This is a genomic window from Janthinobacterium sp. GW458P (genome assembly GCF_002127585.1).
Classification (GTDB): domain Bacteria; phylum Pseudomonadota; class Gammaproteobacteria; order Burkholderiales; family Burkholderiaceae_D; genus Janthinobacterium.
This window is the reverse complement of the sequence record NZ_NEGZ01000053.1, coordinates 1-41,137: the sequence shown is the minus strand read 5'-3', so window position 1 is coordinate 41,137 and position 41,137 is coordinate 1. Positions and strand designations below refer to the sequence as shown.

Genomic DNA, 41,137 nt, shown 5'->3' with positions numbered 1-41,137 from the left:
CCAAGCCACGCAGAGCCGGCCCGTCGGGCGGCGGTGGCGGCGGCAACCGTTCCGGCAATGCGCCGCGTTCGGCGGCCAACCACCGCTCCGGCGGCCGCGGCCGCTAATACACGGCTGCAAACCTACTGCGCGGGGCGCTATCGATTCTCCGTTGCGCGCCGTACTTTAGTACGGCTGTGCTACTCGAACCGATATCACTCCCGCTCGCTACGGTTTTCAGCCATGTATTGAAAGTGTCACGACAAAACCGTTCCAGGACTTGCTTCTGGAACGGTTTTTTCATGCACGCCACTGATTGGCAATTTGGGCTAGGATAGTGTCCATCTTCCTCACCTGCGTGCCGCCATGCCGAACTTCGCTGCCAACCTCAGCATGATGTTTACCGAACTGCCCTTCCTGGACCGCTTTGCCGCCGCCAGGGAGGCCGGTTTCGATGCCGTCGAGTTCCTGTTTCCGTATGCCGTCGAGGCGCGGCAGATCGCCATGCGGCTGGAACGCCACCATCTGCAGCTGGCCGTGTTCAACCTGCCGCCCGGCGACTGGGAGCACGGCGAGCGGGGCATCGCCTGCGATCCGCGCCGGGGCGAGGAATTCCGCGCCAGCGTGCAGCTGGCGCTCAACTACGCGCTGGCGCTGGGCGCGAAGCAGCTGCACTGCATGTCGGGCATCGTGCCGGCCGGCATGAGCCTGGAGCGGGCGCGGCAAAGCCTGATCGGCAACCTGCAATATGCGGCCGACGCCTGCCGTCCGCACGGCATCAACGTGCTGATCGAGCCGATCAACCGCTACGACATGCCCGGTTACTTTCTGAACCATAGCCAGCAGGCGGCCGATATCATCGCCGATTGCCAGCGCGGCAATGTCTTCCTGCAATATGATATTTATCATATGCAGCGCATGGAAGGTGAACTGAGCAACACCATCCGCACCCTGCTGTCCCTGATCCGCCATATCCAGATCGCCGACACGCCGGGTCGCCATGAACCGGGCACGGGCGAGATCAACTACCGCCACCTGTTCAGGCTGCTGGACCAGGTCGGCTACGCGGGCTGGGTCGGCTGCGAATACCGGCCCGGCAGCGACACCGTCGCGGGACTGGGCTGGCGCGAGCAGTTGACGACGGGCTAGACGCCGCATTTTTACGGCCCTGATCGCCGCCCGCTTGCGCCCGCACAAGGCGGGCCGCGCCGGCCGGCAGCACAATACCTTTCCATACAGAATTTCCTGTCGAGAGGTGCCGTGTCCGCCCTGCCCGCCCGCCATCGCCGTGCCCTGTGCCTCTGCCTGGCCGTGCTGCTGTGCGCCTGCGCCAGCCCGCGCACGGACCTGGCGCAAGTGCGCGCCCTGGCCGCCGGCGGCACGGCCCTGAACGCCTTCAGCGAGCTGTCGCAGCGCCACGTGGACAGCTACCAGCGCACGCGTCCCTACCTGTCGCCCGCCGAAGATGCGCGCGAGCGCGCGCTCGATGCGCAGCGGCGCGCCGCCCAGGCCGACGTAGCCCGCGTGGCGCAGGCCGTGCGCCTGTACCTGCAGGCGCTGGGACGCCTGGCGCAGGCCGAGGCCTACGACGTGCAGCCCGAACTGGCCGGCGCCGGCGCGGCCATCCGCGCCTGGCCCGGCAGCGGCATCGACGACCGCCATGTCAGCGCCTACACCGTGCTGCTGCAGCAGCTGGCCCGGCTGGCCGGGGCGGCCAGCCAGCAGGCGCAGCTGGCGCAGGTGCTGCACGACGGCGACGCGCCCCTGCAAACCCTGCTGGCCGCGCTCGACAGCCTGCTGGCGCTGTACGACAAGAGCGGCGACAACGAACGCGACGTGGTGCTCGGCCTGCTCGAGGTGGAAATTGCATATGCGGACACGCCGCAGCAGCGCCTGCTGGCCGTGCTGGCGAAAAGCATGCAGCAAAGCAAGAGTGAAGAATACCGGCTGGCCGGCCTGCGCCATACCTTGACGCGCCAGCACCTGGCGGACCTGGCGCGCGAGCATGCGCGCCTGGCCGCCGCAGCCACGGAGGCAAGATGGACGGATCACCAGGCAGCGAACGCCGCGAAGCGGCCCTGAGCAGCGCCATGCGCGTGGAGCAACTGGCCGACAGCCTGTCGCAGGCGGCCGTCACCCTGCATGGCGCCGTCATGCGCGCCATCCGCAAGCGCGCCAGCCAGGGAGAAAACGGCATCAGCCTGAGCCAGGCGCACGCCGTCTTCGCGCTGGAAGTGGCCCTGCGCCAGCAAGCCAACCAGCTGTATGCCGATGCCGCCGGGCATACGGTAGTGGGCCTGGACACGGCGCAGCGCCAGCTCAGCGGCCTGCTCGACACGGTGCGCCTGAGCATCGCCCGCAACGACGACGTGCGCCAGTGGATCAGCCTGGCCACGAGTTTATTGCACCTGGGCAGCTCCGTGCTGGCAGGCAGCCCCGAGCGTATCCTCGCCAGCGTGGGCAAGGTGCGTGAGCGGCTGCAAGAGATGGCGCAGGACTGATTGAAATCGGCCGGCGAGCGCCTATACTGGGACGTCCCCGCATGGCAATCACGCCTGCGGGACGACCAGAGGAGGCCAATATGCGTATCGAACCGTATTTGCAATTCAATGGCAATTGCGCGCAAGCGATGGAATACTACCGCCAGCACCTGCATGGCACGGACCTGTGCCTGATGCCGTACCGGGGCTCGCCAGGCCAGGAGCAAGTCAAGGAAGACTGGTACGACAAGATCATGCACGGTTCCGTGCAACTGGGTCCCACCATGCTGATGGGCTCGGACGGCGGCTGCAGCGAGGATGGCGCCAGGGGCATGAGCGGCTGCTCGGTCTGCCTGACCGTGGATACGCCGGAAGAGGCGGAACGGGCGTTCGACGCGCTGGCGCGTGACGGCAACATCCAGATGCCGCTGGCCGAAACGTTCTGGGCCAAGCGCTTCGGCATGCTGAAAGACCAGTTCGGCGTTGCCTGGATGGTCAACTGCCTGAAAGAACCAGCATAGAACGGCCCTTGCCTGCCTGCGCCGCGTCAAACGCGGCGCAGGCAGTAGCGCAAGCAGAACCGCCCATACTGGACTACCATAGAGGAGAGACGCCTATCGGGGACAGCCATGAACGGATTGCCGCAAGACCAGCTGCAGCGCCTGCGCGGCGAGCTGGAGCAGCGCAAGCAGGCGCTGCAGGAACAGATCGACAGCGAAGCGGCCGAAGCGGATGCGCGCGCCTCGCTGCTCAATGAAATCGAAGCCTCGCCGGCCGACAACGCCAGCGTGCGCACCTTGAACGCCCTCGTCAGCGAAGCGGCCGAGCACAACCTGGCGCAGCTGGCCATCATCAAGCATGCGCTGGCCAAGTTTGCCGACGGCAGCTACGGCCTGTGCGACAACTGCGGCGAAGCCATCGGCCTGTCGCGCCTGAACGCCCGCCCCGAAGCGCGGCTGTGCATCGATTGCCAGACGCGGCTGGAAAAGGCGCAGCGCTAGGCCGGCAAGCGGCGCGGCCACGCAGCCGTCCGCGCCGTCACGCCATGACAAAGGGCAAGGCATCGCTGCCCTGCCCCCTGCTTTCCAGCCTTGCTGCCTGTTATCGTCCCCCGCCAGCATCGTGCGCGCCGGCTGGGTGGACGGGTCTCCTCTACTGCCATTGCTCTGCCGCAAGCTGCGCGCTTGCCTGACTCAGCTTGCTTAACTCATGTGCTGGCCGCCATTGATGGCAATGTTCGCACCCGTCACGAACGCCGCCTCGTCGGACGCCAGGTAAGCCACCAGCGCCGCCACCTCGTCCGGCTCGCCCAGGCGGCCCATGGGGATTTGCGGCAGGATCTTCGTTTCCAGGATATCGGCCGGCACGGCCGTCACCATCTGCGTGCGCAGGTAGCCGGGCGAGACCGTGTTGACGGTGATGCCGTGGCGCGCCACTTCCAGCGCCAGCGCCTTGCTGAAGCCATGCACGCCCGCCTTGGCGGCCGCGTAGTTGCACTGGCCAAACGCACCCTTCTGGCCGTTCACGGACGAGATATTGATGATGCGGCCCCAGCGCTGTTGCAGCATCGGTTCGAGCACCTGCTTGCTCATGTTGAACAGGCTGTCGAGATTGGTGCGCATGACCTCGGACCAGTGCGGCAGCTCCATCTTGCGCATGCTCTGGTCGCGCGTGATGCCGGCGTTGTTGACCAGCACGTCGACGTGACCGAACTGCGCCAGCACCTTGCCGACGGCCTCGCTGCACGCGGCGAAATCGGCCACGTCGACGGCCAGCGCCTGGAAATGGTAATGCTGCTCGCGCTGCCCGTCGAGCCACTGCTGCACGCGCGGATTGCCCGGCGTATGCGCGGCCACGACGATCAGCCCCGCATCGTGCAAACGCCGGCACAGGGCCGTGCCCAGCCCGCCCATGCCGCCCGTCACCAGCGCCACCTTCTGTTCCTTCATTGCCGTCTCCCCTCTTGTTGTGGTTGTTCTGCGTGGGATCAAGTGTAGGTGGCGCTTTTAGCGACGGCATTGCGCCAGATCAAAGGCTGAGCCTGCATATGCACGCGTTCGTCTGCGCTGTGTCCATACGATAAAAATTATCAAAATCATACTTTTCAAGGAGGTGATGGCAGCTCGGCGGGCAAGGCAGCTAATCCTTACCTGATGGCATGATTCAAAGGAGAACGCGATGGAAATCCAGGACGATACGGAAGCATTGAGGGACTTGTTCAACGAGATCAATCCCGGCATGAGCGACGTGGAATCGCTGCATCAGGCGGAACTCGATCCACAGCATGCGCTGGCCCTGATGGCCAACCCGAAAGCGGCGCTGAAAGCCATGGGCATCCCCGTCAGCGATGCCTCGCAAGTGCAGGTGACCATGAAGAACCGCGCCGACCGCGCCATGCTGGAGGTGGCGCAAAGGGCGGCGCAATTGCGGCGCATCATCGTCATCGTGATTCATTACCGCAACTGTGACGCCGACATCATCATCGCCATGAACTGACGCAGCAGGCGCCGGCCGCAGTCGTGCGCGGCCGGCGCCCCGGACTGTGCCAGAATGGGTCTTACTGCATAGCGAGAGGCCAGGCCATGACGTATAAAACCGTATTGCTCCACATCGACGACAGCGCGGGACGCGCCGCCCGCATCGAAGCGGCCGCCAGCATCGCCCAGGCTTGCGGCGGCCACCTGACGGGCGTGGCCCTGACGGGCGTGTCGCGGCTGCTGTACCAGAACCAGCCCGACCTCGATGCCGATCCGAACCTGGCGCTGCACCTCAATTTCCTGCGCGAACGGGCCACGCGCTCCCTCGCCGGTTTCGAGCAACAGGTGCGCGCGGCCGGCGTCGCCTCGTTCGAGCAGCGCGTCGTCGACGACGAGGCGGCGGGCGGCATCAGCGTGCTGGCCCGCTATGCGGACCTGGTGGTCATCAGCCAATACAATGCCAAGGATAAATCGCCGTCCGTGATGCGCGATTTTCCCGCCTATGTGCTGCTGCACTCGGGCCGCCCCGTGCTGATCGTGCCGTATGCGCCGCCGCTGCCCCTGCTGGCGCCGCCGGCGGCCGCGCGCAATGTGCTCATTTCATGGAATGCCAGCAAGGAAGCGAGCCGCGCCGTGAGCGCCGCCCTGCCGCTGCTGCAGCGCGCCGGGCAAGTCCACGTCGCCATCTTTGACGCCCAGGTGCATGCGGCCGAGCACGGTGAACAGCCGGGCGCGGAACTGCTGCACTACCTGGCGCGCCACGGCGTGGCGGCGCGCGTGCACCTGCTCGATGGCGGCGGCGTGCGGCGCGGCGACATCGGCGAAGCGCTGCTGTCGCAGGCGGCCGACCTGTCGGCCGATTTGCTGGTGATGGGGGCGTATGGCCATTCGCGCCTGCGCGAAACTATCCTGGGCGGCGTCACGCGCACGATTCTGCAGAGCATGACGATTCCCGTGCTGATGGCGCACTAGGCAGTGGGAAAGACGGCAAGGCTAGCCGCCCTGCCAGGGCTGGCTGCGGATCTTCGCCACCTGGCGCTGCGCCAGCCACTGCCACAGCTGCAGCGCGGCGTCCTGTGGCAGGGCGGACATGTGGCGCGGGCTGGCCAGGGCGATTTCGCAATCGCGGTCCGACCATTCCTCGAAAGTGACTTCGCCTCCGCTAGCGACCTCGACCTGATACATCAGGCCGTCATCGTAACCAAAACGCAACACGACGGCGGCCGGACCGCCGTCCGGCGTGACGACGGGGCTGCGGTACACCTCAGCCAGCGCATCAGCCAGCTGTGCCGGCGAGGGCGCGCAGATATCGCGCCCGTCGGCCCGTGTCAGAATGAACCATGCCTGTGTCATGACGCGCCCTCCTATCCATACTCGTTAGCATGCGAGGCAAGTACTGCGGGCAGTCACCTGGGTCCATCTCACTGCGGGCGCACGGAAACTATCCCTGTCGGCATTGTTTTAGCAATCACTACCAATACTAACAAGAATAATACCTAAATTTCGTGCTGCGCGGCATTTATGCCAAGGCTGACGACATCGCCGCCACATCAGGCCACCAGCACGGGGATGCTGAGCGGGTCGAAATCATGCCAGTCGCCATTGACGATCGTGCCTTCCGCTTCCTCGATATGCTCGGCGCCCAGCCGGTGCAGCGCCTCGAGCGCCCGTTCGCGCTCGTCGAGGCCGCCCAGCGCCACGGCGATCAGCATGCCCGGATGCCGGGGCTGGCGGCGGTTTTCGCCATTCCCGTCGCCATGGCCTTCCGGCTCGCCCGCTTCCTTCATCTTGTTGAAACTGTAGAGCGAGCCCACATGCGCGCCCACCAGCGCGCCGACGACGGGACCGAGCGGCCCCGTGGCCAGCGCGGTGGCCGCGCCGATGCCCGCGCCGACGGCGGCCCCGACCGCCACGCCCTCCACCACGCCCACGGGCGTCTCCCTGGCGCCGGGCGACACGTCGCGGTCGCCGCCGAGCGCATGCAGATCGTGCTGGCCCGGCTGGTTGACAAAGAAGGCGCTGATGCGGCTATCGGGAAAGCCCGCCTGGTTCAGGGCGGCGCGCGCGGCGTCGACCTGTTCCTGCAACTGAAAATGACCTGCAATGATGCGTGACATGATGCTGTCCTCCTGGTCGGCTGCTGGCGCACCGCGCGCCACTTGTCACGATAGCGTGCGCCGGACGCCGGCGAAATACCGTTCGCTTGCGCACACAGCCGCGCAATCGTCAGGCGGGAAGGCCCAGCGGGCTGCGGATATCGGCCAGGAATTGCCGCGCGCGCGCATGTTGCGGACGCGCAAAAAACTCGTCCGGCGTGGCCCGCTCCAGCACTTGCCCGTGGTCCATGAACCAGACGCGGTCCGCCACCTCGCGCGCAAAACCCATCTCGTGCGTCACGCACACCATGGTCATGCCGTCACGCGCCAGGTCGCGCATCACCTGCAGCACCTCGCCCACCATTTCCGGGTCCAGCGCGCTCGTCGGTTCATCGAACAGCATCAGCGGCGGCTGCATGGCCAGCGCGCGGGCAATCGCCACGCGCTGCTGCTGGCCGCCGGACAGGTCCGCCGGCCTGGCGCCGGCCTTGTGCGCCAGGCCCACCCTTTCCAGCAGAACCAGTGCGCGCGCCTCGGCTTCCTTGCGGCCCAGGCCGCGCAAGCGCTGCGGCGCCAGCGTGCAATTAGCCAGCACGGACAAATGGGGAAACAGGTTGAATTGCTGGAAGACAAAGCCGATATGCGAGCGCAAGGCATTCACGTCCAGACCCGGCGCGTGGATATCCTGGCCGGCCACCGCGATGCGGCCTGAAGCGATCGGCTCCAGGCGGTTGATGGTGCGGATCAGGGTCGACTTGCCGGAGCCGGACGGGCCGCACACGACCAGCACCTCGCCCCTGGCCACGTGTTCATTGATCTCGCGCAAGGCGTGATACTCGCCATAGTATTTGTTGACGTTGTCAAAGGTAATCATGCTGCCGCTTTCAGGAGACGCGCCTGGCGCCGCTCGAGCCAGAAGGCGGCGCGCGACAGGCTGAAACATAAAACAAAATACGTCATGCCCAGCAGGAAATACACTTGCACGGGCTTGGTCAGCACGAGGCCGTTCACTTGCGAAGCGATGAACGACACTTCGGCCAGGCCGATGATGGTGCCGAGCGAGGTTTCCTTGATGGTCGAGACGAACTGGTTCACCAGCGAGGGCAGCATGTGGCGCAGCGCCTGCGGCAGCACCACCGCGCGCAGGCTGTCCAGGTAAGTGAGGCCCAGCGAGCGGGCCGCCTCCACCTGTCCGCGGGGCACGGCTTGCACGCCGGCGCGCACGATTTCCGCCAGATACATGCCGTCGAAGAGGACGAGGGCGGCCAGCATGGTGCCGAACTGCCCGCTTTCATGCCCGGTGATGCTGGGCAGGAAGAAATACGCCCAGAAGATGACGAGCAACAAAGGAATGCCGCGCACCACATGGATCAGCACCGTCACGGGCCAGCGCAGGGCGCGCCACGGGCTGATGCGGGCCAGGCCCAGCAGCAGACCCACGGGCAGGCTCAGCACCAGCGCCAGGCTGGCCAGCACGAGCGTCAGCGCCAGGCCGCCCAGCGGCCCCTCGGGATAGCGTCCGACGAGGAAATACAGCCAGTAGTCGTGGATCAGTTCCAGCATCAGGCCACCTTCCTTTGCAGCAAGGCCGCCAGGCCGGACAGCATCAGCGAGACGGCCAGGTAGGCCGCGCTGGCGAAGACGAAGGCCTCCACGCTGCGGAACGAGGCCGCTTCCACGCGCTGCGTCTGGTACATCAGCTCGGCCACGCCGATGACGGTGGCGATGCTGGTGTTTTGCCACAGGGTCAGGGTTTGCGACAGCAGCGGCGGCGCCGCCAGCCGCAGCGCCTGCGGCACGATGCACAGGCGCATGGTGGCGAGAAAACTCAAGCCCAGCGCCCGGCCCGCCTCGAATTGCTGGGCGGGAATGGCGCGGATGCCGCTGCGGATGTCTTCGGCCATGTAGGCGGCCGTGTACAGGGTCAGGGCCGTGACGGCGCTGACGGCTTCGATATTGCCGGCGTACAAGCGCTCCTTCCACGCATCGGGCAGCAGTTCGGGCGCGCCGAAATACCAGAACAGGAAGTGCGCCAGCAACGGTACGTTGCGGATCTGCTCGACATACGCCATGCCCAGCCCATTGAGCAGGCGCGACGGGGCCAGCCGCAGCATGGCCACGCCGCAGGCCAGCGGCAGGGACAGGAGCAAGGTGATGCCCATCAGTTGCAAGGACAGCAGCAGGCCGGCGGCGAGCCAGTCGCGGTAATCGCCGGACAGCAAAAAGTGCAGATCAAACATGCGGAAGCGTCAGGCAAGGTTCAGGCGTCGATCTTGTCCGATTCAATCTTGAAGTTCCGTTTTTGAAATTTCACGTTGCTCGTCGGGCCATACCATTTGAAGAACAGTCTTTCCGCTTCGCCCGATTTTTCCAGCCCGCGCAGCACCTGGTCGACGGCCGTTTTCACGCCCTTCTCGCCCTTGCGGATGCCGAAGGCAAACACTTCCTGGCTGATGTTTTGCGGCAGCACAATATAGTCTTTTTGCGCGGCGCCCAGCTTGGCGTAGTTGTTGAGCAGGGACACTTCATCGTCGACATAGCCGACCCCCTTGCCCTGCTGCAAGCCCAAATACGCCTGGCCCGCCGTCTCGAACGTCACCACGTCCACGCCGGGTACGGCCTTGCGGAGATTCGGTTCCTGCGTGCCGCCCTTGACGGTCAACACTTTTTTCCCGGCCAGTCCCGCGATGCTGGTGATGTTGCTGCTTTTCTTGACCAGCACGCGCTGGCCCGTGTAAAACGTGGACAGCGAGAAGTCGACGAGCGCCTCGCGTTCCTTGTTGTGCGTCAAGGACGCCGTCAGGATGTCGACGCGGCCCTGCTGCAATTCGGGAATGCGGGCGGCCACGGCCAGCTGCCTGATCACCGGCTTGACGCCCAGGCCCTGGGCGATGGCGCGGCACAGGTCCACTTCATAGCCGACCAGCTGGCGCGACCGGGCGTCGATGAAACTGTTCGGCTCGTCCGTGCCCAGGGTGCCGCAGACCAGCTCGCCCTTCGCCTTGACGGCGGCCAGCTGGTCCGCTTGCGCTACCTGGGTGAAGGCGATGGAAGTGAAAAGAAGCGCGGCGAAATGAAGACGGGTCTGCATGGGATTCCTCTGGTGGATTACGAATGCCGCCATTAGACCGCAGCGTCCTTATTTCCAAAAAGGAATCTTTTCAGCCTTGCTTATGAGTAAATCATGTAAGTCCCCGCCTAGCAGTGCGGCGCGTAGCTGGGAAACGGCGAGACCATGTGCTCCGGCTCCACGGGCGGCGCCATCCAGTCGCGCGGGTCGACCTTGTAGTACTTGAGAAACTCCTCGTACAGTTCCGCGTGGTGCTCGGCCATCTGGTACGGCTTTTCAAAGAAGGTTTCCGTGGCCACGGCGAAGAATTCGGCGGGATTGGTGGCGCCGTAGTGGTCCATCACGCTTTGCTGCCGATACATGGCGTCGTGGCGCAGGTTGTCGAAGTCGCGCGACAGCACGGTAGCCCAGCTGCGGTAGCTCGACACCGTGGGCAGGTAGGGCGCGCCATTCGCGGCGCCCGATTCGCTGTCGAGCTGGTGGGCGAATTCATGCAGCACCACATTGTGGCCGTCGCTCCAGTCGGCCGCGCCGCGCTGCACGTGGTCCCAGGCCAGCACGACGCGGCCATCGCCCCAGGATTCGCCCAATAAACCGTTGGCCGATGGCGTGACGACGCCGCCCGGCCCCACTTCATCGCGCGTGACAATGAATTCCGTGGGATACACGAGGATGGTGTCGAGCTCGGGATACACCTGGGTCTGGCGATTGAGCAGCAGCAAACACGCCTGGCCGGCGATGGTGTAGCGCATCTCGTCCGTGATCTCCAGGCCGCCGCAGCCGACGAATTTCTTCTGGTACAGGAATTGCACGACGAGACGGCGCAATTGCTGCTGCAGGGGCGCCGGCATGTGGCGGTAGACGGGAATATTCTGTTCCAGCACGGCCAGCCCTGCGGGCGGCAAGGGCCTGGCCAGCGCCCGCTTCAAGCGCCAGCGGGGCAGCCACAGTGACAGGGCGATGGCGGCCGTGACGAGGGCGATCCACAGCAGCGGGTTCATGCGGCGGCCCGATGCAGGATAACGTAGCAGGAAAATAATACGGCGGCGTAGGCAGGCAAGGACAAGCTCCTTCAGGTGAAGCCGCGCGTCGCGCGGCGGCAGTCCAGCCCACATGGGGTTGATTAACATCTTTTCAATCCGCCAAGATCAAAGGGCTGGCTCGAACGCCAAAAGCCGGGTCGCAACCCGGCTTTCATTCTTTCATTACAACGTTACAACGCCTGTCAAAACCGTAGCGAGCGGCGATGAGTTGTGGCCAAGAAGCGCAACCGTACTCCAGTACGGTGAGCATCGCAGGCCGCACGCCGCGCGAGGTTTGGTCAGGCGTTATTCTGCAGATTTTTGCTGCGGCGCACCGAACAGGGCGGCCACCAGCGGATCGCGCGTCACGGGACCGCGGTTGACGCGGATGGCGTAATGCGTGTCGTCGGCCAGGATGTGGAAGTGGCGGCCGCTGCCTGCCATGCTTTGCTCGCGCAGGCCGGGACGGTCCTTGCGCGGCGGCGCGCCTTCGCGTTTCGGCTGGACGATGGCGGCCAGGAAGGCGCGCACGCGCTCAGGGTCCGGCGTCAGCTGGTACACTGCCTTGCCCAGATAGGTGGCCGTGCCTTCGATATAGCGTGCCAGTTCGATCACGCCCGCTTCGCGCAGGTCGCGGATGTATTTGCGGGCGCCCGACGGCGAAAACTTGAGGAACCAGGCGATTTCATCAGCCAGCATCTCGTGCAGCGACAGTTCGCCGATCAGCTTTTGCATGTTTTCGATGCGGCGCAGGGTGGCCGACGTCGAACGCACGCGCTCGATCGGGGCCATGGAAATGGGATTCATGCGTTCCGGGGGAATGGGTGCTACTCGTTCGACCATTTGCGAGCCTTTTTCGGGGCTACGAAGTTCCTGGTGCGCTGCCTTTAATTCGCTCTTCACGTGAGACTGAGTCATTGCATGCATTTGAATACTCCTTTTTAACGATTGCCGGTAGCCCGGATTGTTAAGTTCTTGGCAATTTTTATGCCAGAAAGCCACAAATCCTGGGCGTCTGACCACAGAATGCCATCGTGTGCCCCCTCAGTCTGTGCGTTAACGAACATTAGGAACAAGAAAGTGAAAAATATTTCCTTGGTGAATTATTTCTCTGGTACATGTAAATCTGTCCCCAAGGTGAAGTGGCGAACAGAAGCGCCAGCATTCTTGCAATAAATTTAAGCTTCGCGCATGGCGCAAGCGCATCCGCCGGCGCCGCCCGCATCGTGATAATCTTGATACTCTGCAAAGGAACCGTCATGAACCTGCCTTCCCTGCTGGCCGCCGCGGCCCTGCTCACCTTGTCCGCCTGTAAAAAACCCGCCGAACCGCCGCTGCCTGAAACGGCGCCCAATCCCGCGTCCGCCCCGCAAGTCATGCCCGCCCCGGCCATGCCGGAAGCCGGTCCTGGCCACGTGACGCCGCCCGCGCCGCTGACGGACCCGGCCACCGCGCCGGCGTTGCCGCCGGCCACGGCGCCGAAATAAGGCCGCCGGTCGGCCATTGATCAGGCGCCCGCGCGGCGCCGTCCCTACTCCACGGGGGAGTTACGCGTTGCCAGCCGGTTTGCAACGCGTTTTTTTACGATTGGAGTCGGCCGCGCCATTTAGGTTCATCCGCGCGCGCCAAAACTGCCTGCCCGCGCCGCCAGCACCGGCCCCTCCCGCCCCGGCGCCAGTGCGGTAATCCGCACGCCATTTACCGCCGGCGTGCGGAAAAGCGGAATGTCAGTATTTCCGCTTTTCAATAGATTCAAATTAAACCTTTATAAACAATCACTTGCCATAAACGATAAAATGCGCTCCACTGGCACGGAAGATGCTTTTATATTTTCATAGCCGCCGCCAGAGCGGCAGCCTGACCCACCATATAAAACCATCTACCTTTTTTGGAGACAACAGCATGGCAAGCACCTTCCGCATCGCGTCCTTCCTCAACACCAAGGCCCTGGCCGTCGCCGTCGCGCTGGCCGCGCAATTCCCGCTGGCCGTCCACGCGGCCGATACCGTTCGCCTGGGCAACCTGAAATTCGCCCATTACGGCGCCGTCGCCTACATGAAGGAAATCGCGCCGAAATACGACCTGAAGATCGAAGAGCGCATCTTCGCCAAGGGCCTCGACATCGTGCCGGCCATGATCGCCGGCGAAGTCGACGTGTCGGCCAGCGCGCTGGAAGCGGCCATCACGGGCCGCGCCACGGGCTTGCCCGTCTACCTGGTGGGCGGTTTCGCCAAGGGCGGCGTGCAGATCGTCGGCCGTCCCGACCTGAACATCAAGGGCATCGCCGACCTGAAAGGCAAGAAGGTCGGCGTCACGCGCGGCGGTCCGCAGGAAATCCTGCTGTTTGCCGAATTGTCGAAGGCCAAGCTGACCTGGTCGGACAAGCCGGGCAAGGACGTGCAGATCCTGTACATGGGCTACCCGGACCTGAACCAGGCGCTCTTGACCCGCGACATCGACGCCATGAGCCAGTCCGAGCCGTACTCGACCCAGGCGATCCACAAGAAATACGGTTCGGCCATCCTCAAGCCCTATGACACACCGCTGGGCGAGCCCGTGCGCGCCCTCGTGATGACGGAAAAGATGTACAAGGAAAAGCCGGCCGTGGCCCAGCGCTTCATGGATTGCTTCGTCGCCGCCACCCGCGCCTTCCTGGCCGACCCGAAACTGGCGGAAAAATACGTGCGCGAATCGATGTTCAAGAACCAGATCACGAGCGAGGATTACCGCGACGCCATCGACAACGCCATCTTCACGGAAGACATCACCCAGAACCACGTGCAGCTGACCACCGACTACATGGTGAAGTTCGGCGTGGGCCGCATGGCCAAACCGCCTGCCGCCAAGGACTGGGTCAAGCTGGACCTGCTGGAAAAAGCCAAGAAGTCCTACGCACCTCGCTAATCTGAAAGTATTACGATGAATATACAAATGATGAAACGCTTCGCGCACGGCGCCGCCGTGCCCGCAGCCGCATTGCTTCTTTGGCAAGCGCTGTCCACGTTTGGCTGGATCAATCCGCAAATCCTGCCTTCGCCCGTGGCCGTGCTGGTGAAATGGTATGAATACCTGATCCCCATGCAAGCCTACACGCCCGAAGCTGGCAACTATTTGGTGTGGATGTTCTCCGGCGAGCTGCCGCACGACGCCTGGGCCAGCCTGTCGCGCGTGCTGGGCGGCTTTGCCATCGGCGCCGGCCTGGCCTTGCCGCTGGGCTTGCTGATGGGCACCAACAAGACCGTCTATAAACTGTTCGACCCGCTGGTGCAGGTGCTGCGCCCGATTCCGCCCATCGCCTACATTCCGCTGGCCATCCTGTGGTTCGGCCTGGGCAACCCGCCCGCCTTCTTCCTGATCAGCATCGGTTCCTTCTTCCCCGTACTGATGAATACCATCGCCGGCGTGCGCCAGGTCGACGGCATTTATATCCGCGCCGCGCGCAACCTGGGCGCCAGCCAGATGACCATGTTCCGCCGCGTCATCCTGCCGGCCGCCACGCCCTACATCCTGGCCGGCGCGCGCATCGGCATGGGCACGGCCTTCATCGTCGTGATCGTGGCGGAGATGATTGCCGTCAACAGCGGCCTCGGTTTCCGCATCCTCGAAGCGCGCGAGTATTTTTGGTCTGACAAGATTATCGCCGGCATGTTTACCATCGGCCTGTTCGGCCTGGCCATCGATATCGCCATGAATGCCCTGAATAATCATCTGCTGCAGTGGCACCGCGGCCTGGAACACTGAGAGGAACGGCCATGACCACCATCAGCATCAAAGCAGTCAATAAAATCTTCACCACGGGCGGCGCCGACGTCATCGCCCTGAAGGACATCAACCTGGAAATCGCCAGCGGCGAGTTCATCTGCCTGCTGGGGCCGTCCGGCTGCGGCAAGTCGACCCTGCTCAACGCCATCGCCGGCTTTTCGCAGCCGACGTCGGGCCAGATCCTGGCCGGCGGCAAGCTGATCACCGACCCCGGTCCGGACCGCGGCATGGTGTTCCAGGAATACGCGCTATTCCCCTGGATGACCATCGAGAGCAATATCGCTTTCGGCCTGGAAATCGCCGGCAAGACGCCGGCCGAAATCAAGGAAAGGGTCGACATGCTGCTGAGCATGCTGGGCTTGACGGAATTCCGTACCCGCTACCCGAAAGACTTGTCCGGCGGCATGCGCCAGCGCGTGGCGATCGCCCGCGTGCTGGCCCTCGATTCACCGATTATGCTGATGGACGAGCCATTCGGCGCGCTGGACGCCTTGACGCGGCGCAACTTGCAGGATGAATTGCTGAAAATCTGGAAAGTCTTCGGCACCACCATCGTGTTCGTCACGCACTCGATCGAAGAATCGATCTACCTGGCCGACCGCACCATCGTCATGACCTACCGTCCCGGCACCATCAAGCGCGACGTGGCCATCGAACTGCCCCGCCCGCGCGACCCGAGCGACCCCGAGTTCAACCGCCTCAAGCGCATGCTGGGCGAGATGGTGATGGAAGAGCAGCAGCGTCATCACAATGCCGAGACCATGGCAAGTACGGCAGATTAGTCGTCGTGCGGCCAAACCAGAAAGCAAGTGCCGGGGTCGGGCCTTAAGGTCCGCCCCCAGTCCTCGACTTGCGGGTTTCAGCTTCGGTTTTGTCAGACACTGCAACTTTGCATGTCAGTCGTAAATCAGGATTCGCCCATTCGGGTGAATCCCACCGTACACTACAATTCCTTCTTTGCGGCACACGCAAGCTTAACCAAATAGACGGAGCACCATGGCATTCGGCAAATGGCCCCTGAGACAGCTGCTTGCCCCCCTGCTGGCTGTGGGCTCGCTGGTCGTGCTGACGTGGGCCTCGTATGCCTGGGTCAAGCAGCGCCAGCTCGATGAATTGCACCGCACCCTCGATTCGCGCGCGGAACTGTACGCGGCGTCCATCGGCGGCGCCCTGAACAAATACGAATTCCTGCCCCTGGCCGTGGCCCAGAGCGATGCCGTGGCGCAACTGCTGGAGCAGCCCAGCGCCGGCAGGGTGACGCAGATCAATGCCTACCTGGTCGACATGAACCGCCGCGCGGGCGCCTTTGCCGTCTACGTGCTCGACGACAAGGGCACGACCCTGGCGTCGAGCAACTGGCAGGACCGCAGCTCCTACGTGGGCGTCAACTACGGCTTCCGCCCGTATTTCAAGAATTCCATCGCGGGCGGCATCGGCCGCTTCTACGGCATCGGCTTTTCCACCTTCGAGGCCGGCTATTTCATTTCCCAGCCCGTGCAGCGCGATGGCCGCATCCTCGGCGTCGTCGCCGCCAAGGTCAACCTGGACTGGATCGAGCAATCGTGGCGCACGCCGGGCGCGGGCGAGCAGATCTGGGTCAAGGATGCGAATGGCGTGATCATCCTGGCCACCACGCCCGCCTTCAAGTTCAAGACCCTGGCCCCGCTGTCGGCGGAAGCGAAGAGCGACATCAGCGCACAACGCCAGTTCCTGCAGGAAAATCTGCCCATCCTGCCGCACAAGGTGCGGCGCCAGTTCGCCGACGGCGCCAGCGTGATGACCCTGGAGCGCCCGCAGGCTGGCGATGCGCCGGCCCTGTCCGGCAGCGCCGACAAGGTGGACTATCTGGCCGTGAACCGCGCCTTGGGGCCCCTGCAATGGCAGATCACGGTGCTGGCCGAACTCGACCAGGTGGAAGAGGCGGCGCGCAACGCGGCCATCGCCGCGGCGCTGGGCTGGGCCTTGCTGCTGCTGGCCCTGATGTATGCGCGCCAGCGCCGGCGCCGCATCGCCGACAAGCTCAACGCCCAGCAAACGCTGGCGCGCGCCTATGAACAGCTGGAAATCAAGGTCGAGCAACGCACGGCCGACCTGGTCCACGCGAATGGCCGCCTGCAGGCCGAGGTGGCCGAGCGCGAGCGGGCTGAGCAGACCCTGCGCTATGCCCAGGCGGAACTGGTGCAAAGCGGCAAGCTGGCCGCCATCGGCCAGATGGCGGCCGGCGTCACGCACGAGCTGAACCAGCCGCTGGCCGCCCTGCAGACGTTTTCCGACAACGCCAAGGTGTTTTTGGCGCGCGGCCGGATCGACGATGCGCTCGACAATCTGTCCACGATTTCCGACCTCGTCAAGCGCCTCGGCTACGTGACATCGCAATTGAAAGGCTTTGCGCGGCGCAGCGACGACGCCCGCAAGCCCGTCAGCGTGCGCCAGGCATTTGCGCAGACCATGCTGCAGATCCGCACGCGCAAGGGTTCGCAGCGCCTGATCCTGCATGAAAGCTGGCCCGAGGACGACATCATCGTGCTGTGCAACGCCATCGGCCTGGAACAGGTGTTTACCAACCTGATCACGAATGCCATGGATGCCGTGCCGGAAGGCGAACCCGTGCAGATCTGGTTCCAGATACGCCGCGAAGCCACCCTCGCCGTCATCCATATCACCGATAATGGCCCCGGCATCCCCCTGGCCTCGCTCGACAAGATCTTCGACCCCTTCTATACCACCAAGGAACACGGGCTGGGCCTGGGATTGTCGATCAGCGCCGGCATCCTGCGCGCGGCCGGCAGCGCGCTGGCCGTGCGCAACCGCAGCGCGCAGGAAGGGGGCGGCGCACAATTTACCATCACCCTGAGCTGCGACCCGGGGGATAGAGACGAAGGAAATATCTGATGCACGAGAATAATTTTGAAGGCATGCAAGTGCTGCTGGTGGAAGACGATGCCGTCGTGCGCAAGGGCGCGCGGCAATCGCTGGAACTGGCGGGCCTGCAAGTGACGGCCGTCGCCACGGCCGAGGAAGCGCTGCCCTACCTGGTGCCCGAATTTGCCGGCATTTTATTGAGCGATATCAAGCTGCCCGGCATGGACGGCTTGAAACTGCTCGATATCGCCGTGGCACAGGACGCCAGCCTGCCCGTCATCCTCGTCACGGGCCATGGCGACGTGTCGATGGCCGTGGGCGCCATGCGCCGCGGCGCCTACGATTTCATCGAAAAACCGTTTTCCGCCGACCTGCTGGTGGAAGTGTGCCGCCGCGCCCTGGATAAACGCCACCTGGTGCTGGAAAACATGAACTTGCGCCGCCAGCTCGAACAGCGGGTTGGCATCGAGGCGCGCATCGTGGGCCGCAGCGCCGCCATGGCCAAGGTGCGCCAGCTGGTGCTGAACCTGGCGCCGAAGTCGGCCGACATCATCATCCTCGGCGAAACGGGCACCGGCAAGGAACTCATCGCCCGCTGCCTGCACGACTTCAGCGAGCGGCGCGACCACCCTTTCGTGGCCATCAATTGCGGCGCCCTGCCCGAATCGATCTTCGAATCGGAACTGTTCGGCCACGAGGAAGGCGCGTTTACGGGCGCGCAGCGCCAGCGCATCGGCAAGATCGAGTACGCGAACGGCGGCACGCTGTTCCTCGACGAAATCGAAAGCATGCCGCTGGCCCTGCAGGTGAAACTGCTGCGCGTGCTGCAGGAGCGGCAAGTCGAGCGGCTCGGTTCCAACAAATTGATATCCGTCAATTTCCGCGTGATCGCCGCCGCCAAGGAAGACCTCAATGTGCTGGCCGAACAAGGAAAATTCCGGCCCGACCTGTATTACCGCCTGAACGTGGCCAGCCTCACGCTGCCCGCGCTGCGCAACCGGCGCGAGGATATCCCCCTGCTGTTCGAATTTTTCGTGCTGCAGGCGGCGCTGCGCTACGGCCAGCCGGCCGCCCTCGTCAGCGGCGAACTGATCGCGTCCCTGATGGCGCAGCGCTGGGCCGGCAATGTGCGCGAGCTGCACAACGTGGCCGACCGCTTCGTGCTGGGCCTGCTCGACGACACGCTCAGTCCGGCCGGCTGCCGCGAGGCATCCTTGGCCGAGCAGGTCGACACCTTCGAAATTTCCATCATCGAGGAAGCCTTGCGCCGCCACAATGGCAACGTCATCGATGCGGCCGCCAGCCTGAATATCCCGAAGAAAACCCTGTACGACAAGCTCAAGCGCTTTGACATCTCGACGGAGCAATTCCGTTGATCTGAAGCAAATGGCCGACACGGCCATGCGGCGGCGTCCTACCCGTGCGGGCGGTATCGTGTGTGAGAATGCAAGCTCAACCTCACTTCTGCACAGGACACCGTCATGAAAACCGCCGCTCTCTTGCTGGCCGCCACCCTGATGACCGTCGGCGGCGCCTGGGTCCAAGCCCAGTCGACGACGAATGTGAACCAGACGGGCAACCACACCAATAATGCCAACGATCCAGGCCAGCAATCGGACCAGTCCGACAAGCTCGACAACAAAGGCAGGCTGATCCACGACGCCAAGCCCGCCAGGACGCGCACGGACAAGCGCACGCGGCGCGGCAAGCCGACGGCGCCACCAGCGTCCACACCCGCTGTGCCGAGCATCCCCGTCGCCCCTGCGAAATAGGATCAGCGCTGCGCCACATTGCTCCAAGGCACGCTATCATCACGCCTTTACAAGATAGCCGGGATGACAATGAAAGCAGCATGGCAAGTGTTGGTGGCGGCAGGCGTATTGGCGGCCGCGGGCGTACAGGCGGCGCCGACGGTGGGCGAGTGCATGGAATTGACGACGGGCGTCAAGTTCAGCAAGAACAATGGCGACGCGCAAGTGAACGTCGAGGAAGTCTTCGAAGGCAAGAAACTCAAGGGTATCCAGCTGATCCTCGACGGCGGCGTCTTGCTGGCCACGTCCTACCAGGACATCCGCGACGGCCAGGTATTCCTGACGGGCACGGTCCATTACAACGAAGACGGCACCGTGCGCAGCAAGAACGTCTACGCGCCGCAGTCCGCCATCCCCGCCAAAATGCGCCCTGGCCAGGAAGTGCGCGTGCAGTTCACGGACACGCAAACGAGCACCCACTACCCGCTGGCGGGCCTGTCCGACAAGATCACCACCTCCACGCGCACGGACAAGCGCGATTTCTCGATCACCTTCCTGGGCTGGGAGCGCCTGGAACTGGGCGGGCGCCGCTTCCCCGACGCCTGCAAGTTCGAACTGCATGACGTCGGTGGCAAGAGCCGTGGCAAAAGCGGCGAATACGTGTGGTACGCGCAAGGTTTCGGCGTGATCATGACGGACAAGATTGACCAGGATGGCGACGTGCAGCCCGCGTACCGCATTGCGCTGACGAAGATCATCAGCGCGCCGTAAACACTTTTTGGCAGGCCTGGGTTGCCCAAGGGAACAAGCCACACCGCCTAGTTCAGCTGCGCCAGCGCATTCCCCCGCACCTGGAACGCCACCCGCGCCACCGTCTTGCCCGCGTCATCGACGAGGGCCAGCGCGTGCCTGCCGGGCACGGGGCGCCAGCTGATGCTCTCCGCCGCGCCGCCCAGGTCCTTGCCGTCGAGCACCCAGCGCAAATCGCGGCTGCCCTGCGCCTGGAAGAACACGCGCTGCAGCGCGGGCGGGATGTCGGGGTCGATGGCGAGGATGCTGTCCTCGGCCGGATACACGATGGCGGGCGGCTTGACGGTGTCGCCCAGCACGGCGATGACGGGGCTTTCCGTGCCGGACATAAACCATTCGCGGCGCGGCGCTTCCAGCGCGGGCTGGTACGCCACCATTTGCTGCAGCACGCCGGGCGGCGCTTTCGGCGCTTGGCTGGGCACGTTCTTGTGCAGGTAGTCCATCACGTCGCGCCACACGGGCGCGGCGCCCGTCACGCCCGACACGTCCCACATGGGCTTGCCGTCGAAATTGCCCACCCACACGCCCACCGTGTAGCGCGCCGAGTAGCCCATGCACCAGTTGTCGCGCATGTCCTTGCTCGTGCCCGTCTTGACGGCGCTCCAGAAATTCGTCCCCAGCTCGTTGCGCAAGCCAAAGGTCATGCTGCGCGCGGCGCGGTCGGCCAGGATATCGCCAACGATGAAGGCGGCGCCCGCCTCCATCACGCGGCGCCTGTCCTTGCCCGCCTGCCCCGGCTGCAGGCTGGCAGTGCTGTACAGCCCGCCATTGGCCAGCGCGCGGTAGGCGTTGGCCAGTTCCAGCAGGGTCACTTCCGACGAGCCCAGGGCCAGCGAGGGACCGTAGTATTCGGCCGGCTCCGTCAGGCTGGACAGGCCCACGTCCTTCAGGCGGTTATAAAAACCGTCCTGCCCCGTCAGCAGCACCGTGCGCACGGCGGGAATGTTGAGCGAACTGGCCAGGCTGGTGCGGGCGCTGACGTAGCCCTTGAAATTGCGGTCGTAGTTTTGCGGCGCATACATGCCCGACGCCGTGGCGACGTCCAGCGGCGAGTCGTCCATGACGGAGGCGGCCGTCATCAGGCGGCGCTCGATGGCCAGTTCATATAAAAACGGTTTCAAGGTGGAACCGGCCTGGCGCAGGGCCGTCACGCCATCGACGTGGCTGCCGCCCGCATTGCCGACATAGGCGAGGATCTCGCCGCTGCGGTTATCCAACACGATGATGGCGCCGTCGTTGACATTGCGCTCGCGCAAAGAGCCCAGCTGCTGGCGCAGGTTTTCCTGCGCGAAGCGCTGCAGGGCACCGTCGAGCGTGCTGGCGACCTGGGCGCCCGGCTGTTTCAGCAGCTGCTGCGCCACCTGCGGCGCGGGGGCCAGGTCCGCGTACAGGGCCGTGCGCTGCAGGGCCGTCTGCACGCGCTGGCCGATCAGCTGGCAGCTGCTGTCCATGCGCCATTCTTTTGCCAGCGCGCAGGCGCGCCGCGTGACGGCGGCCGGCGGCGCATTCGGCGCGCGCACGAGGCTGGCCAGGATGATGCCGTCCGTCTGGTTCAGGCCCGATGGCGCCTTGCCGAACAGGCTGTAGGAGGCGGAGGCGATGCCCTGCAGCTCGCCGCGGAACGACACGAGGTTCAGGTAGGCCTCGAAAATCTGCGCCTTGCTCCAGCTGTCCTCGATGGCTTGGGCGGCGCGCATCTGGTCCCATTTCTGGCGCAGGCTGCGTCCGCCCGAGGATGCCTGCAAATCCGCGTCCAGCTGGCCCGCCAGCTGCATGGTGATGGTCGAGGCGCCCCGGGGTTTCCTGGAAAACAGATTGTCCCAGGCGGCTGTGGCCAGCGCGGACACATCCACGCCGCCATGGCGCATGAAGCGCTGGTCTTCCGCCAGCAGCACGGCCTGCTGCACGGCCGGTGAAATATCGGCCAGCGGCACCCACGGCAAGCGCCGCACTTTCATGTCCACGCGCAACGATTGCAGGGGCGCGCCGCCACGGTCGAGCAACTGCGCTTCCGAACTGCGGTAGGCGGCCTGCACCTGGGCCGGCGTCAATATCGCTTCAGCGAAGACCGGGCCGGCCAGCATGCAGCCCATGATCAAGATCAAGTTCTTCACTGCCCCACCTTCACATGCGCATTCGGCGACTCGCCAAACATCTCGGGCGAATACATGGCTTCGATGCGCGTGGCCGGCAGGCTGAAGTCACCCGCATTGTTCAGGCGCACCGTGTATTCCACGCTCCAGTTGCCCTTCGGCACGTAGGCGTAGTAGGCGCGGAAGGCGTCAAACGCGCGCTCCTCGAACGTGGGCCAGACCCAGCCCGTGGATTTCTCGCCGGCCGTCAGCAGCTGCGAATCGCGGCCCAGGCCATTGCCCAGCACCGTGGCGCTGGCCGGGATCGGGTCGTCGACCACCACCCAGCTCATGTCCGCCTGCGCCGACAAGTCCAGGCGCACGCGGTAGACGTCGCCGCGCGACCAGGCGCCGGCCGTCTTTTGTTCCACGGGCGTCACGGTTTTCCTGATCGTGTAGCCGCTGGAGACGGGCGCCTTGAGCGGGATGGCCGCCAGGCTTTGCACGGTGGCCCAGGGCTTGCCCGTGCCGCTGTGCGCCAGGCCCAGGGTGTCCGTGCCCTTCGGCCACGCCTGCAGCACGGGGCCGACCTTCGCCGCGCCATTCCACACGAGCGCCTGCGTATCGCCGCCCAGTTTCACCGCGCTGGCGCCCGTCACGGGCGTCGATTCGAATGTGGCCGAGAATTTGGCGATGGCCAGGGTGCCCCAGGCGTTGGCCACCGTCGTATCCCAGCGGCCCTTCTTCTGGCGGCCCATGCTGCCGCGCACCAGGCGGCCGATGTCGTCCTTCCACGCCGGATTGTCCATCACGGCCAGCAACAGGCGGTTGGCGTTGACGTCGCCCGAGACCATCAGCCACCACCAGTTGTCCTTGCGCTCGGTGGAAAAGCCCATGGTCGTGCCCTGAAAATTCAGGCGCGAACGCAGAATCTGCTGCGCCTCGGCCTGCAAGGCATCGCGGCGCGCCAGGCCAGGCGTGCGCTGCAGCAACAGACTCCAGTCGATGACGGCCGAGGTCGGCCACAGGTTCGGGCTGATGCTGATGCTCTCCAGCGCGTCGGGCGGCACCTTGCCAGAACGCGACAGCGCTTCCAGCGCGGCCAGCTTGCGCACGGCCAGGTCGGTCGTGGGCAGCGCGGAATGGCGCACGATCTTGCCCTGCACGAAGGCCGTCAGGGCTGCTTCCATGCGGTTCTTCGTCTGTTCCGGAATCGCGTAGCCCGCTTCCCTGGTGGCCGACAGCACGTAGGCCGTCAGGCTGTCGCTGCCCTGCTCCATGATGGGGAAATATTTCAGCAAGCCGTCGCTGTCCAGGTAGGCGGGCAGGCTGGCGGCCAGCCGGTTCCACGCGTCCTGGTCTTGCAGGGCGATGGCCTTCGACGTGTTTTGCTCGAAGCAGGTGTACGGATAGGCGGCCATATACTCGCGCACGCCGGGCAGCTCGCCGCCCAGCCTGGCGACAAAGCTGGTCTGGATGCCGCCCCGGCCCGGCAAGGCGCCGGCCGGCATCTGCACGGACATATTGACGGGCTTGTCGATCTGCAGCAAGGTGGCCTGGTACGTGCGCACGGGCGTGGCCTGGCCCACCTTTTGCGTGATCTTGAGTTTATCGGTGTGGCCGCCCGCTTTCGCGCTGATCTCCCACACGAGACTTGCCGCGCCGAGCGGCACCTGGTAATCCCAGCCCGTTTCGCGCGCTTCGCCCGCCGCCAGGGTCAAGCTCTGGCGCGGCAGCGCCTTGCCGGCCGCGCTGGCATTGAGTTCCACGCTCAGGGGCGCTGCCGAGGTGTTACGCACCGTAAAGCCCGCGCGCAGCTGGTCGCCTTCGCGCACGAGGGTCGGCAAGCCCGACATCAAAATCAGGTCTTGCGAGCTGCGGATGTCCGTGCTGCCCGTGCCGAACAATTCCTGGCCCGCGCTGGCGATGGCGACGATGCGAAAGCCCGTCAAGGAATCGTTGAGCGGCACTTGCACCGTCGCTTCGCCCTTGGCGTCGAGCTTGACGGTGCCCTTCCAGAACAGCAGGGTGTCGAACAGTTCGCGGCTGGCGCCCTTGCCGCCGCCACCGCCGGCCGGAAACGCCTTGCGGCCGAAGTGGCGCTTGCCGATCACCTGCATCTGCGCCGTCGCCGTTTCCACCTGCAGGCTGCGCTGCGCCATCATGGTGTCGAGCAACTTCCAGCTATCGTTGGGCATCAGCTCCAATAAACCCGTGTCGACGGCCGCCAGCGCCACTTCGGCGCCGGCCGGCAGCGGTTTGCCGTCGGCGCGGCGCACGCGCACGGAGACCTCCGCCTTGTCGCGCGTCTTATATACTTCCTTGTCGGACACCACCATGACGTTCAGCTCATGCGCCTTCCACCCAACGTTCAGCGGCGCGATGCCCATCTTGTAGGCCGGCTTGCCCAGGTCCACCAGCGCCGTCGGCTGCACGCCATCGACCCTGCCCCGCACGACAAACACGGACACGTACACGTTCGGCGCATAGTTCGGTTTGACGGGGATATTGACCACCGGTTCCCGGCCATTGAGCTGGCGCACATAGGTGTCGAGGATGCCTTCGCGCTCGACCGTGATCAGGGCCGTGCCCGAGCGGAACGGCATGCGCACCTGCAAGCTCGCTTCCTGGCCCGGTTCATAGCGTTTCTTTTCCGGCAACACGTCGATGCGGTCATTATCGCTGGCGTTGAACCACCAGTCGCCGCTGCCGGCCACCCAGGTTTCGCGGTTGGCGACGGCCGCGTTGCCGGACGCATCCTGCGTGCGGGCGCGCAGAATCAGATTGCCGCTGGCGGGCGCCTTCACGTCGCAGATCAACAGGCCCTTGTTGTCCGACTTGCCCGAGCACGCAGGGCCCAGCTTGACCACTTCGCTGCTGTTTTCATATGCATAAAAGCCGCCGATCAGGCGCCGGCGGTGCGAATAACTGTTGCGCTGGAAGAAGTCGACGGCCACGGCGGCATTTGCCACGGGCTTGCCATTGGTGCCCAGCACGGCCACCGTGAACTTGAAGGCATCCTTGCTCAAGGCCCAGGCGTCAGGCTTGATGCCGATCACATAGTTCGACGGCCACAGCGGTACTCTTGCAGCGATGGAAGCCGTCTCGCCATTTGCATCCTGGAAAGCCATTTCCGCCACCAGGTCGCGCGGCACGGACAGCTGCGGCAGCTGGTCGATGACGATGCGCGCGCCGCCCGCCTTGTCCAGGGTCAAGCTTTGCGTGCGCGCGGCAGCCGCGCCGGCGCCGGAGGGGCCGCCACGGCCCTCGTCCTGCCACTCGCCTTCATCGTCGTCGTAGCCCGTGCCCTGTTTGACGAGACCTTCCTTCACGTCGCCATTGCTGAAGCTATAGTCGGGATAATCGGCAAACGTCACGCTCTTGTCCTGCAGCACCGTGCGCAGCTTGACGGGCGCGTTGGTGGCGGCGCCGCCGGCCAGATAAGTGATTTGCGCGTCGAGGGCCAGCTGCTTTGCCTGCACGGCGGGCGCTTTCGGCCCCTGCAGCACGGCTTTCATGGTCGGCACGCGGAACGCTTCCACGCGGAAACTGCCGGACGGGCGGCCCGCCATGGTGACGCTGTATTCGCCCTGCTTGGCGTCAGCGGGAATGAGCCAGTCGTTTTCCGCCGTGCCGCCGGCGGACCAGCGCAGCGGCAATTGATAGTTCTGGTCGCTGCCCTGGTGCGTGATGACGACGGAGGTGGCGCTGCCGGGGCCGTTGTTCCTGTCGACCAGACTCATGCCTTCGGCCGTGTGCTTGCGAATAAAGTGCTTCATGTGCACGGTTTCGCCGGCGCGCAGCAGGGTGCGGTCGAAAACGGTGGCCAGCAGGGTGTTGTCGGCGCGCGTGTCGTCCGTGGGCAAGTTAAAACGCCAGGCTTCGATGCCGCCCACCCAGTCCGACAGCGTAAACGTCATGTCGCCGCCGCTGCGCGCACTGATAAAGTAGCGGCCATTGTTCTTGCAGCTGGAATTGGCCAGCTCGCCGGGAATGTGGGCCACGCCGTCCGCGCCCGTGGCGCCTTGCCACAGCAGCTTGCCGGCGCAGTCGCGCACGGCCACTTGCGCTTTCGCAACAGGCGCGCCCTTGTCCAGCGAGGTGACCCACACGAGCGACGATTGCGCGCCATGCTTGAAGTGGGCAGCCAGGTTCGTCACCAGCGCGGCCGTGCGGATGTACGCCGTCGTCGGTTTGCCCAGCAGCACCTTGCCGAGGATGGGGCTGGCCAGCTCGACCACATAAAAGCCCGGTTTCGGCAAAGGGATGCCGATCACTTCAAAGGTTTTCTTGCCGTCAGGACGGGGCAGGCTAAGCGGGCGCGCGCCGGTGGCGCCGGCCAGCACGGATTTGCTCATGTTGCCCGCATACTGGGCGTATGGCTGCCAGTACTCTCCGCCGTCGCCATTGCCGGCCAGGCGCTGCATCCACTCGATGATGAATTTGTCGTCATTGTCGGGCACGCGCAAGGTGGCGCCCGTGGCGGCAGCCGAGGCTTGCGCGACTTCCTTGCCCGACAGCACCGGCTCGATATTGCGCACGGTGACGGGCAGCAAGCCGTCGCCCTTGGCTTCGATGATGCCGAACGGGGCCGGGAACTTCAGCAGCGGCGGCTGTTCGCCCGTGTGCACCGTCATGGGGAAGCGCGCCTGGTTGAGCAGGGCGCGGCCCGCGTCGTCCTTCAAGCCCGGCGGCAAGCTCAGCACAAAACTGGCCTGTACGGGAAACGGCCCCTTGAAGGTGGCATCCTGCAAGAATTCCGCTTTTTCTTCCTCTTTCGAGATGCTCGGCGCATACGTCTTGCCGCCGCCCTTCAGGGTCATGGCGCGCACCAGCGACGCCTTCACGGGCGCGGAAAACTGCACGCGCATGGGCAGGAAAGGGATGCACTGCTCCTTGGGGTTGCTGCGTTCGCAGCTGAACCTGGCCGTGAAATCGGGCCGCGTGCGGTAATGCAGGCTTTGCGCCTTGCCCGTGGCGATGCCGCTGGCGGCGGCGATGCCCTCGCCCCACACCAGCGACACCTTGGCGTTGGCGGGGAAGCTGCGCTTGCATTGCAGCACGGTCACGGGCAGCGGCGGCGCGCCCTTGCTGGCGACGGGCATGCCCACCTTCCACAGGCCGCCGCGCGTCTTGAAGTAGACAGTCAGGTAGCGGTCGAGAAAGTTCTTGCGCAAGGTCAATACCTGCTCCAGTTCCTTGCCTTTGAGCAAACGGACGGGAATCTTTTCATTGATGCCATCGGCGCGGCAATACGCGTTCGCCGCCACGCTGGCCTCGTTGGGCACGGCGTCCAGGCCCAGCACGAAAATCTGGTTTTCATCGATGTAGGGCTGGCCGTCATACGGCACGGCGTCGACGATGGCCGGCCCGCCCGTGGAAAACCGGTAGGAAGTACTTCCCTGCAAGGCCTGGCCCGCCAGGTCCTTGAGTCCCGGCTTCAGGGTAAAGCTGCAGGCCACGCCGGCCGGCAAGTCGCGCTCRAAATCAAAGCTCCAGTTGCGCTCGTCGGCCCAGCGCCCGGAACCCGCCACGACGGCAGGCTCGGCCTTGCCGCAATCGATGGCGAACGGCGCGGGCAAGCCCATGTCGCCGAACGGCACCATCGGCGTGGCGAACTGGGCCCGCGCCTGGCGCACGGCCTTGACGGTGCCGCTGGGCGAAAACAGGGCCACGCCGCTGTCGGCCCAGGCCGGCATGGCGCTGCCCAGCGACAACATCAGGCAGAGCGCGCCCAAATGGCCGGGCACGGAAAATGGGAACACGGGGATAGCCTTAGACACGGGTAACTCCTTGAGAAAAAGTGGCGGAGCCGGCTGCGGCGCAAGAAAGTTGCCCATGGGAATCCAGAGTAAGCAACAGAACGCGGCAGGAATACAACACTAATGTAATATTAGTTATCAAGCTCATCATTGTTGCTAATATACAGTGGCAAGCCCGTAACAAGTCGTACGATTGCCCCTCGCAATGACACCCGTCATTGGCTGTTACCGCAATTTTTTTGCGAGGCGGATGCGTTTTTTTCAATACCAAAGTATTCGTCGTAAATCTGCAACACCATTGATATACCACAATACTTTGTGCGCTAACGCACGGACCGCTTGAACCTGCAACCGTATTCTCTAGTCCAACAGCAGTGCATTTATCGCAAGAAAGCGCACCTGGAATCGTCGTCTATCTCTAGCAATAGCATGTCTGGCAGTTGTCGCATTGATGCAGTAGAGACAATCTCTTATCAACGTTGGGAGTTACTTGTGAATAATCTAAAAAAAATCGCCGTTGCCGCCGCAGTCCTGTGCTCCGCCCTCGGCGCACAGGCCCAGGAAATCAATCCCTCCTGGTACATTCAACCTAGCATCAACGCACTCAAGCCAGACTCGGACTTCGCCACGGATAAAACCGGCTATGGCGCAGGCTTGCGTTTCGGTAAGCCCGTTTCCCAGGACTGGGATATCCAGCTGGGCACCACGTATGCCCGCTCCAAGGACGGCGGCCAGCGCTACCAGCAAAATACGCTGGGCGTAGACGGCCTGTACATGTTCTCGCGCAAGGCCTTCCGCCCCTTCCTGCTGGTTGGCGCCGGCATGCAGCGCGACAAGGACACCAGCTTCGCCTTCGGTGAACGCTCGAAGAGCTCGCCATACGCCAGCGTCGGCCTGGGCTTCCAGTCCACCATCACCGATCAGCTGTCGTTCCAGGCCGACGTACGCAATGTGCATGGCTTCCTGCGCGGCAACACCTTCGACCCGAGCAGCAAATCGAACAACTACTACGTCACCGTGGGCCTGAACTTCGCGTTCGACAAACCGCCTGCACCGCCGCCGCCACCGCCACCGCCGCCAGCGCGCGAGGAAGTCGTCGTGGTCGTGCCGCCGCCACCGCCGCCACCGCCGCCAGCCCGCTTTGAGAAAGTGACGATGTCGGCGACGGAACTGTTCGCGTTCGACAGCGCCAAGCTGGGTCCGACACAGACCAAGCTCGACGAAATCGCCCGCGTGCTCAACGCATCGCCGGACGTCAACAACGTCGTCATCAGCGGTTATGCCGACCGCATCGGTTCGCCCAAGTACAACCTGAAACTGTCGCAGCAGCGCGCTGATGCAGTCAAGGAATACCTGGTCGCCCACGGTGTGGCCGCCAACCGCCTGACGGCCGAAGGCAAGGGCTCCACCAATCCTGTCGTCACATGCAATAACAAGAAACGTGCCGACCTGATCAAGTGCCTGGAACCTAACCGCCGCGTTGAAGTGGAACAGATCACCATCGAACGCCGCGTGCAGTAAGCTCGACAGTGGTACGCCACTTGTGAATAAAAAAAGGGGCTAAGGCCCCTTTTTTGCATTGAAAGCCACCATGAATTTCTCTACCCGCTATCCCAGACTGTCCGGCCTGGCGCCGTTCGGCAAGCAGATGCGCAAGGTCGTCGTCTGTTCCGTCACCGAATGGCTGGAACACCGCGCCTCGAGCAAGGGCGCCGCCCTCGCCTATTACACGCTGTTTTCCATCGCCCCCATCCTCGTGCTGGTGATCGCCATCGCCGGCTTTTTCTATGGCCCGGCCGCCGCGCGCGGCGAACTGATGGGGCAGCTGCAAGGCTTGCTGGGCACGCAGGGCGCCGAAGCCATCCAGCTGGTGCTGGCCGGCGCGAAGAACCATGAACAGGGCCGCATCGCCACCCTCATCGCCAGCGCCCTGCTGCTGTTTGGCGCGACCAGCGTGTTTGCCGAGCTGAAAGCCAGTCTCGATGAAATCTGGCAAGTGCCGCCGCTGAAGGAAGCGGGCGCCTGGGACATGCTGCGCACGCGCTTGCTGTCCTTCGGCCTGGTGCTGGTGCTGGCCTTCCTGCTGATGGTGTCGCTGGTGGTCAACGCGGCCATGGCCATCCTCGCCAACTTCTGGGAAGGCGTGTGGAAAGACACGGCCCTGCTGTTTACTGCCCTGTCGAACCTGATCGGCTTTGCCGTCATCGCCTGCCTGTTCGCCGTCATCTATAAAATGCTGCCGCGCGTGCGCCTGTCCTGGCGCGACGTGCTGATCGGCGCCCTGGGCACGGCGTTCATGTTTTCTCTCGGTAAATATGCGATCGGCGTGTATATCGGCAACAGCGGCGTGGCCAGCAGCTATGGCGCGGCCGGTTCGCTGGTGGCCCTGCTGCTGTGGGTGTATTACTCAGCGCAAATCTTCTTCCTGGGCGCCGAATTCACGCGCCAGTTCGCCCTGCAGCTGGGCAGCATGAAGGATATGCCGAAGACGGAAGACGGCGACGTGCAGGTGAAGATACTGAAACGCCACCAGTCGTAAAGCGGCATTCCAGATACAACAACGGCGCCCGCGGGCGCCGTTGTTCTTGCGCTGCCGCAAACTATTCGCCCAGCAGCTCGGCCACCACTTCCATGCCCTGCACGCGCTCGGCCACCACCTTCACGATGACGATGATGGGCACGCCCAGCAGCAAGCCCCAGACGCCCCAAAGCCAGCCCCAGAACAGCAGGCTGATGAAGACGGCCGTGGGATTCATGCGGGCGATGCGTCCCGTCATCCAGGTGGTGACAAAGGTGCCGACCAGGGTGGCGATGGCCATCGACGTGCCCGTCACCAGCAAGACCATTTCCAGCGATTCGAACTGCAGGAAGGCCACCAGCCCCGTGGCGATGGTGATGAGCAGGGGACCGAAGTAGGGCATGATGTGCAGCAAGCCGGCCACGATGGCCCAGGCGCCCGCGTTTTCCAGGCCGATCACGCGCAGGGCGATCCACATCAGCAGCGCCAGCAAGCCGTTCGTGACGAGCAGCATGAACATATAGTTCTGGATCGAGGTATTGATGTCTTCCAGGATGTGCACGGTGACCTTCTTGCGGCTCAGCGACGGTCCCGTCAGCTTGACGAGCTTGCGCTTGAAGGTGTCGCCCGACAGCAGCAGGAAGAACACGAGGAAGATGACCATGGTGGCCTGGCTGATGAAGCCCACGAGGCCCAGCGAACCGGCCCAGACCCAGTCCATGATCTTGAAGTTGGGCGCCTCGGCGGCGGCGGCGCGGCGGTTGTTGCGGCGCGCTTCGGCGCCGGCGGCCACTTGCTCGATTTCATTGGCCACGGCCTGCATTTTCTGGAAGGTGCTGTTCTTGCCTCCCGTATTGGCGGCGATCAGCCGCGACAGCTTGTGCGTGGCGGCCGGCAACTCTTCCACGATGGATTCGAATTCGCCCTGCACGCGCTCGACGACGACGAGGGAGCCGAACAGGATCAGGGCCGTGACGGCCGTGGTGCCGATGGCGCGCGGCAGGCGCAGCTTTTCCAGCCAGGCGACGACGGGATTGAGCGTATAGGCGATGAATATGCCGAACAGGACGGGAATGAGGAATTTCTGTGCCCACTGCAGCGCATAGATGAAGCTGACGGTGGCGATGATGCCCAGGGCCATGCCGCGCGCATGGACATGCAGCGGCAGGCGCAAGGATGCGTCCGGCAGCTCCACGGGCGCGCCGGGAGGAAGCCCAGCAGGCTCGGTGGAGGCAGCCGCCACCGGCTCGGGCGGGGTATCTGTAGGCTGGATAGACATGCGATTCCCGCGACGGTCGGTGGTGGACTGCAGCGCCAGCCGTGGGGCTGGCCGCTGCGGCAGGTCATGCCATTACTTGACGCGGATGTCGTTTTTCACCGACTTCACGCCCTTCACGCCACGGGCGACTTCGCCCGCTTTGGCGGCGTCCGACGGCTGGGCAACGAAGCCGCTCAGCTGTACCACGCCCTTGAAGGTTTCAACGTTGATTTCCGTCGATTTCAGGGTCGGCTCATTGAAGATGCTGGCCTTGACTTTCGTCGTGATGGCCGCGTCGTCGATGTACTCGCCCGTGCCTTCCTTGGTTGGGGTCGAAGCGCAGCCTGCAACGGCGAACAGGGAAGCGACGAAAAGGCCGGTAGCGATAGATTTGGTGAATTTCATGGTTTTTTCCTTAGGAGTGGTCAATCAATGTGCTCACAGTGAGCTTCTTATACCAGTGTGGTGACTGCGTGCCGGATGGCCTCAGTAGCCAAACTGGGTTTTTGCAGCCTTGATACAGTCATCTTTGGCTGCGCCGGCTAATGCATCGCATTTTTCTGCTGCGACCTTGTACTCGGCTTTTCTCTTTGCTTCACGCGCATCGCTGCGCGCTTCGATGACTTTCTTGTCCGCCTTGGCGTCGGCCAGGGCCGCCACCTTGGTGGACTTGGCCAGCTTGACGCAGACATCCTTGTCATTGCCCGTCAGCGCATTGCAGCGGGCCAGGTCAACGTCGTAATTGGCATCGGCAATCTTGATGCGCGCCTTGGTGTAGGCACGCAGGGTATTTGTGTATTGCGCTTGAGCAACTGCTTCATCGTAGGCGCGCACGGCCTTCGCTTCGGCAATGCAGACATCCTTCGGGTTGCCCGTGATCTTGTCGCATTCCGCGTGGGCCTGCTTGTAATTCAAGGCAGCCTGCTCGTTTGCCGCCTTGTAGGCCGCCTTTGCCTCTGGCGTGGCGGCGGCTGCCTGGCCGCCCCATGCGGCGCAAGCCAGGCTGACGACGATGGCGGTGAAGAGCTTGTTCTTGTTCATGTATTTCTCCCTGGTCGTGACAAGCATGTCTGCTTGGCATGACTACCGTTTTACGTGGATCGCCTCCGTTCTTCTGTACGCTGCCGTACACAAGCAATTTATTTTGAATCAAGCAGGCAAGTGGGGAGAAATAACAACGTTTGTGCAGAAATCCGGCCGTGCAACGGCGGGAGCGGCAGCAAATAAGTACGTGCGGCAGCGTACAGACCGGGGACAGGGGCGTGACTAAGATGGCACTACACCCTCACCTCGTCAGGAGAATAAAATGAAAACCAACGCCACCTTGGCCGCACTGATGCTCGCCGCCACCGCTGTTCTGAGCGGTTGCGCCACCGGCCCTACCCAGTCACAACAGTATTACCCCGCCAACCAGCCTGAATCGGCCATGTACGGCACTGTCGATTCCATCCAGATCGTGCAGGGCGGCGCTCAAACCAGCGGCGCCGGCGCCGTGGTCGGCGGCATCGCCGGCGCCCTGCTGGGCAATACCATCGGCTCGGGCAGCGGCCGCACGGCCGCCACCGTGGCCGGCGCCGTCGCCGGCGGCGTCGTCGGCAACCAGGTGGAAGGCCGCAGGCAGCAAGCCCAGGCCTACCAGATCAGCGTGCGCCTGGACAATGGCGAATACCGCACCGTGGTGCAGGACAACGCCAACGATTTGCGCCCGGGTAACCGCGTGCGCGTCGTCGACGGCCGCGTCTACCGCTATTAATCCGCTGGCCAGGCTTGCCCGCAAGCCTGCGCCGGACCATGCACCAACAAGGAGATACCATGGGCACCATCATTCTGATCATCTTGATCCTGGCCCTGGTCGGCGTCCTGCCTACCTGGCCGCATAGCCGCAACTGGGGTTACGGTCCCAGCGGCATCGCCGGCCTGGTCGTAGTGATACTGATCCTGCTATTACTGACGGGCAGGTTGTAAAAAAAGGCGCTGCGGCGCCTTTTTTATTTCAAGGAGGAAATATCATGACTACCCACAACACCCTATTGGCCGTCCTGTTCGCCTGCAGCATGGCGCCGCTGGCGCTGGCCCAGACGGCCACGCCGCAGCCGGGCGACCCGCAACGCTGGTACCAGGAAGACAGCACGCCGCAAGCCCAGCTGCGCACCCTGCGCAAGGAAATCAGCGCCGCCCTGGCCGAAGCCAAGAAAGCTTGTCGCCTGGAACCGTCCGCCGCGCGCGCCAGCTGCCTGAAGGAAGCGCAGGACACCTACCGTCAAGACATGGCAAACGCGGAAAAACTGCGTGTAGCGGCGCATCCGCAGTGATATGCCGTGCTGTTGCGACGCTAAACAAAATTGCAACACCTGACAAAACCGTCGCGAGCGGAACGGAGAGGTGGCTAAGAAGCGCAACCGTACTCTGCACGGGGGCGCCGAGCCGGTGAGCATCGCAGGCCGCCTATACCGACGCGCGGCAGGTTTTGACAGGCGTCACTAAGCGGCGTCGCGTTCGTAGGGCGGCAATTCATGCACCACGAGCGGCGTGTCTTCCGTGACGAAGGCCAGCCAGCCGGCCGCCTTGATCGCGCGCAAGGCATCCTGGTAGCCCTGCTCCCAGCGCCACTCGATGGAGCCCCTGGAAAAATTGATGTCCTTGGCCGCCATGTGCCAGTCGCGCCCCGCATACGGCAGGCGCACGATATGCATGGTGCTGTCGCAGCCCAGCGCCGCCAGTTCTTCGGCCTGGCGGTGGCTGTGCGCGTCCTCGGGCAGGCGGGCGTACAGTTCGCGCAGCTTGTGCTGCAAGGTATGCGTGTTGACGTAATCCTCGATGTGGCGTTTCGAGCGCGAGGCGAAGGTGACGTCCTTTTGCCGCGTCTGCACTTCATCGAGCGTCGTCGGCTCCGGCCCTTGCGAACTCCACAGGTCCACCATGAAGACGAGGGTATCGACGTGGGGCGTGTCGTCGAGCACGGTTTCGAGCGGGGTGTTCGAATACAGGCCGCCATCCCAATATAAATCGCCATCGACGCGCACGCCGGCAAAGCCGGGCGGCAAGGCGCCGCTGGCGCGGATGTGGTCCGCCGTCAGCGGCTGCTGGTGGCTGTCGAAACTGATGAGGCTGCCGCATTTGACGCGCAGGGCGTTGACTGTCAGGCGCATGCCGCCGGGCTGGTTCAGGTAATCGAAATCGACCAGTTCCTCCAGCGTGCCGGCCAGCTCGCTCGTATCGTAGAAGCTGGCCTCTTCCGGCTTGACGGCGATTCCGGCGGGAAACAGGCTGAAGGTGCGCGGCTTGAAAAAGCCGGGCACGCCGCGCAGCACGGTATCGAGCGTGGCCAGCCAGATGTTCGAGCGGCGCTGCTGGTCCGACACCAGGTTCATGTCGATACTGTCGCGGTGCGCCACGCGCTGCCAGAACTGTTTCAGGCGCACCAGCCGGTCCTCGTGCTTGTTGCCGGCCAAAATGGCGGCATTGATGGCGCCGATCGAGGTACCCACCACCCAGTCGGGCGCCAGGCCGTGTTCGTGCAAGGCGTGGTAGACGCCGGCCTGGTAGGCGCCCAGCGCGCCGCCGCCCTGCAGCACCAGCACGATGCGCAGGCGCGAGGGATTTAACTGATTGATCGGTGTCTTCGCATTCGTCATCAAGGTGGCCCTCTGTGCGCCGCGCGGACTGCGGCGTGAATCATTGTAAGGGATTGTGCGCGCGCTTGCGCCTTCCCGTGCCGGACCTTGCGTATGGGCAAAAAAAAACGCCGTCGATGACGGCGTTCCTGTGCGGCTGGCGTTCAGCGCTTGCGGCGCAGCCAGCTGGCGGCGAAGGCGGCCACGGCCACGAGCACCAGGGCCGGCTTGACCAGCCTCTTGCGGCCGATGAAGGACAGCGCCGTCAGCACGTAGGGCATGGCGCCTTGCAGGCGCATGCCGCCCGGCGCCAGCAGGGATTCGACGCGGTGGCCGGCAAAGCCGACGGCCGTCTCGACCACGCCCTGCAGCAGCGACTCCGGACGCAGGGCATAGCCGACGTTGGCGCGCGCATGCACGATGCCCACGCGATACATCTCGCCCTGGGCGATCAGCAGGCGTTTGCGGGCGGCTTGCGCCGCCAGTTTGTCGTTTTCCGACATGAATTCTCCTCGTAAGGCAGGCTGGACATGGCGAGCCCGCGCCGGCACAGGTCCGGGTGGCACCCGCCGGCAGCTTACATCAGCATGTCGCGGTCGGCCTTCAGTTCGGCCATGGTGGCCGGCATGGAGAGCTTTCCTTGACGCAGCATCGCGCGCGCATACATGACCAGGCCGATGGCCAGCAGTATGAACACGACCGTCATGATCGCCAGGATCTTCCAGCCCAGGCTATCCCAGGCCAGGAAAACGATCAGCACGCTGCCGTAAGCGATGGCAAACAAGCCTGCCACCGTCGCCAGCGCGAAAATGACAATCAGCTGCAACACATGATTGCGCACTTCCGACAGTTCGATGGTGGCCAGTTCCAGCCGCGACAACATCAGTCCGACGGCGTTTTTGGCCAGGCCGGCAAGCGAGCCGATCAATCCCAGCCCCTGGTGAGACGAAGCAGACTTGTCCATATCGCTCCTGAATGGGATTACTTGCGGCCCAGGATGAAGCCGACCAGCACGCCGACGCCAGCGGCGACGGCCACCGTGCGCCAAGGGTTTTCCTTGACATAGCCGTCCGCCTGGGAGGCGAGCTGCTTGGTGGCGACGATGGCCGATGCCTGCGCTTCGTGCGCCTTGGCCAGAGCGGCGTCCAGGGTTTTCATGCCCTTGATGCGTACCTCATCGGCCTTTTCGCCCGTCAGGGCGGCAGCGGCGCTGAACAGGGCCTGCGCATCCTTGACCAGGGTCTTGACGTCGTTATTGACGGTGGTGATATTATTTTCCAACATGGTTTAGCTCCTTAGCTATGAATGAATATTTAGTTACTATACCAACTTTACTCTAAAACACTATTCCATCAGATCGCGCATATCATCGGCGTGCTCTTCCTCGACAGCCATGATCTTGATCAATAAATGACGTGTCGTCGGGTCGCTGTCGCCCACTTTGACGATCATCTGGCGGTACGATTCGATCGCCACGCGCTCGGCGATCAGATTGGCACGCACCATGCTTTGCACGTCCTCGGAGTCATCATACTCGGCATGGCTGCGGGCGAGCAATGTTGCAGGATTAAAATCTGGCTTGCCGTTCAACTGCACGATGCGCTCGGCCAGCCAGTCCGCATGTTCCTGTTCCTGCTGCGCGTGCTCCAGGAACTCGGCCTTGATGGTGCCATTGTCGCGTCCGCTCACGGTGTAGTAATGGCGCTTATAGCGCGCAATACACACGAGTTCCGTGGCCAGCGCCCCATTCAACAAGGTAATCAATTCCTCGCGATTACCCTGGTAGCCGGCCGTGACGGCGCCGTCGTCCAGGTTTTTGGCGGCGGCGCGGATGGCGGCCGTATCGATGCCAGCTGGAATCTCAACAGATGTTGGTGTCATGATGCGTCCTTTCAAGTATTGCATGGGTATCCACCGGCCACACTTCGGCCGGTGCTGCCTACTAACAAATCAAACGCCAGGCAAAAACCGTAGTTTGGCCTGGGGCTTTAACGGCGGGCGGGAATGGCCGTGTTGTCTTCCGACAGCACGATTTCCACCCGGCGATTCAGCTGGCGGTTTGCCGCCGTATCGTTGCCGGCCGCCGGATAGGCGGCGCCATAGCCTTTCGTGGCGATGCGGTCGCGGCTGATGCCCTGCTCCAGCAGCGCATTGCGCACGGATTCGGCGCGGCGCTGCGACAGTTCCAGGTTGTGCGACGAGCCGCCCGTGCTGTCCGTGAAGCCTTCGATCAATACCGTGCGCTGCGGATTGTTTTTCAGCACATCGGCCAGCTTGCGCGCCGTATTCGCGCCATCGGCCGTCAGGTTGGCCTTGTCCGTGCCAAACAGCACGTCGCCCAAGGTGATCACCATGCCGCGCTCCGTTTTCTTGGCGGCCAGGTCGGCCAGCTGCGCTTCGAGGCCGGCGGCGCGCGCCTGCGCATCGCGCGCCGATGCTTCTGCCATTTGCGCCTGGGCCTTGGCCGCTTCCGCATCCGCTTGCGCCGCCTGGGCGCGGGCCGTGGCCTGGTCCGCCTGCTGCGTGCGCGCGTCGAGGCGCAACTGGTCGCGCTGCTTGCCCGCGTTGGCGATATCGGCTTCCGCGGCTTTCTGCTTGGCTACTTCTTGTGCGGTGGCAATTTTTTGCTTGGCCAGGTAGGCCAGCTTGTCAACTTTCTCGCTGTCATCCTGGCGCGTGGCCGCCGCGTTGGCCGCTTCCAGCGCGGCGCTCGCTTCGCGCAATTCGCGTGGCGCATAGGTCGATACCATCGGGTTCGATTGCGCCGCCATGTAGTCGCCGCGGGTCTGGTCGAGCAGGCTGGTGGCGGTCGGTGCGGAACTGCAGGCGGCAACCAGGGCGGCCATGGCCAGCAGGCCGGGAATGGTGGTGTAGGTAGCTTTTTTCATGATGGAATCCTGTTCTTATTGTTTGGTTTATTGTTTCGGGGCTTGCTGGTTGGCACGGTCGAGTTCTTCGCGCATGACGCGGATGTTCTCGTTGATTTCATCGGCGGCGCTAGTGGCCTTGGCCGAATTGGCCTTGCTTTGCGCCAGCTTGGCGTCCGCTTGCGCCTGGTCGGCCAGGTCGCGCGCCGTCTTGTAGTCGCGGTCTTTCAGCGCCTGGTTGGCCATGCGCATTTTTTCGCGGGCCGAACGCATTTCATCGGGCGCCAGGTCGGCGGCGCCGGCGCTGGCGGCGTTATCGACGGCGGCGCGCGACACGGCCACGTCGGCCGTGGCCGGCGTTTTCAGGCTGGAGCAGCCCGTCATCAGGACAACGGCGGTGAGACAGGCGGCCAGAGCGGTCATGGGGCTGTTGATGGAATCTCGGTTTGTCATTTTTTTTCTCCTAGAGAATGTGAGTGATGTGTAACAGGTGGAACGAATCGGGAACGGCGTTTGATGTATGACGTTATAGGCTCCGGCTCCCCGCATATCCGTTCGGTGCCGCACATAGAGTAGGAAATCGACAATACTTGCATCGGCAACGTGCGCCAGCGCACGCGCCGGACGGTAAACGCGAGAAACGAACCCGGCCGTGGAGCGATTCCTGTAGCATCGTAAATACTTGTCCAGAAAGAATCGTCTCCCATGCAACTGTCACGCCGCCAGAAAATCGCCCTCGCCGGCACCGCCATCCTCGTCGCCCTGCCCGTCGCGGCCGTCGTGACCCTGCTCCATACCGACTGGAACCGCGCCAAGCCCTGGCTCAATGCGCGCGCCAGCGAAGCGCTGGGGCGGCCCTTCTCCATCGACGGCGACCTGTCGCTGACGTGGCAGCAGCCAGGCAGTGCAGCCGCGGAAAAAACCTGGCGCGACTATTTGCCCTGGCCCCACCTGCAAGCGAAGGACGTGCGCCTGGGCAACCCGAGCGCCATGACGGGCACGCTAGAGCAGGCACAGCTGGCTACCGTCAGCCAGCTGGCCTTCTCGCTCAATCCGCTGGCCCTGCTGAACAAGAAGATCGTCATCCCCGAATTGCGTTTTGATACGCCGCAAGTGCGCTTGCTGCGCAGCAAGGACGGCAAGAACAACTGGACCTTCGACAAGCAGGACCAGCCATCGCCGTGGCAGCTGGAACTGCAAAGCGTGGTCTTCAGCAAGGGCAGCGTGACCCTGGACGACGGCGTCACCAAAACGGCGATGCGCGCCGAGGTCGACACCATCGCCGGCGATGCGCGCTACGGCATCGCCTGGACCCTGTCCGGCACCTACCGCGGCGAAAGCGTCCAGGGCGGCGGCAAGGCGGGCGGCGTGCTGTCGCTGCAGCGCCAGGGCACGCCCTTCCCCATCCAGGCCGACATGCGCGCGGGCGGCAGCAGCGTGGCCATCGAAGGCACGCTGACGCGCCCCACGGACCTGGCCGCGCTCGACGTGCGCCTGAAGCTGTCCGGCCCCAGCATGGCCCGGCTGTATCCGCTGACGGGCGTGCTGCTGCCGGAAACGCCGCACTTCAGCACGGAAGGCCATTTGACGGGCACGCTGGCGCCGCGCGGCGGCGAATGGGTCTATGACAAGTTCAGCGGCAGGGTCGGTTCCAGCGACGTCGCAGGCAAGCTGGCCTTTTCCGCCAGCACGCCGCGCAAGCGCCTGACGGGCGACGTCCACTCGCGCCTGCTGCAATTTTCCGACCTCGGCCCGCTGGTGGGCGCCGATTCCAGCGCCAGCAAGAAAGAGCGCGGCGTGCCGTCCACGCAGCCGGCCGGCCGCGTGCTGCCGGTGGAAACGTTCAGGACGGAACGCTGGACCAGCCTGGACGCGGACGTGCGCTACACGGCCGATAAAATCACGCGCGACGCCGAATTACCGATCAGCAAGCTCGATACGCACGTGGTGCTGACGGACGGCGTGCTGTCCTTGACACCGCTCAACTTCAATGTGGCGGGCGGCACCCTGACCTCGCAGATCAAGCTCGACGGCAGCGGCAAGGTCATCGCCAACGGCATCGCCGCCGAACTCAAGGCCAGCGCCCGCCATCTGCACATCCAGCAGCTGTTTCCCCGCCTGCCGGCCCTGCAGGCCAGCGTGGGCGAAATCAATGGCGACGCCTCGCTGTCAGCCACGGGCAATTCCGTCGCCACCTTGCTGGGCAGCTCGAACGGCGAAGTGCGCGCGCTGATCAACCGGGGCAGCATCAGCAAGCTGCTGCTGGAAGAAATGGGCTTGAATATCGGCAGCGTCGTGCTGGCCAAGCTGGCCGGCGACAAGCAGGTCAGGCTCAACTGCATGGCCGCCGATTTCGTCGTCACCAAGGGCTTGATGCGCACGCGCCAGTTCATCGTCGACACGGACGACGCCGTCCTGAACATCGACGGCACGGTGAACCTGGGCAATGAACGGCTGGACCTGACCCTGCAGCCGGACAGCAAGGGCTTGCGCATCTTCTCGCTGCGCTCGCCCCTGTATGTGCACGGCACCTTCAGCCAGCCCGACGTGAGCGTCGACAAGGGCGTGCTGGCCCTGCGCGCCGGCGGCGCCCTGGCGCTGGCCGTGGTGGCGCCCGTGGCGGCGCTGCTGCCGCTGGTCAACACCGGCCCCGGCGACGACAGCTCATGCAGCGCGCTGCCGGCCCTCGCGCGCGCCCCGCCGGTGGCGCCGCACCCGTGCAAGGCGCCGCGCCACC

Annotated in this window: 42 protein-coding genes; 21 read left to right on the top strand and 21 right to left on the bottom strand. The window is 64.1% G+C overall.

All coding sequences use genetic code 11. The annotated features are described in order from the left end of the window. Nucleotides 1-345 precede the first annotated feature (345 nt). The 5 genes from otnI to CBW50_RS22915 all read left to right on the top strand — a co-directional run bounded on the left by otnI (nt 346) and on the right by CBW50_RS22915 (nt 3,460). Nucleotides 346-1,128, top strand: a complete 783-nt coding sequence (gene otnI, locus CBW50_RS22935) for a 2-oxo-tetronate isomerase (RefSeq protein WP_086147686.1) — start codon at nt 346-348, stop codon at nt 1,126-1,128. Nucleotides 1,129-1,239: 111 nt separating this feature from the next. After that, nucleotides 1,240-2,061, top strand: a complete 822-nt coding sequence (locus tag CBW50_RS22930) for a hypothetical protein (RefSeq protein ID WP_086147685.1) — start codon at nt 1,240-1,242, stop codon at nt 2,059-2,061. Next, on the top strand, nt 2,019-2,480 hold the full coding sequence (locus tag CBW50_RS22925) for a hypothetical protein (RefSeq protein WP_086147684.1): 462 nt from the start codon (nt 2,019-2,021) through the stop codon (nt 2,478-2,480). Before CBW50_RS22930 ends, CBW50_RS22925 begins: the two co-directional genes overlap by 43 nt. Before the next feature lie 80 nt (nt 2,481-2,560). Next, nucleotides 2,561-2,980 (top strand): VOC family protein, encoded by a 420-nt coding sequence (locus tag CBW50_RS22920; RefSeq protein WP_086147683.1) that lies wholly within the window; start codon nt 2,561-2,563, stop codon nt 2,978-2,980. Between the two features lie 108 nt (nt 2,981-3,088). After that, a complete protein-coding gene (locus tag CBW50_RS22915; RefSeq protein WP_086147682.1) occupies nt 3,089-3,460 on the top strand; it encodes a TraR/DksA family transcriptional regulator in 372 nt (123 codons plus the stop codon). A gap of 201 nt (nt 3,461-3,661) precedes the next feature. Here CBW50_RS22915 and phbB read toward each other — a convergent pair whose 3' ends face one another. Further along, on the bottom strand, nt 3,662-4,408 hold the full coding sequence (phbB, locus tag CBW50_RS22910) for an acetoacetyl-CoA reductase (protein WP_086147681.1): 747 nt from the start codon (nt 4,406-4,408) through the stop codon (nt 3,662-3,664). A gap of 229 nt (nt 4,409-4,637) precedes the next feature. Here phbB and CBW50_RS22905 point away from each other — a divergent pair, with 229 nt between their 5' ends. Then, a complete protein-coding gene (locus tag CBW50_RS22905; protein ID WP_086147680.1) occupies nt 4,638-4,955 on the top strand; it encodes a hypothetical protein in 318 nt (105 codons plus the stop codon). A gap of 86 nt (nt 4,956-5,041) precedes the next feature. Next, complete coding sequence (locus CBW50_RS22900) at nt 5,042-5,908, top strand: universal stress protein (protein WP_086147679.1); 867 nt, start codon at nt 5,042-5,044, stop codon at nt 5,906-5,908. A gap of 21 nt (nt 5,909-5,929) precedes the next feature. Here CBW50_RS22900 and CBW50_RS22895 read toward each other — a convergent pair whose 3' ends face one another. The 8 genes from CBW50_RS22895 to CBW50_RS22860 form a co-directional block, all read right to left on the bottom strand. After that, on the bottom strand, nt 5,930-6,289 hold the full coding sequence (locus CBW50_RS22895; protein WP_086147678.1) for a hypothetical protein: 360 nt from the start codon (nt 6,287-6,289) through the stop codon (nt 5,930-5,932). 197 nt (nt 6,290-6,486) lie between these two features. Then, entirely contained in the window at nt 6,487-7,053 is a 567-nt protein-coding gene (locus CBW50_RS22890; protein WP_086147677.1) for a glycine zipper domain-containing protein, read from the bottom strand. Nucleotides 7,054-7,162: 109 nt separating this feature from the next. Beyond that, nucleotides 7,163-7,906 (bottom strand): amino acid ABC transporter ATP-binding protein, encoded by a 744-nt coding sequence (locus tag CBW50_RS22885; RefSeq protein ID WP_086147676.1) that lies wholly within the window; start codon nt 7,904-7,906, stop codon nt 7,163-7,165. Further along, nucleotides 7,903-8,595: an amino acid ABC transporter permease gene (locus CBW50_RS22880; protein WP_086147675.1), complete on the bottom strand. Its 693-nt coding sequence runs from the start codon at nt 8,593-8,595 to the stop codon at nt 7,903-7,905. Before CBW50_RS22880 ends, CBW50_RS22885 begins: the two co-directional genes overlap by 4 nt. Further along, nucleotides 8,595-9,272: an amino acid ABC transporter permease gene (locus CBW50_RS22875; RefSeq protein WP_086147674.1), complete on the bottom strand. Its 678-nt coding sequence runs from the start codon at nt 9,270-9,272 to the stop codon at nt 8,595-8,597. The genes CBW50_RS22880 and CBW50_RS22875 overlap by 1 nt, the downstream gene beginning before the upstream one ends. A gap of 20 nt (nt 9,273-9,292) precedes the next feature. Then, on the bottom strand, nt 9,293-10,123 hold the full coding sequence (locus tag CBW50_RS22870; RefSeq protein ID WP_086147673.1) for a transporter substrate-binding domain-containing protein: 831 nt from the start codon (nt 10,121-10,123) through the stop codon (nt 9,293-9,295). A 107-nt stretch (nt 10,124-10,230) separates the two neighbouring features. Then, nucleotides 10,231-11,103: a zinc-dependent peptidase gene (locus CBW50_RS22865; protein ID WP_086147672.1), complete on the bottom strand. Its 873-nt coding sequence runs from the start codon at nt 11,101-11,103 to the stop codon at nt 10,231-10,233. Nucleotides 11,104-11,430: 327 nt separating this feature from the next. Then, entirely contained in the window at nt 11,431-11,931 is a 501-nt protein-coding gene (locus CBW50_RS22860) for a winged helix-turn-helix domain-containing protein (RefSeq protein WP_223278908.1), read from the bottom strand. Between the two features lie 452 nt (nt 11,932-12,383). Here CBW50_RS22860 and CBW50_RS22855 point away from each other — a divergent pair, with 452 nt between their 5' ends. The 8 genes from CBW50_RS22855 to CBW50_RS22820 all read left to right on the top strand — a co-directional run bounded on the left by CBW50_RS22855 (nt 12,384) and on the right by CBW50_RS22820 (nt 20,270). Then, nucleotides 12,384-12,611 carry a hypothetical protein gene (locus tag CBW50_RS22855; RefSeq protein WP_086147670.1) on the top strand — a complete coding sequence of 76 codons (228 nt, stop codon included), beginning with the start codon at nt 12,384-12,386 and terminating at the stop codon, nt 12,609-12,611. A 415-nt stretch (nt 12,612-13,026) separates the two neighbouring features. Further along, a complete protein-coding gene (locus CBW50_RS22850) occupies nt 13,027-14,028 on the top strand; it encodes an ABC transporter substrate-binding protein (protein ID WP_086147669.1) in 1,002 nt (333 codons plus the stop codon). 15 nt (nt 14,029-14,043) lie between these two features. Beyond that, on the top strand, nt 14,044-14,865 hold the full coding sequence (locus CBW50_RS22845) for an ABC transporter permease (protein ID WP_086147668.1): 822 nt from the start codon (nt 14,044-14,046) through the stop codon (nt 14,863-14,865). Nucleotides 14,866-14,876: 11 nt separating this feature from the next. Beyond that, the gene (locus CBW50_RS22840) at nt 14,877-15,668 is read left to right on the top strand and encodes an ABC transporter ATP-binding protein (RefSeq protein ID WP_076570415.1); all 792 of its coding nucleotides are present in this window, start codon (nt 14,877-14,879) and stop codon (nt 15,666-15,668) included. A gap of 214 nt (nt 15,669-15,882) precedes the next feature. Beyond that, on the top strand, nt 15,883-17,778 hold the full coding sequence (locus CBW50_RS22835) for an ATP-binding protein (RefSeq protein WP_086147667.1): 1,896 nt from the start codon (nt 15,883-15,885) through the stop codon (nt 17,776-17,778). After that, the gene (locus CBW50_RS22830) at nt 17,778-19,124 is read left to right on the top strand and encodes a sigma-54 dependent transcriptional regulator (protein WP_034758888.1); all 1,347 of its coding nucleotides are present in this window, start codon (nt 17,778-17,780) and stop codon (nt 19,122-19,124) included. The genes CBW50_RS22835 and CBW50_RS22830 overlap by 1 nt, the downstream gene beginning before the upstream one ends. A 105-nt stretch (nt 19,125-19,229) precedes the next feature. Continuing rightward, nucleotides 19,230-19,520: a hypothetical protein gene (locus CBW50_RS22825; protein WP_086147666.1), complete on the top strand. Its 291-nt coding sequence runs from the start codon at nt 19,230-19,232 to the stop codon at nt 19,518-19,520. Between the two features lie 63 nt (nt 19,521-19,583). Beyond that, nucleotides 19,584-20,270, top strand: coding sequence for a hypothetical protein (locus tag CBW50_RS22820; protein ID WP_143450697.1), 687 nt, complete (start codon nt 19,584-19,586; stop codon nt 20,268-20,270). Nucleotides 20,271-20,317: 47 nt separating this feature from the next. On the opposite strand, the gene pbpC is transcribed toward CBW50_RS22820, so the two are convergent. Both pbpC and CBW50_RS22810 read right to left on the bottom strand, forming a co-directional pair. Continuing rightward, the gene (gene pbpC / locus CBW50_RS22815; protein ID WP_086147688.1) at nt 20,318-22,402 is read right to left on the bottom strand and encodes a penicillin-binding protein 1C; all 2,085 of its coding nucleotides are present in this window, start codon (nt 22,400-22,402) and stop codon (nt 20,318-20,320) included. 17 nt (nt 22,403-22,419) lie between these two features. Further along, the gene (locus CBW50_RS22810) at nt 22,420-28,164 is read right to left on the bottom strand and encodes an MG2 domain-containing protein (protein WP_253251977.1); all 5,745 of its coding nucleotides are present in this window, start codon (nt 28,162-28,164) and stop codon (nt 22,420-22,422) included. A gap of 471 nt (nt 28,165-28,635) precedes the next feature. On the opposite strand from CBW50_RS22810, the gene CBW50_RS22805 reads away from it, so the two are divergent. Continuing rightward, a complete protein-coding gene (locus CBW50_RS22805) occupies nt 28,636-29,664 on the top strand; it encodes an OmpA family protein (RefSeq protein WP_086147663.1) in 1,029 nt (342 codons plus the stop codon). Nucleotides 29,665-29,734: 70 nt separating this feature from the next. Then, nucleotides 29,735-30,682: a YihY/virulence factor BrkB family protein gene (locus tag CBW50_RS22800; RefSeq protein ID WP_086147662.1), complete on the top strand. Its 948-nt coding sequence runs from the start codon at nt 29,735-29,737 to the stop codon at nt 30,680-30,682. Nucleotides 30,683-30,743: 61 nt separating this feature from the next. Here CBW50_RS22800 and CBW50_RS22795 read toward each other — a convergent pair whose 3' ends face one another. The 3 genes from CBW50_RS22795 to CBW50_RS22785 form a co-directional block, all read right to left on the bottom strand. Next, a complete protein-coding gene (locus CBW50_RS22795) occupies nt 30,744-31,802 on the bottom strand; it encodes an AI-2E family transporter (protein WP_226936226.1) in 1,059 nt (352 codons plus the stop codon). 210 nt (nt 31,803-32,012) lie between these two features. Beyond that, a complete protein-coding gene (locus tag CBW50_RS22790) occupies nt 32,013-32,324 on the bottom strand; it encodes a BON domain-containing protein (RefSeq protein ID WP_046682432.1) in 312 nt (103 codons plus the stop codon). An 81-nt stretch (nt 32,325-32,405) separates the two neighbouring features. After that, nucleotides 32,406-32,960: a hypothetical protein gene (locus tag CBW50_RS22785; protein WP_086147661.1), complete on the bottom strand. Its 555-nt coding sequence runs from the start codon at nt 32,958-32,960 to the stop codon at nt 32,406-32,408. Nucleotides 32,961-33,225: 265 nt separating this feature from the next. Here CBW50_RS22785 and CBW50_RS22780 point away from each other — a divergent pair, with 265 nt between their 5' ends. Genes CBW50_RS22780 through CBW50_RS22770 form a run of 3 tightly spaced genes read left to right on the top strand, consistent with a single transcriptional unit; the run spans nt 33,226 to nt 34,231 of the window. Beyond that, the gene (locus CBW50_RS22780; RefSeq protein ID WP_086147660.1) at nt 33,226-33,672 is read left to right on the top strand and encodes a glycine zipper 2TM domain-containing protein; all 447 of its coding nucleotides are present in this window, start codon (nt 33,226-33,228) and stop codon (nt 33,670-33,672) included. Nucleotides 33,673-33,731: 59 nt separating this feature from the next. Continuing rightward, nucleotides 33,732-33,884, top strand: a complete 153-nt coding sequence (locus CBW50_RS22775) for a DUF3309 family protein (protein ID WP_010396415.1) — start codon at nt 33,732-33,734, stop codon at nt 33,882-33,884. 44 nt (nt 33,885-33,928) lie between these two features. After that, nucleotides 33,929-34,231, top strand: coding sequence for a hypothetical protein (locus CBW50_RS22770; RefSeq protein ID WP_193068918.1), 303 nt, complete (start codon nt 33,929-33,931; stop codon nt 34,229-34,231). Nucleotides 34,232-34,399: 168 nt separating this feature from the next. Here the strand turns inward: CBW50_RS22770 and CBW50_RS22765 are convergent, their stop codons facing one another. From CBW50_RS22765 to CBW50_RS22735, 7 genes are all read right to left on the bottom strand, one after another. Continuing rightward, nucleotides 34,400-35,554 (bottom strand): patatin-like phospholipase family protein, encoded by a 1,155-nt coding sequence (locus CBW50_RS22765; RefSeq protein WP_086147659.1) that lies wholly within the window; start codon nt 35,552-35,554, stop codon nt 34,400-34,402. Between the two features lie 143 nt (nt 35,555-35,697). Continuing rightward, a complete protein-coding gene (locus tag CBW50_RS22760) occupies nt 35,698-36,036 on the bottom strand; it encodes a hypothetical protein (RefSeq protein WP_086147658.1) in 339 nt (112 codons plus the stop codon). A 74-nt stretch (nt 36,037-36,110) separates the two neighbouring features. Beyond that, nucleotides 36,111-36,497 (bottom strand): phage holin family protein, encoded by a 387-nt coding sequence (locus CBW50_RS22755; RefSeq protein WP_086147657.1) that lies wholly within the window; start codon nt 36,495-36,497, stop codon nt 36,111-36,113. 17 nt (nt 36,498-36,514) lie between these two features. Then, entirely contained in the window at nt 36,515-36,817 is a 303-nt protein-coding gene (locus tag CBW50_RS22750; protein ID WP_070224914.1) for a YqjD family protein, read from the bottom strand. Nucleotides 36,818-36,877: 60 nt separating this feature from the next. Continuing rightward, entirely contained in the window at nt 36,878-37,414 is a 537-nt protein-coding gene (locus CBW50_RS22745; RefSeq protein WP_076570445.1) for a bacterioferritin, read from the bottom strand. Between the two features lie 107 nt (nt 37,415-37,521). Beyond that, nucleotides 37,522-38,421, bottom strand: a complete 900-nt coding sequence (locus CBW50_RS22740; protein ID WP_086147656.1) for an OmpA family protein — start codon at nt 38,419-38,421, stop codon at nt 37,522-37,524. Between the two features lie 27 nt (nt 38,422-38,448). Beyond that, nucleotides 38,449-38,853 carry a DUF4398 domain-containing protein gene (locus CBW50_RS22735; protein WP_086147655.1) on the bottom strand — a complete coding sequence of 135 codons (405 nt, stop codon included), beginning with the start codon at nt 38,851-38,853 and terminating at the stop codon, nt 38,449-38,451. A 252-nt stretch (nt 38,854-39,105) separates the two neighbouring features. Between CBW50_RS22735 and CBW50_RS22730 the strand changes: the two genes are divergently transcribed. Further along, nucleotides 39,106-41,137 (top strand): AsmA family protein (locus CBW50_RS22730; RefSeq protein WP_139842604.1); only part of this gene is annotated, 2,032 nt, incomplete at its 3' end.

Excerpts from the sequence above, each read along its gene's own strand:
- otnI (WP_086147686.1), top strand. The coding sequence starts at position 346 with ATGCCGAACTTCGCTGCCAACCTCAGCATGATGTTTACCGAACTGCCC.
- CBW50_RS22925 (WP_086147684.1), top strand. The coding sequence starts at position 2,019 with ATGGACGGATCACCAGGCAGCGAACGCCGCGAAGCGGCCCTGAGCAGC.
- CBW50_RS22920 (WP_086147683.1), top strand. The coding sequence starts at position 2,561 with ATGCGTATCGAACCGTATTTGCAATTCAATGGCAATTGCGCGCAAGCG.
- CBW50_RS22915 (WP_086147682.1), top strand. The coding sequence starts at position 3,089 with ATGAACGGATTGCCGCAAGACCAGCTGCAGCGCCTGCGCGGCGAGCTG.
- phbB (WP_086147681.1), bottom strand. The coding sequence starts at position 4,408 with ATGAAGGAACAGAAGGTGGCGCTGGTGACGGGCGGCATGGGCGGGCTG.
- CBW50_RS22905 (WP_086147680.1), top strand. The coding sequence starts at position 4,638 with ATGGAAATCCAGGACGATACGGAAGCATTGAGGGACTTGTTCAACGAG.
- CBW50_RS22900 (WP_086147679.1), top strand. The coding sequence starts at position 5,042 with ATGACGTATAAAACCGTATTGCTCCACATCGACGACAGCGCGGGACGC.
- CBW50_RS22895 (WP_086147678.1), bottom strand. The coding sequence starts at position 6,289 with ATGACACAGGCATGGTTCATTCTGACACGGGCCGACGGGCGCGATATC.
- CBW50_RS22890 (WP_086147677.1), bottom strand. The coding sequence starts at position 7,053 with ATGTCACGCATCATTGCAGGTCATTTTCAGTTGCAGGAACAGGTCGAC.
- CBW50_RS22885 (WP_086147676.1), bottom strand. The coding sequence starts at position 7,906 with ATGATTACCTTTGACAACGTCAACAAATACTATGGCGAGTATCACGCC.
- CBW50_RS22880 (WP_086147675.1), bottom strand. The coding sequence starts at position 8,595 with ATGCTGGAACTGATCCACGACTACTGGCTGTATTTCCTCGTCGGACGC.
- CBW50_RS22875 (WP_086147674.1), bottom strand. The coding sequence starts at position 9,272 with ATGTTTGATCTGCACTTTTTGCTGTCCGGCGATTACCGCGACTGGCTC.
- CBW50_RS22870 (WP_086147673.1), bottom strand. The coding sequence starts at position 10,123 with ATGCAGACCCGTCTTCATTTCGCCGCGCTTCTTTTCACTTCCATCGCC.
- CBW50_RS22865 (WP_086147672.1), bottom strand. The coding sequence starts at position 11,103 with ATGAACCCGCTGCTGTGGATCGCCCTCGTCACGGCCGCCATCGCCCTG.
- CBW50_RS22860 (WP_223278908.1), bottom strand. The coding sequence starts at position 11,931 with ATGAATCCCATTTCCATGGCCCCGATCGAGCGCGTGCGTTCGACGTCG.
- CBW50_RS22855 (WP_086147670.1), top strand. The coding sequence starts at position 12,384 with ATGAACCTGCCTTCCCTGCTGGCCGCCGCGGCCCTGCTCACCTTGTCC.
- CBW50_RS22850 (WP_086147669.1), top strand. The coding sequence starts at position 13,027 with ATGGCAAGCACCTTCCGCATCGCGTCCTTCCTCAACACCAAGGCCCTG.
- CBW50_RS22845 (WP_086147668.1), top strand. The coding sequence starts at position 14,044 with ATGAATATACAAATGATGAAACGCTTCGCGCACGGCGCCGCCGTGCCC.
- CBW50_RS22840 (WP_076570415.1), top strand. The coding sequence starts at position 14,877 with ATGACCACCATCAGCATCAAAGCAGTCAATAAAATCTTCACCACGGGC.
- CBW50_RS22835 (WP_086147667.1), top strand. The coding sequence starts at position 15,883 with ATGGCATTCGGCAAATGGCCCCTGAGACAGCTGCTTGCCCCCCTGCTG.
- CBW50_RS22830 (WP_034758888.1), top strand. The coding sequence starts at position 17,778 with ATGCACGAGAATAATTTTGAAGGCATGCAAGTGCTGCTGGTGGAAGAC.
- CBW50_RS22825 (WP_086147666.1), top strand. The coding sequence starts at position 19,230 with ATGAAAACCGCCGCTCTCTTGCTGGCCGCCACCCTGATGACCGTCGGC.
- CBW50_RS22820 (WP_143450697.1), top strand. The coding sequence starts at position 19,584 with ATGACAATGAAAGCAGCATGGCAAGTGTTGGTGGCGGCAGGCGTATTG.
- pbpC (WP_086147688.1), bottom strand. The coding sequence starts at position 22,402 with ATGGGCTGCATGCTGGCCGGCCCGGTCTTCGCTGAAGCGATATTGACG.
- CBW50_RS22800 (WP_086147662.1), top strand. The coding sequence starts at position 29,735 with ATGAATTTCTCTACCCGCTATCCCAGACTGTCCGGCCTGGCGCCGTTC.
- CBW50_RS22795 (WP_226936226.1), bottom strand. The coding sequence starts at position 31,802 with ATGGCCCTGGGCATCATCGCCACCGTCAGCTTCATCTATGCGCTGCAG.
- CBW50_RS22790 (WP_046682432.1), bottom strand. The coding sequence starts at position 32,324 with ATGAAATTCACCAAATCTATCGCTACCGGCCTTTTCGTCGCTTCCCTG.
- CBW50_RS22785 (WP_086147661.1), bottom strand. The coding sequence starts at position 32,960 with ATGAACAAGAACAAGCTCTTCACCGCCATCGTCGTCAGCCTGGCTTGC.
- CBW50_RS22780 (WP_086147660.1), top strand. The coding sequence starts at position 33,226 with ATGAAAACCAACGCCACCTTGGCCGCACTGATGCTCGCCGCCACCGCT.
- CBW50_RS22775 (WP_010396415.1), top strand. The coding sequence starts at position 33,732 with ATGGGCACCATCATTCTGATCATCTTGATCCTGGCCCTGGTCGGCGTC.
- CBW50_RS22770 (WP_193068918.1), top strand. The coding sequence starts at position 33,929 with ATGACTACCCACAACACCCTATTGGCCGTCCTGTTCGCCTGCAGCATG.
- CBW50_RS22765 (WP_086147659.1), bottom strand. The coding sequence starts at position 35,554 with ATGACGAATGCGAAGACACCGATCAATCAGTTAAATCCCTCGCGCCTG.
- CBW50_RS22760 (WP_086147658.1), bottom strand. The coding sequence starts at position 36,036 with ATGTCGGAAAACGACAAACTGGCGGCGCAAGCCGCCCGCAAACGCCTG.
- CBW50_RS22755 (WP_086147657.1), bottom strand. The coding sequence starts at position 36,497 with ATGGACAAGTCTGCTTCGTCTCACCAGGGGCTGGGATTGATCGGCTCG.
- CBW50_RS22750 (WP_070224914.1), bottom strand. The coding sequence starts at position 36,817 with ATGTTGGAAAATAATATCACCACCGTCAATAACGACGTCAAGACCCTG.
- CBW50_RS22745 (WP_076570445.1), bottom strand. The coding sequence starts at position 37,414 with ATGACACCAACATCTGTTGAGATTCCAGCTGGCATCGATACGGCCGCC.
- CBW50_RS22740 (WP_086147656.1), bottom strand. The coding sequence starts at position 38,421 with ATGAAAAAAGCTACCTACACCACCATTCCCGGCCTGCTGGCCATGGCC.
- CBW50_RS22735 (WP_086147655.1), bottom strand. The coding sequence starts at position 38,853 with ATGACAAACCGAGATTCCATCAACAGCCCCATGACCGCTCTGGCCGCC.